General features: G+C 67.5%; 50 protein-coding genes and 1 pseudogene (2 of these 51 cut by a window edge). 24 read left to right on the forward strand and 27 right to left on the reverse strand.

Annotation, left to right across the window (positions count from 1 at the left end; genetic code table 11):
- A protein-coding gene (locus tag HWX36_RS10675; RefSeq protein ID WP_175952058.1) for a B12-binding domain/radical SAM domain-containing protein crosses the window boundary here: on the forward strand, positions 1-1,355 show its 3' portion. It extends 268 nt beyond the left edge of the window; only the last 1,355 of its 1,623 coding nucleotides appear in the window; the start codon falls outside the window, past its left edge; the stop codon is at positions 1,353-1,355.
- 65 nt (positions 1,356-1,420) lie between these two features.
- A complete protein-coding gene (locus tag HWX36_RS10680) occupies positions 1,421-2,557 on the forward strand; it encodes an aminotransferase class I/II-fold pyridoxal phosphate-dependent enzyme (protein WP_175952059.1) in 1,137 nt (378 codons plus the stop codon).
- Between the two features lie 28 nt (positions 2,558-2,585).
- Here HWX36_RS10680 and HWX36_RS10685 read toward each other — a convergent pair whose 3' ends face one another.
- From HWX36_RS10685 to HWX36_RS10720, 8 genes are all read right to left on the reverse strand, one after another.
- Entirely contained in the window at positions 2,586-3,293 is a 708-nt protein-coding gene (locus tag HWX36_RS10685; RefSeq protein WP_175952060.1) for a GntR family transcriptional regulator, read from the reverse strand.
- 83 nt (positions 3,294-3,376) lie between these two features.
- A complete protein-coding gene (locus HWX36_RS10690) occupies positions 3,377-4,270 on the reverse strand; it encodes a DMT family transporter (RefSeq protein WP_175952061.1) in 894 nt (297 codons plus the stop codon).
- A gap of 23 nt (positions 4,271-4,293) precedes the next feature.
- The gene (locus HWX36_RS10695) at positions 4,294-5,781 is read right to left on the reverse strand and encodes an amidase (RefSeq protein ID WP_208457797.1); all 1,488 of its coding nucleotides are present in this window, start codon (positions 5,779-5,781) and stop codon (positions 4,294-4,296) included.
- Between the two features lie 9 nt (positions 5,782-5,790).
- Complete coding sequence (alr, locus tag HWX36_RS10700; protein WP_175952186.1) at positions 5,791-6,906, reverse strand: alanine racemase; 1,116 nt, start codon at positions 6,904-6,906, stop codon at positions 5,791-5,793.
- On the reverse strand, positions 6,906-8,057 hold the full coding sequence (locus tag HWX36_RS10705) for a CapA family protein (protein WP_175952062.1): 1,152 nt from the start codon (positions 8,055-8,057) through the stop codon (positions 6,906-6,908). The genes alr and HWX36_RS10705 overlap by 1 nt, the downstream gene beginning before the upstream one ends.
- A gap of 2 nt (positions 8,058-8,059) precedes the next feature.
- Positions 8,060-8,863 (reverse strand): hypothetical protein, encoded by an 804-nt coding sequence (locus HWX36_RS10710; protein ID WP_175952063.1) that lies wholly within the window; start codon positions 8,861-8,863, stop codon positions 8,060-8,062.
- On the reverse strand, positions 8,860-9,621 hold the full coding sequence (locus tag HWX36_RS10715; protein WP_175952064.1) for a hypothetical protein: 762 nt from the start codon (positions 9,619-9,621) through the stop codon (positions 8,860-8,862). Before HWX36_RS10715 ends, HWX36_RS10710 begins: the two co-directional genes overlap by 4 nt.
- Positions 9,622-10,007: 386 nt before the next feature.
- On the reverse strand, positions 10,008-10,139 hold the full coding sequence (locus HWX36_RS10720; protein ID WP_175952065.1) for a DUF3563 family protein: 132 nt from the start codon (positions 10,137-10,139) through the stop codon (positions 10,008-10,010).
- 178 nt (positions 10,140-10,317) lie between these two features.
- Between HWX36_RS10720 and HWX36_RS10725 the strand changes: the two genes are divergently transcribed.
- On the forward strand, positions 10,318-11,232 hold the full coding sequence (locus HWX36_RS10725) for a LysR family transcriptional regulator (protein ID WP_279613385.1): 915 nt from the start codon (positions 10,318-10,320) through the stop codon (positions 11,230-11,232).
- A gap of 153 nt (positions 11,233-11,385) precedes the next feature.
- Positions 11,386-11,760 (forward strand): gamma-glutamylcyclotransferase family protein, encoded by a 375-nt coding sequence (locus HWX36_RS10730; RefSeq protein WP_175952067.1) that lies wholly within the window; start codon positions 11,386-11,388, stop codon positions 11,758-11,760.
- A gap of 42 nt (positions 11,761-11,802) precedes the next feature.
- Here the strand turns inward: HWX36_RS10730 and HWX36_RS10735 are convergent, their stop codons facing one another.
- The 4 genes from HWX36_RS10735 to HWX36_RS10750 form a co-directional block, all read right to left on the reverse strand.
- Positions 11,803-12,510 carry a DUF3142 domain-containing protein gene (locus HWX36_RS10735; RefSeq protein WP_175952187.1) on the reverse strand — a complete coding sequence of 236 codons (708 nt, stop codon included), beginning with the start codon at positions 12,508-12,510 and terminating at the stop codon, positions 11,803-11,805.
- A gap of 16 nt (positions 12,511-12,526) precedes the next feature.
- Entirely contained in the window at positions 12,527-14,695 is a 2,169-nt protein-coding gene (locus tag HWX36_RS10740) for a hypothetical protein (RefSeq protein ID WP_175952068.1), read from the reverse strand.
- Positions 14,696-14,877: 182 nt separating this feature from the next.
- Complete coding sequence (locus HWX36_RS10745) at positions 14,878-16,290, reverse strand: 3-deoxy-D-arabino-heptulosonate 7-phosphate synthase (protein ID WP_175952069.1); 1,413 nt, start codon at positions 16,288-16,290, stop codon at positions 14,878-14,880.
- 377 nt (positions 16,291-16,667) lie between these two features.
- Entirely contained in the window at positions 16,668-17,429 is a 762-nt protein-coding gene (locus HWX36_RS10750) for a fumarylacetoacetate hydrolase family protein (protein ID WP_175952070.1), read from the reverse strand.
- Positions 17,430-17,725: 296 nt separating this feature from the next.
- Here HWX36_RS10750 and HWX36_RS10755 point away from each other — a divergent pair, with 296 nt between their 5' ends.
- Both HWX36_RS10755 and HWX36_RS10760 read left to right on the forward strand, forming a co-directional pair.
- Positions 17,726-18,205 (forward strand): universal stress protein, encoded by a 480-nt coding sequence (locus HWX36_RS10755; protein WP_175952071.1) that lies wholly within the window; start codon positions 17,726-17,728, stop codon positions 18,203-18,205.
- Positions 18,206-18,222: 17 nt separating this feature from the next.
- Positions 18,223-18,414 (forward strand): DUF2964 family protein, encoded by a 192-nt coding sequence (locus HWX36_RS10760; RefSeq protein ID WP_174930093.1) that lies wholly within the window; start codon positions 18,223-18,225, stop codon positions 18,412-18,414.
- A gap of 168 nt (positions 18,415-18,582) precedes the next feature.
- Here HWX36_RS10760 and HWX36_RS10765 read toward each other — a convergent pair whose 3' ends face one another.
- On the reverse strand, positions 18,583-19,767 hold the full coding sequence (locus HWX36_RS10765; RefSeq protein WP_175952072.1) for a tetratricopeptide repeat protein: 1,185 nt from the start codon (positions 19,765-19,767) through the stop codon (positions 18,583-18,585).
- A 301-nt stretch (positions 19,768-20,068) separates the two neighbouring features.
- Here HWX36_RS10765 and HWX36_RS10770 point away from each other — a divergent pair, with 301 nt between their 5' ends.
- The 3 genes from HWX36_RS10770 (at position 20,069) to HWX36_RS10780 (ending at position 23,495) form a co-directional block, all read left to right on the forward strand.
- Positions 20,069-21,802: a site-specific integrase gene (locus HWX36_RS10770; RefSeq protein ID WP_175952073.1), complete on the forward strand. Its 1,734-nt coding sequence runs from the start codon at positions 20,069-20,071 to the stop codon at positions 21,800-21,802.
- Between the two features lie 368 nt (positions 21,803-22,170).
- Entirely contained in the window at positions 22,171-22,494 is a 324-nt protein-coding gene (locus tag HWX36_RS10775; RefSeq protein ID WP_175952074.1) for a TfoX/Sxy family protein, read from the forward strand.
- A gap of 89 nt (positions 22,495-22,583) precedes the next feature.
- Positions 22,584-23,495: a hypothetical protein gene (locus HWX36_RS10780; RefSeq protein WP_175952075.1), complete on the forward strand. Its 912-nt coding sequence runs from the start codon at positions 22,584-22,586 to the stop codon at positions 23,493-23,495.
- Positions 23,496-23,737: 242 nt separating this feature from the next.
- Here HWX36_RS10780 and HWX36_RS10790 read toward each other — a convergent pair whose 3' ends face one another.
- Complete coding sequence (locus HWX36_RS10790) at positions 23,738-25,912, reverse strand: DUF4132 domain-containing protein (RefSeq protein ID WP_175952076.1); 2,175 nt, start codon at positions 25,910-25,912, stop codon at positions 23,738-23,740.
- Positions 25,905-26,054, reverse strand: a complete 150-nt coding sequence (locus tag HWX36_RS10795) for a hypothetical protein (protein ID WP_175952077.1) — start codon at positions 26,052-26,054, stop codon at positions 25,905-25,907. Before HWX36_RS10795 ends, HWX36_RS10790 begins: the two co-directional genes overlap by 8 nt.
- A gap of 447 nt (positions 26,055-26,501) precedes the next feature.
- Here HWX36_RS10795 and HWX36_RS10800 point away from each other — a divergent pair, with 447 nt between their 5' ends.
- Positions 26,502-27,926 (forward strand): PLP-dependent aminotransferase family protein, encoded by a 1,425-nt coding sequence (locus HWX36_RS10800; RefSeq protein WP_175952188.1) that lies wholly within the window; start codon positions 26,502-26,504, stop codon positions 27,924-27,926.
- A 224-nt stretch (positions 27,927-28,150) separates the two neighbouring features.
- On the opposite strand, the gene moaD is transcribed toward HWX36_RS10800, so the two are convergent.
- From moaD to fdhD, 5 genes are all read right to left on the reverse strand, one after another.
- Positions 28,151-28,408: a molybdopterin converting factor subunit 1 gene (gene moaD, locus HWX36_RS10805; RefSeq protein ID WP_175952078.1), complete on the reverse strand. Its 258-nt coding sequence runs from the start codon at positions 28,406-28,408 to the stop codon at positions 28,151-28,153.
- Positions 28,409-28,460: 52 nt separating this feature from the next.
- Entirely contained in the window at positions 28,461-29,042 is a 582-nt protein-coding gene (locus tag HWX36_RS10810) for a molybdenum cofactor biosynthesis protein MoaE (RefSeq protein ID WP_175952079.1), read from the reverse strand.
- Positions 29,043-29,088: 46 nt separating this feature from the next.
- Positions 29,089-30,213 carry a GTP 3',8-cyclase MoaA gene (gene moaA, locus HWX36_RS10815; RefSeq protein WP_175952189.1) on the reverse strand — a complete coding sequence of 375 codons (1,125 nt, stop codon included), beginning with the start codon at positions 30,211-30,213 and terminating at the stop codon, positions 29,089-29,091.
- A gap of 208 nt (positions 30,214-30,421) precedes the next feature.
- Positions 30,422-31,636: a gephyrin-like molybdotransferase Glp gene (gene glp / locus HWX36_RS10820; RefSeq protein WP_175952080.1), complete on the reverse strand. Its 1,215-nt coding sequence runs from the start codon at positions 31,634-31,636 to the stop codon at positions 30,422-30,424.
- A complete protein-coding gene (gene fdhD / locus HWX36_RS10825) occupies positions 31,633-32,502 on the reverse strand; it encodes a formate dehydrogenase accessory sulfurtransferase FdhD (protein ID WP_175952081.1) in 870 nt (289 codons plus the stop codon). The genes glp and fdhD overlap by 4 nt, the downstream gene beginning before the upstream one ends.
- A 423-nt stretch (positions 32,503-32,925) precedes the next feature.
- On the opposite strand from fdhD, the gene HWX36_RS10830 reads away from it, so the two are divergent.
- The 5 genes from HWX36_RS10830 (at position 32,926) to HWX36_RS10850 (ending at position 37,562) form a co-directional block, all read left to right on the forward strand.
- Complete coding sequence (locus tag HWX36_RS10830) at positions 32,926-34,326, forward strand: cytochrome ubiquinol oxidase subunit I (RefSeq protein ID WP_175952082.1); 1,401 nt, start codon at positions 32,926-32,928, stop codon at positions 34,324-34,326.
- A gap of 3 nt (positions 34,327-34,329) precedes the next feature.
- Positions 34,330-35,337, forward strand: a complete 1,008-nt coding sequence (cydB, locus tag HWX36_RS10835) for a cytochrome d ubiquinol oxidase subunit II (protein ID WP_175952083.1) — start codon at positions 34,330-34,332, stop codon at positions 35,335-35,337.
- Between the two features lie 182 nt (positions 35,338-35,519).
- The gene (locus HWX36_RS10840) at positions 35,520-36,440 is read left to right on the forward strand and encodes a bestrophin family ion channel (RefSeq protein WP_175952084.1); all 921 of its coding nucleotides are present in this window, start codon (positions 35,520-35,522) and stop codon (positions 36,438-36,440) included.
- A gap of 77 nt (positions 36,441-36,517) precedes the next feature.
- Positions 36,518-36,904, forward strand: a complete 387-nt coding sequence (locus HWX36_RS10845; RefSeq protein WP_175952085.1) for a VOC family protein — start codon at positions 36,518-36,520, stop codon at positions 36,902-36,904.
- A 247-nt stretch (positions 36,905-37,151) separates the two neighbouring features.
- On the forward strand, positions 37,152-37,562 hold the full coding sequence (locus HWX36_RS10850) for a VOC family protein (RefSeq protein ID WP_175952086.1): 411 nt from the start codon (positions 37,152-37,154) through the stop codon (positions 37,560-37,562).
- A 114-nt stretch (positions 37,563-37,676) separates the two neighbouring features.
- On the opposite strand, the gene trpS is transcribed toward HWX36_RS10850, so the two are convergent.
- Both trpS and HWX36_RS10860 read right to left on the reverse strand, forming a co-directional pair.
- Positions 37,677-38,690: a tryptophan--tRNA ligase gene (gene trpS / locus HWX36_RS10855; RefSeq protein WP_175952087.1), complete on the reverse strand. Its 1,014-nt coding sequence runs from the start codon at positions 38,688-38,690 to the stop codon at positions 37,677-37,679.
- A gap of 215 nt (positions 38,691-38,905) precedes the next feature.
- Entirely contained in the window at positions 38,906-39,061 is a 156-nt protein-coding gene (locus HWX36_RS10860) for a hypothetical protein (protein WP_175952088.1), read from the reverse strand.
- A gap of 1,117 nt (positions 39,062-40,178) precedes the next feature.
- On the opposite strand from HWX36_RS10860, the gene HWX36_RS10865 reads away from it, so the two are divergent.
- The 8 genes and pseudogenes from HWX36_RS10865 (at position 40,179) to argE (ending at position 47,198) form a co-directional block, all read left to right on the forward strand.
- Positions 40,179-41,714 (forward strand): tyrosinase family protein, encoded by a 1,536-nt coding sequence (locus HWX36_RS10865; RefSeq protein ID WP_244136373.1) that lies wholly within the window; start codon positions 40,179-40,181, stop codon positions 41,712-41,714.
- Positions 41,715-41,801: 87 nt separating this feature from the next.
- Positions 41,802-42,233, forward strand: coding sequence for a hypothetical protein (locus HWX36_RS10870; protein WP_175952090.1), 432 nt, complete (start codon positions 41,802-41,804; stop codon positions 42,231-42,233).
- Between the two features lie 6 nt (positions 42,234-42,239).
- Complete coding sequence (locus HWX36_RS10875; protein WP_175952091.1) at positions 42,240-43,004, forward strand: hypothetical protein; 765 nt, start codon at positions 42,240-42,242, stop codon at positions 43,002-43,004.
- A 30-nt stretch (positions 43,005-43,034) separates the two neighbouring features.
- Positions 43,035-43,247, forward strand: a pseudogene (locus HWX36_RS10880) (ferritin-like family protein); the annotation flags it as partial.
- A 255-nt stretch (positions 43,248-43,502) separates the two neighbouring features.
- Positions 43,503-44,843, forward strand: a complete 1,341-nt coding sequence (locus tag HWX36_RS10885) for an NAD(P)/FAD-dependent oxidoreductase (RefSeq protein ID WP_175952092.1) — start codon at positions 43,503-43,505, stop codon at positions 44,841-44,843.
- Between the two features lie 75 nt (positions 44,844-44,918).
- Positions 44,919-45,368, forward strand: a complete 450-nt coding sequence (locus HWX36_RS10890) for a RidA family protein (RefSeq protein ID WP_175952093.1) — start codon at positions 44,919-44,921, stop codon at positions 45,366-45,368.
- Positions 45,365-46,042, forward strand: a complete 678-nt coding sequence (locus HWX36_RS10895) for a DUF1028 domain-containing protein (protein WP_175952094.1) — start codon at positions 45,365-45,367, stop codon at positions 46,040-46,042. The genes HWX36_RS10890 and HWX36_RS10895 overlap by 4 nt, the downstream gene beginning before the upstream one ends.
- Positions 46,035-47,198, forward strand: a complete 1,164-nt coding sequence (argE, locus tag HWX36_RS10900; protein ID WP_175952095.1) for an acetylornithine deacetylase — start codon at positions 46,035-46,037, stop codon at positions 47,196-47,198. The genes HWX36_RS10895 and argE overlap by 8 nt, the downstream gene beginning before the upstream one ends.
- Before the next feature lie 59 nt (positions 47,199-47,257).
- Here argE and HWX36_RS10905 read toward each other — a convergent pair whose 3' ends face one another.
- On the reverse strand, positions 47,258-48,181 hold the full coding sequence (locus HWX36_RS10905; RefSeq protein ID WP_175952096.1) for a LysR substrate-binding domain-containing protein: 924 nt from the start codon (positions 48,179-48,181) through the stop codon (positions 47,258-47,260).
- Positions 48,182-48,567: 386 nt separating this feature from the next.
- Between HWX36_RS10905 and HWX36_RS10910 the strand changes: the two genes are divergently transcribed.
- Complete coding sequence (locus HWX36_RS10910; protein ID WP_175952097.1) at positions 48,568-49,989, forward strand: cytosine permease; 1,422 nt, start codon at positions 48,568-48,570, stop codon at positions 49,987-49,989.
- 132 nt (positions 49,990-50,121) lie between these two features.
- Here HWX36_RS10910 and HWX36_RS10915 read toward each other — a convergent pair whose 3' ends face one another.
- The 4 genes from HWX36_RS10915 to HWX36_RS10930 all read right to left on the reverse strand — a co-directional run.
- Positions 50,122-52,401 (reverse strand): FdhF/YdeP family oxidoreductase, encoded by a 2,280-nt coding sequence (locus tag HWX36_RS10915; protein WP_175952098.1) that lies wholly within the window; start codon positions 52,399-52,401, stop codon positions 50,122-50,124.
- Between the two features lie 125 nt (positions 52,402-52,526).
- On the reverse strand, positions 52,527-55,373 hold the full coding sequence (locus HWX36_RS10920; RefSeq protein ID WP_175952099.1) for an AAA family ATPase: 2,847 nt from the start codon (positions 55,371-55,373) through the stop codon (positions 52,527-52,529).
- Positions 55,374-55,994: 621 nt separating this feature from the next.
- Positions 55,995-56,264 carry a hypothetical protein gene (locus HWX36_RS10925; RefSeq protein WP_175952100.1) on the reverse strand — a complete coding sequence of 90 codons (270 nt, stop codon included), beginning with the start codon at positions 56,262-56,264 and terminating at the stop codon, positions 55,995-55,997.
- A 104-nt stretch (positions 56,265-56,368) separates the two neighbouring features.
- Positions 56,369-56,776, reverse strand: the end of a protein-coding gene (locus HWX36_RS10930) for a family 1 encapsulin nanocompartment shell protein (protein WP_175952101.1). 408 nt of this gene lie beyond the right edge of the window; the window shows 408 of its 816 coding nt (coding positions 409-816); its start codon lies beyond the right edge, outside the window — the gene reads right to left on this strand; it ends in the stop codon at positions 56,369-56,371.

Raw genomic sequence — 56,776 nt, forward strand, 5'->3', positions numbered from 1 at the left:
TCCTGATCGGTGCGATGACGATATGCATGCGTGGCGCGATCGAGTGTGCACGAATCGCCAAGCGCGTATTGGGCACCGATGCGCTCGTGGTGCTGGGCGGGCGCCACGCATGCGAGACCCTGTATGCCGCGGATCCGTCGATGCGCCACCGCAGCCAGGTGCGACATCATCCCGGATCGCCGTTGCGATTGATGGCGCAAGGAAAGATCCCGCCGGTCTTCGACCTGGTCGTGTCGGGTGACGGGGAATACGTGATCGCCGAGCTGGGCGAATGCGTGGCGCAGGCGCGCGGCGATCTGCCCGCCCAGGCCATGGCGTTCGTTCGAATGCTCGAGCAACGCGCCACGCCGGGAGACTGGATCGCCGGCTGCCGGGACGAAGACAAGATCCATGTCGGCATCAGCGCGCGACTGCCTTTCGACTATCGCGAGCTGCCTTCGCCGGTGCACGCATTCGGGCTTTCGAGCGCGTTCGACGTGTTCGATGGCCGCCTGACCGCGCACGTCAGCAGCGACACGGGACGAGGCTGCATTTACGGTTGCGCGTTCTGCAGCGAGTCGAGCGTCGTGACGGGGCAGCCGCGTGACCTGCGCAACAGCGCGGACCGTCTCTACCGGCAACTGGCGGATACCGTGGCGGTCGTGCGAGGCGATCATCCGCTGTTCGGGGCGAGCGCGTTCGTGGAGGATTCCGTGCTGCTCGGCGGGAGCGCAAAGCTGCTCGAGGGTCTGGCGGCCCGTCTCGAGCAGGCGCCGCTCGATCTTCATTTCGGCGCGCAATTGACGATCGATCTCATCCTGGCGCGCAAGGAGGCGCTGCTGCGTCTTCGGCGCGTGGGGCTGCGCTACCTGTTCGTCGGGATCGAGACCCTGGTGCCCGCGGAGATCGGTGGAATGAGCAAGGATACGCGTGGCCAGAGGAAGTGGCTGGACCGCATCGTGGATGCGCTGTCCTTTCTTCGCGAGGCGGACATCCGCTGCGGCGGCGCCATTCTCTTCGGGCTGGGCGAATCGCGCGAGAACCGGCGCATGTTGCTCGAGGAGCTGATCGGGTTGCGCGCTGCCTATGGCGCACCGCATCCGGTCAGCTTCAACTGGGCCGTTCAGCATCCGCTGCAGGGCTACGACGAGGGCGCGAACTACGAGTATCTGGACTGGCCGACGCCGGAGGGCGAGCTGCTCGAACTGTTCCGCCATTTTGGCGAAGCGTCCGAGCGATATCCGTTGAAGGGTGTCGGCGCGCCGACGGTGGATGAAGTACGCGAAGTCGTCGACATGATGCCGCACTTCGCGCGGGAACCCACATGCATGCGAGCGCATGCTGCGGCCGGCAACGCAGGCGAGGTGTTGCAATGAGCGAGCATTTGCGACCCGCCACGCGGCTTGTCGATCGCAACTGCGTCCGGTTGTATGACGGCGTCATGCTGCCGGTACCGCAATCCGTCCGGGCGACGACCGTGCTGTTCGATTCGCCCGATCGCATGCTGCCGATCGACAAGGCGTCGCTGATCCGGCAGTCCGAGGGACTGGCGGACACGTTTTACTATGGTCCGGTGGGGACTCCGACGACGTTTGCGCTGGCCGACAATCTGTGCATGCTGGAGGACGCAGGGCACTGCACGCTCTTCCCGTCGGGGCAGGCCGCGATTCACGCGGTCATGTCGGTGGTCGCCCGCGCCGGCGACGAGGTGCTCGTGACCGACAGCGTGACGTATACCACGCGCTGGATGTTCGATCAGGTCTGCGCGCGGGCAGGCGTATCGATTCGCTATTTTCCGGCAACGGACGTGGCGGCCTTCGAGGCACGGTTGTCGCCGCAGACGAAGGCCGTATTCTTCGAATCGCCCGGCTCGATGTTGTTCGAAATCCAGGATGTTGCCGCGATGGCGAGTCTATGCCGCACGCGCGGCATCGTCACGGTGCTCGACAACACGTGGTCGGCATCGACGCTTTTCAACGGCTTTCGCACCGGGCTGGTGGACTGCGTCGTGCTGTCGCTGTCGAAATATCACGGCGCGCCCATGGGGGTATCGGGCGGCGCCGTGCTGACGAACGATGCCGCGCTGCACGCCGAATGCGCGAATTTCGGTGCGCTCGTCGGCGCGACGATTTCGCCTGACGCCGCGGCACGAATCGCTGCAGGGTTGCCGAACCTGCGTCTGCGTCTCGTGCATCAGTCGGCGACGGCAATGCACCTGCTGCCCCTGATCGCCGACAGGGTCGGCGACGAGCACGTGTTCCATCCGGCACATCGCGCATTTGGCCAGAAAAGTCTCTGGGAGCGGGATTTTCGCGGCGCGAACAGCCTGCTGACCGTGCGTTGCCCCGTGGCGGGCGCCGACGACGTGCGCGCGCTGTTGCTGCGCTTCCGGATGTTTCGCCACGGCTACGGCTGGGGCGGCGACACGAGCCTCGTGAATGTGGTCGCGCCGAACCGGGAGCGCCAGTTTCCTGTCGCGCCGCGCGATGCCGCGTATCTGCGCCTCTACGTGGGGATGGAGGATCCCGCGGATCTGGCGCGGGACCTCATGCAAGCACTGGACAGCGGTTGCCGCTGAGCGCAACGGACCTGCGATGCGGCGCGCGCTATGCGCGCCGCGAATCTCCGGCCTGGCGCTGCCGTACGAAATCGGCAAGCGCGGTGCCGCCTTCGATCAGGTGCTGGCGCAGCAGATCGCACGCGGTGTCGACGTCGCCCTTGCGGCACAGTCGGAGCAGGGTGCGGTGTTCCTTGTTCGATTTGCCCGCATATCCCAACTGGCTCATCAGCAGGCGCAGGTAGCGATCCACGCTCAGGCTCAGCGACGCGAGGAACGCCATGGTTCGCTTGCGCTCGACGCCCGAATACAGCGTGAGATGAAATTCCAGATTGAGGGCGCCTGTCTGTACGGGATCGGGGTGGGTTTCGATGTCCCGTTGCAGCTTCTCGGCATGCGCCAGCGCTTCAGCGGAAAGGTGAGGCAGCGAGACGCGCAATGCGTACGGCTCGAGCTGCGCCCGAAGCTCGTAGATTTCCATGATGTCGTCGGGAGACAGCGACGCGACAATGGCGCCCTTGCGCGGCTGAAAGTCGACCAACCCCTCCACCTCCAGCAGCCGCAACGCTTCGCGGACCGGCATGCGGCTCAACTGCAGCTGTGCGGCCAGTTCATCCTGGCGCAGCGGCGTGCCGTCGGCCAGTGTGCCATCGAGGATATGCTGCCTGATGGTTTGCGCGGCGAATTCGGTTGCGGTGGTATACCCGCGCGGATTGACGACGAGCCGTCGATCATCCTCTTTGGAAGGGGTTTGCATGTTGCCTGGATCCAACATCCTCAAATTGACGACTCGGACGATACACGTTGCCGGGAGGCCGTGCAAGCGCGGCCCCGGCGCGCTCAGCTCGTCCGCTGCGCCGGGCGGATGTGGATGACCATGCGCTTGCCGAGGAGAACGGTCACGGCGACGGCCAGCGCGCACGGCCACGCGATCGGCGGAATGCGTTCGCCGAACAGCAGGGCGGACAGGCCGATCGTCACGAAGGCCTGGAGCAACTGGACCTGTCCGACGCGCGCGACGCCGCCAATCCCGAGACCCGCGTACCACGCGAAGAAGCCGAGGAACTGGGAGCCGATGGCAACGTAGGCAAAGGCAAGCCATGCGCCCTTGCTGAGCGGATGCCAGTGGTGCATCAGCAGCCAGCCGGTCGGGAACGCCAGCACCGGTGCCGCGATGACGAGCGACCAGCAGATCACTTGCCAGCCGCCCAGCTCGCGCGCGAGCTTGCCCCCTGCGGCATAGCCGAGCCCACCCACGACGACGGCGCCGACCATGAGCAGATCGCCGGCAGCCAGCGCGCCCCCTCCATCGACCATCGCATAGAACAGGACGATTGCGCTGCCGGCGGCCGCACATGCCCAGAAGCCGGCGGAGGGTCGTTCGCCACCGAACAGATACGCGTAGGCCGCGACGGCGAACGGCATCAGGCCGTTGATCATGGCGCCGTGTGCCGACGGGACGAAATGCATGGCCACTGCCGACAGGACCGGGAAACCGACCACGACACCGAGCGCGGCGACGACCAGCGTGCCGAACTGGCGATGGGTCGGGATTGGGGCCCGCCGGAACCAGAGCACTGCCGCGGCCAGGACGGCCGCCACTTCCGCCCGCCCGAGTCCATTGAGGAACGGGTTCATTTCCGCCACCACGATATGCGTCATGGGCAGCGTCAGGCTGAAAATGAGCATGCCGAGGGTGCCGAGCGCGAGCCCGCGGGATTCGTTCGTCTTCATGATTTGCTCCGTCGCAACGGTATTTACAGGACGGGCACGCGGTCGAACCAGGGTTTCGCGCGCTCCAGTTGTGCGGCAAGCCTGAACAGCATGCCCTCGGTGCCGTGCGACGCGACGAACTGCACGCCCCACGGCAGTTGATCGTCGCCCCAGTGCAGCGGTACCGACATGGACGGCACGCCCGTCAGATTCGCGAGTTGCGTGTAGGGCACGCGCGCGAGGTTTTTCAGCACGACGCGTCGCACGATCGCGGAATGCAACACGGCGCGTGTCAGTCCCAGCATGTCGAGCGCCTTGAGGAGCCGTTGCTGCGAACGCGGTGTCGCGAGCTCGCCGATGCGCGGAGCCTGCATTGCAACCGTCGGCGTGATCAGGACGTCGTAGCGCTGATGGAATTCGCCGAGCGCGCGCGAATACTCGTTCAGCCGCATGTAGCTCTCGACGTAGTCGGTCGCAGGCATCGCACGCCCAAAGGCCGCCATGATGAGCGTGTCGGGCTCGAAGCCGGTGTCGTCCGCGCCCAGCTCACGTTTGATCTGGCGCACCATCGACGCGCAATAGGCAAACCAGATGTTCGTGAAGTCGCGCCCCATCTGCGCGCCGTCGATGTGCGGTTCGGCCCATTCGACATGATGGCCGAGCGTCTGCAGCAGCTCGCCCGCCTGCTCGACGGCGCGTACGGCTTCCGCGTCGACGAACGATGTGACGGACGACCGGTGGCTCAAGGCGATTCGCAACGGCTCGCAGTCGCGTTCGATCTCGTCGCGATAGGGGCGCTCCGGCGCGGCGATCCGGAACGGCGAGTTCGGCTCGTGGCCGTGTGTTGCGTCGAGGCACGCGGCACTGTCCCGCACGGATCGCGACACGACGTGCTGCGCGGCAGCGCCGTGCATGATCTCGGCGACCGCGGGCCCCATCGGGGTGCGTCCGCGGCCCGGCTTGAGGCCGAACAACCCGCAGTAGGACGCGGGAATGCGGATCGAGCCGCCCGCATCGCTGGCGCCGGCGACCGGCACGATGCCCGCCGAGACCGCCGCACAGGCGCCGCCGGACGATCCGCCCGCCGACAGGGTGGTGTCCCACGGGTTGCGGGTCGGCCCCCATGCATCCGGCTCCGTCGTGCCTTTCGCGCCGAATTCGGACGTATTGGTCTTGCCCATTACGACGAGACCTGCGTCGAGCCATCGCGCCGTGATGGACGAATGCGCCTGGGCCTTGCGCCCGCCCGCTTTCAACGCCTTGCAGCCGTTGGTCGTGACGACGCCCGCGTAGTCCTGCCGCAGGTCTTTGAGCAGGAACGGCACCCCCGCGAGCGGGCCATGCCGTTTGCCTTGTGCGCGTTCGCGCGCGAGCGCGTGCATGGGCGTGACGATCGCATTCAGCTTTCCGTTGACTTCATCGGCCCGGCTGATGGCGGCGTCGAGCAACTCCGACGCCTGCAGTTCTCCTGATGCAACGAGCCGGGCGAGCCCGACCGCGTCATGGCCACGGTATTCGTCGAAAGAGATCATGGAAATCGGTCAGTGGCAGTAGGTGGCGATCGCGGGGCGGTACGTGTCGCGTGGTCCGGTGTCCGACGTAACGCGAGGCACGCGTGCCGTGACGGCGCTCAGCAGTTCGTATCCGCTCGTTCCCGCGTGTTCGGCCACGCGATCCACGGATACGCTTTTCCCCCAGAGTTCGACCCGTGTGCCGACCCGCGCGTCCGGCAGGTGCGTGATGTCGATCGCGAGCTTGTCCATCGAAATCCGGCCGACCGTCCTCGCGATCCTGCCGTCGACACCCACCGGTGCGCCGGTGCCGGCGTGGCGCGGATAGCCGTCGCCGTAGCCGCACGCGACGATCCCGATGCGCATCGGCGACGGACACTGGTAGGTGGCGCCGTATCCGACGACCTCGCCGCGCGACAGCGTTTGCACGCCGATGATCCGCGATTCGAGTGTCATGGCGGGGGCGAGGTCGAGCATGTCCGCGCTTTTGCCTTCCAGCGGCGTCGAGCCATAGAGCATGATGCCCGGGCGCACGATGTCGTCGCCCGCCTGCGGATGGGCTATCAGCGCAGCGGAATTGGCCATCGACCATGCATCGGGCGTGACGGCGATGCGCGCCAGCCGGTCCGTCTGGAATCCGATGCCGCGCTCGCCGTCCGCGCAGCCGAAGTGGGTCATGAAGACGATCCGCGAGACGCAGCGGATCGCCCGCAGCTGCTCGAGCACGGCAGGCACGACGGCGACATCGAAGCCCAGCCGGTTCATCCCGCTGTTGATCTTCAGGAACACCTCGAGCCGGCCGGACGCGGGGAACGCCGCGAGCATGTCGATCTGCTCCTGGCAGTGCAGCGTCGGTGTCAGGTCGTCGTCGAAGAAGGTCCGGATTTCGCGCGATTCATAGTATCCGTCGAGCAGCAGGATCGGCTTGCGCCAGCCCGAGTTGCGCAGTTCCAGCGCGGCGTCGAGCTCGATCACGCCGAACCCGTCGGCCTGTGCCAGTGCGGATGCGCAGGCGAGCAGGCCGTGGCCGTACGCATTGGCCTTGAGCATGGCCATCACGCGCGCCCGGCCGGCCTTGTGCCGGGCGACCTCGAGGTTGTGCCTGAGCGCGTCGAGATGGATCGTGGCAATGGTCGGGCGCATGATCAATCCGTCCCGGCCGGGCGGGCGACGGCCGTGTGATCGACGATGCGTGCGACCCGCTTGACGGCGCGCGCGCGCTGCGGCTCAGGGACGTCGTCGAACGCGACGATTTCGATCTCGTCTTCCTTGTGCACTTGATAGAAGTGATGGAACTGGAAGTGCACGATTCTTGCCGCCTGGTCGGCACCGGTCCGCGCCAGGTGCACTTCCAGCAGGGAAATGATCTTGGCCGGCCACGCGATGCCGAGCCCGCAGAAGTTGCCGAGCGAATAGAAGCAGTAGCCGTTTCCGGACTTCTCGTACGGCTGCAGGACGTGAGGATGCGAGCCGACGATCAAGTCGGCACCTTGTCCGAGCAGACGCTGCGCCAGGCGGCGCGTCGAACGCTGCGGGAAGTGCTGGAACTCGTATTCCCAATGCGGAAGACCGACCAGGAAATCGATGCCTGCACGATCCTTGGTCGCCTGCGCAAAGCGCTCGTCGATGCCGTGCTGCGTCGTCAGCGTGCCGCTGGCCGCGCCGAGGTCGCGGTTGAGCCAGTGTGTCCAGGCGGCGAAGCCCACGTTCATGCCTTTGGCCGATATCGTGCGATAGGGATCGTCGCCACCGGTCAGGCCGACATGCTGGACGCCGACCTCCTCCAGCGTGCGCATCGACTGCTCGAACCCGTCGGCACCGACATCGCCCGCGTGATTGTTGGCGGTCGTCAGCACCCATTTCTCGAACGGCAGATCCGTTTGCTGCCGGATGGCCTGGAGGAATGCGAGCGGCATGTGAAACTTGAACGTATAGCGGATCCCGGGTTGCGGGTCGTGCGCGCCGATCGGCGCTTCGAGGCTGGCGACGAACAGGTCGCTCGCGCCGATCAGCTTGCGCAGCGCCGGACAGAGCGATGGTGGCCGATCGCCGTTGAGCACCATGATGTCGCCGCCGAACAGCAGGCGCAGTGTGTCGCCAGCCGGGATGCTCGCCGCATCCGGATGCTCGAACCGCGCGGGCAGCGGACGGAGCCCTGACCGGTTGCGTGCGGACGGACTATAGAAATAGAGCGGCCAGCGCAGCGTGTAGTGGAGCGGATACGGCGAGTGCCTGATCGAGTCCAGCAGACCCTTGAATTTGCCGTCCATGAACGGCCGATGCTGGGTGGTATCCATCTTCAGGACCTCGGCAGCAGGCGGGACAACAGGTGGACGACAGGTGCAAACCTGAATGTGCGCTTGACGAAATGGCGCGCGTCCGTCAAAAAATCTCCGATCACGAGCGCGTACTCGTGCTCCCCGCGCTCTGGAATCCTGAACGTATGCGGCCCTGTCGAGCAATGGAAACGGTTGAGCTTGCGAACGACGGCCAGTTTGGCGTAACCGATGTAACGCCGGAACGACGTGTTGAATAGGATGGTCAGGCCCGAGTAGGTGATGAGCGCAGGCATCAGTCGATTCACGCCCGCATTCGGCGCGATGAGCAGCCGGGAGAACTCGAGTGTCCGGTCGCAATCCTCCAGCGGCACGGAGCTCGCGAGCGTGGCTGTCGATACATAACGCGTGACCTCGAACGGCCATTGCGTATACCGGACCGTTGCCACCGCGCGGCCGTGCAGCCACACGCCGAACACGATCGAACGGTGGTCGTATTCGTCCGCGCCCGTTTCGTCCAGGACGGTCAGCATATAGGGAATCGTGGCGGCGTAGACGTCCCGGCGCAGGCCGCGGATGGCATCCCAGTCGGAACGCCGGCGCACCGCCTTGAACCGGATGGCGCTGCGATCGTCGATCCCCTGGACGATGCGGCGGGCGACCCATTGGAGCGCGCGTTCAAGCAGCCGCGCCCGGAAGGCCGCGGCGCGGCCGGATACCACCGGCAGCGCCGCCGGCATGCCGGGCCGGCGCAGGATTTCGGCATGTCGACGCCGGAGCGGCGCAGTTTCCAGGGGCGTCGTCGTGAATTCGGACGTGACGCTCATGCCGTTGCGCCCAGCGCATGCCGGATCGCGGCGCGCGATACCGATGCGGCGGGCGGCCCGTCGTTTCGACCGACGGTTGTCTGGTAGACCTCTTCGAGGTACGCGCAGAACAGGCCATAGATGTTCTCGATGTGCTGCTTCAGACGTGCGACGTCGTCTTCCGTCCGAACGGTATGCATGAGCGTGTCCCACACGAAGCCGTCGTGATCCTCGTTGAGGTCGACGGCGACGTGCGCGCGCGCACCCGTGACCGCTTCCTTGCCCAGCGCACGCTCCAGGTTGTCGAGCCACACCGGTTGCGTCTTGGCCGTGACGTATTCGAGGAAGTAAGCCGAGGCGATGGCAGCCATCGGGCCTTCGTATTCCAGATGGAAGTAGAAGTAGCCGTTGAGCAGTTGCGTGGCAAACAGCGGCTGATGGGCCATTACCTCTTCGAACGACAGCCCCCACAGGCGTTCGATGTCCTTCGCGAACATGTGGCCGTGCAGCATTTCATCGTCGGTGTACTTCGCCCATTCCTTGGCTGCGCGCGGATTCGTCTTGGTGAAGTAATGAATGACCAGTGAATCGATCGTGCGCTTCAGCTTGATCCGGATCGGCGTCTCGATGCTGTGACGCTTGTAGTACTCGAGGTCGATGTTCGTCGCATCGCGCTGGTGCGTCGCATAGGGAATTTCCGCGTAGATCCGTTCGATATACCCGTCGAGGCGATTGTCGATCTCGGCACGAAGCTCGTTGCGGCGGCTCTGGTTCAGCATGCAACCCTCTCAGGTCTATGGTTCTGGCGATGGAATGGAACGGTAACGCACAACGGAACTGCAGGACGCGAAATGGTCCGGCGAACGTCCGACGTTCGACCGCGACGGATGCGGGCAAGCTGCACCGCTTTAATAAATATTGGATCCAATATTCATGATCCGGTGTGCGTAGTGTAATGAGGCGTGTGTGGAATTGCAACACGCGGGAGGTGCGTTGAAGAATTGCCGTGCGACGAAAGCTTCGAAGAGGCGGCCGGACCTGTTGACGCGGGACGTATCGACGCAGACAGCGGCCTCGATGCGCGCAACGCACGCCACTGACGCGGTCCGCCGATCCGCTGTCGATCATCCGGTTCATGCCGCCGCCGTGCTCCTGCCTGTCGACGTCATCGCTCCAGCGAGCGCATTCGACGCTCCAGGTCGGCCAGGTCACTGGCGCCCGCGAGATATTCGACACTTCGGCGTTGTTCGGCGAACTCGAGCCAGCGGACGATCCGCTTGAAAAGGACGGTGAACATAACTAACCCTTGGAAGTTGCACGTCGTTGACGCGTTTGGCCGGATGCGGATGCGACACATCCGCTACCGGGGCTGTGATTCCGGGGGGCTGTCAAGTTCGACTCTAGGCAACAAATTTGCTTACGTATATTTATTGTTTTTGTAGTAATACATTAGAAATTCTGTTCAATTGATCGTCATGGAGGCAGCGTTGGACGTCGGACGACTACGAGCGCTTCTGGAGCTGGCGAGGTGCGGCACGATGGCTGCGGCTGCCGACGCGCTGTTCCTGACGCCGTCCGCGGTTTCGCAGCAGATTGCGCAACTGGAGGACGAGGCGGGGGTCAAGCTGACGGAGCGGGCGGGCCGCGGGGTCAGGCTGACGCCGGCCGGTCATGCGCTGGCGGGACATGCGGAGCGGGTGATGGTCGTGCTGGACGAGGCGCGCTCGGAACTGGCGGGGCTGCGGCGTGAGATTGCGGGCGAAGTGCGCGTTGCTGCTTTCCCGTCGATCGCGTCGATCGTGCTTCCCGATACGGTCAAGGCGCTGCGCCTGACGTTTCCGCGTCTCGAGATCACGCTCGAGGAACTGGAGCCGATCGATGCGATCGCGGCACTGCGCTCGTGGCGAGCGGACGTCGCGTTGATCGACGACCTCTCGATCGCGGCGGGCGACAGCCGGGGGAGTGTCGAGATCGTGTCGCTGGCGGAGGATGTGTTGTACGTGGCGCTCGCGGCCGACCATCGATTGAGCACGCGGTCTTCGCTGACCATCGCGGATCTCAGGGATGAAACCTGGGCGATGGAATCGACCTGGAGCACGTTCGGCAGCGTCGTCACCGATTTGTGTCGTCGTGCCGGATACGAGCCCCGGATCAACGCCAGATGCCACGGATCCGAGATGGTCGAGGCGATGGTGGCCGCCGGCTGTTCGGTGTCGATCGCCCCGGGGCTCAGGGTGTTGCGCTCGCCGGCTGGCGTGGCATGGGTCAAGCTGAGGCCGGAGGTTCGCCGCAAGATTTACGTCGCGTATCGCCGCGGCGAGCGCAATCACCCGACGATCAAGGAGTTCGTCGCCGAAATCGTGCGGACGGCATCGAGGCTCCTCGGGTAACCGCATCAGTGGCCTGCGCCAGTCGGCCTGGACGGCGCGCACCGGAATTTCAGTCGCGCGGCCGGGCTCGACAGCGTGATCGCGGGCATCGCGTCGTCAATCGGCGATCTGCGCCACGCTTCGCTTGCCTCCACTCCTTTATCGAGTTCGATCATGTCCGGCACCGCCCCGACTTTCTCCGAGCACCTCTTTTCATATGGCACGCTGCAACTCGAACCGGTGCAGCTCGCGACCTTCGGCCGCAAGCTCGACGGCCGTGAGGATGCGATGCCCGGCTACGCGATGACGATGCTGAAGATCGACGACCCGGAAGTGGTCGCGACGAGCGGGAAGACGCATCATCCGGTGGCGGCCTATACCGGCCAGTCCGCCGATCGTGTAACGGGCACCGTGTTTGCGATCACGCGGGAAGAGCTGCAGCACGCGGACGACTACGAAGTCGACGCGTATCGCCGCGATCGCGTCGTGCTCGAATCGGGTGTCGTCGCGTGGGTGTACGTGGATGCGGGTTCGCCGCGCCCGGAATGAATCCGGAGCACGGGCGGGTTCGACGCCGCCGCGTGTTTCCCGCTAGCCGTTGCGCAGGAACACGACGTAGCCGCGGAACCACGGGTTCGTCGCGAGGTACGGCGGCGCGTCCCATTCGCCGCCCTGGATGATGCCGATGCGAAACGGCAACTGCAGCCGCGCGACGCGCGGCAGGTAGTCCGCGTAGTCGGGGATCGTGCTGCGGCCCTGGTAGGTCTGCACGACCACTTCGTCGACGATCCCCCTGAGCTGGTTGACCTGGTCGGTATCGATGCGGCTGCTCCAGTCGAGCAGCCCCGTGATGCTCAGCCGGGAATCGGTGGGCAGCGTCTCGCGCAGCGACCGCAGGAATTCGAGGTAATCCTGCAGGTGGCGCGTGCGCGCATCGAAGTCGATCTGGATGCCGGTAATCGTGCGGCCCGATGCGCGCCAGCGCGTGAGCTGCGCGAGCATGATCTGCGTGACGCGCGGCGTCCAGCGCAGCGTATGCGCACGATAGACGAGCCACACGCGCGCCTGCGGGGCGGGCGGCAGTGCGACGCCCTGCGCGATCACGCGGACCTGCGACTCGTCCCGCGGCGATGCCTCGATCTGCCCCTGCAGCACGTAGACGGTGCGTGCGCCGCGCACGACCGCCTGCGGCTTGACGCCCGCCCATAGCCAGAACGCGTCGTACCGTGCGGCATCGACGGTGCCGGCCAGTACGACGCGTCCGGCCAGCAGCAGTGCGACGCACGCCAGGTACGCGATACGCGTCACGCGGCGCTCACCAGTAGTAGCGAAGTTTCTGCGCCCACGGGCTGCCCGGGTAGCTGGCCTTCAGCGCATCGAACCAGCGCTTGCGCGTGTTCTTCGGCACGTCCTTGCCGCCGCATTCGTTGTAGCCGGCCGGCGCATAGCACTTGATCGCGCGGTAGTACGCGTAGGCGCGGTCGTTCGGGTTCGCCTGCGCATCGGCCATCACCGTCACGTAGCTCGACATCCGCTCGTACGGCTTGCCCGGGAACTGCGACGGCGCCCCGCCGAGCGTCGGCGGGATGCGCGTGGCGGAGGCCGCCGACGCGTTGCGCAGCCACGGCGGCACCGGATCGCTTTCGAGGCCGGCAGCGGGCGGGTGCAGGCGCACGAAATCGGCGAGACAGTTCAGCCCCTTCGCATCGGCGGGATTCTGCTGGAGCGCCGCGGCGATGTCGTTCGCGGACGGGCACGGATAACCGTCTTCGTTTTTCGCACCGGCTGCGACGAACGGCTTCAACGGATCGGCAGGCTTGCCGGACACGAGCGCGGCGTCCGCGATGAACTCGCCGTAGTGCGAACGCGTGAGTTCCTTGTACAGCAGCGTATACAGCGCGGTGTCGCGCAGCGCGCCGCCGGCCGCCTGGTTTTGCGCCTGCGCGCGCAGCAGGTCCGCATTGGCCGAGCGTTGCAGCAGCACCGCGCGGATCGCGGCGTTCTGCACCGGCGAATCGTCGGCGAACGCGTCGTTGACGAGCCCGGCCTGCTCCAGGTTGATCGCGAGCGCGAGTTCCAGCGCTTCGCGCTGGAAGCGGAATTTGGCGAGCGGGATCAGGTCGCGCCACAGCTGGCGCGCCTTGTCGGTCTGGCCGCTGTCCTCCAGCGCGAATCCGCGCAGCGCCTGCTGGCTCAGGCCGAAGTAGTCGAGCGGCTCGGAGGGTGTCTGCGGCAGCAACGCGAGCGCGGCGTCCGGCTTGCGGCCGAGCTGGACATACCAGGTTGCGAGCAGGTAGTCGTAGAGCGCGGGCGCGTTCGCGAAGCGCGGCTTCTGCGCCTGCAGGTCGTCCAGCGTCAGGGGCTTGCGGCTCGAATCGCTGCTGTCCGACGTGCGCATGCGCAGCAGGTCGACGGTCGCGAGCACGGTCGGCGACTGGATCTGGCGCGCGTCGAATTCCGGCCCGAACAGCAGCTTGCTGTCGAGTTCGTTCGCCAGCTGGATCAGCGGCACGTTCGACGTCGCCGGCGACCAGCGCGCGAGCGCGTGGCCGTACAGGTCGGCCTGCTGCGTCACGTTGCCGCCGAGCCACGCGACACGCCGCAACAGCCCCGTCGCGGAGGTCGCATAGCGCCCCTGCGGATACACCTTCAGGTAAGTGCGAAACACTGTATTCGCGGCGTCGAGCGACACCTTCTCCACGCGGTCGCGCGACGGCGTGGGGCTGTCGTTGCCGAACACGTTGGCCTGCGCGGCGTTCAGCTGCGCGCGCCCGGCCATATAGAGGCCGGTTTCCTTCAGCCACGGGTTCGCGCTGTGCGACGCGCTCGCGAAGGCCTTGGTCGCGGTGAGGAAGTCGGCGCGGTAGAACGCGTTCGTGCCGTCGAGGTACGCGGCGAACTGCTGGCCGAGCGGCGACTTGACCGGCGGTTTCGTCCAGGCGGCGCTTGCGCCGCCGGCGGCGCAGGTCTTCTGCGCGATGTCGGCGCGTGCCGCGCGCAGGCGCGCGGCTTCATCGGCGGGGAGGCTGCCGGCACCGCCCAGTGCGTCGTTGAACGCGTCGGCGCCCGAGGCCATGCTGCGGCAGATGCTGCCTTCGCCGTCGGCGTACTGGTTCGACGGCGTTTCGGCATCCGTTGCGTTGCCATCTTTATCGGGCGCCTTCTGCCCGATATAGATCCATCCGGAGAAGTCCATCGGAAACGGCACGATGATCTGGTTGATCCGGTCTTTCGCCGGGATCGTCTTCGGATCCGGAAACGCCTGCGCGACCTTGGCGCTGTCGACCATCATCAGCATCGCGTTGATGCGCGTGTCGTTCGCGGGGCTCAGCATCGGCACGTTGGCGCAGGAGTAGGCGGTCTGCCGGAGCGTGGTCGGCGCATAGCAGCCGTCGTCGCCGCTGGCATGGGCGGCCGGAATCCAGAACAGGCTGGCCGCTAGCGCGGCGAACAGGCGTCGGTGCAGCAATGGGTGTTTGGGCATGTTTTTCTTGTGCCGGGTGTGGGGCCGCAGCGGCCGGTCTCTCAGGTGAGGCGTTTTCGCCCCGGCGCGTATCGTACCGCACTGGATGCACGAATTTCGCAGGTGCGGGCCGTGGCCGGGCGCATCGGTGGCCGGTGCGCGCCGGCGGGCAAGCCGTGTCGATGGCCGGCTCGGTTCCCGTCTTACGCGTACACGCTGCTGGCGACGCCGTCGTCGGCCACATCGTCGATCGCGGCCCGCAAGTCGTCGATCGCCACCATCAGCTCGCGGACCTGCCGCAACGACGGGTACTGGTGCAGCACGGCATGCCATTGCGGCAGCGTCAGCAGCGCGTGCCAGACGACGCCGAGGCCGCCCGGATCGGCATCCGGCCGCTGCGCGAGCGCGCTCGCGTATTCGAGGCTGGCTTGCGCCGACAGCAGCTGCATCCGGCTTGCGGCGCCCAGCAGGCGCGGCGTCGCGTCGGCGGAGGCCTCGCAGCAATAGAGCACTTCCCGTGGCAGCGTCGCTTCGTCGGTCGTCAGCGCGTGCAGCGACGCGCCGTGCACGCGCACCGTGCCCTGGTGCGTCTCGAACGAATAGATCGTGTCCGGGTCGGCCTGCGCGAGCAGGTTCAGGCCGCGCAGCAGCCGCGGCAGGTCGGTCGTCGCGGCATCCGCGGACGCCTTCGCCTCGACGAGGAAACGCACGTTCCACGCGGGCGCCGGATCATCGTCGCGCGTGCGTTCGAGCAGGATCGCGTCCCATTCGGTTTTCGCGCGATCGTGGCGGCCCGGTATCGATGACGGTACACGCATCGACGTCACCACCCGGTACGTGCGGTGCGCGTCGACGGCGTCGAGCCGGCGGGCCAGCGCGTCGAGCGCCTGTGCGGCCAGCGCTTCGACGGCCGCGCCGCGTTGCTGCGACGCGACGCCCTGCGCGACGGCGACGGTGCTGCCTTCGAGCGGGCCCTGGCGTACCCAGAGCGCACGGTAGCGACGCACGTGCTCGTCCGACGCCAGTGCGTCGACGCGCAGCATGCGCTCGAGCGCTGCGCTGTCTTTCAGCTTGACGATGTCCTGCTCGAACGCGGCGTCGGTCGCCATGTCGGGTAGCGCGAGCAGTTGCCGCAGCGTGTCGTGCAGTTCGGCCCACGACGCGGCGGCGGCCGCCGCATGCAGCCGCGCGAGCCCGTCGCGTTGCCACGGGCGGGCGCTGCGCTCGAGCTTGGCCGGATGCGCGATCGCGTTGACGGCCGAGTGCAGCGCGCGGCGGTCCTGCTCGGCGCGCGCGGACAACGACGCGTATTCGCGCACGCTCGGCGCATCGTGCCGCAGTACCGCGGCCTGAAAGGCGGGATCGCCGGCGCGCGTGTCCATTGCATCCCGGATCATCTGCGCGAGGGCGTCGACGAAGCGCTGCCGCAGTACCGCGTCGGGCGTCTGTCCGCCGCTTCGCATCCTGCGCGCTTCCTCGATCACGATCGCGAGCGTGGCGGCCGGGTTGGCGGCGTCGGCCGGCGACGACGCGCTGTCGAGCGGCGGCAGCCGGTAGCGGCGCGCGACGGTGCGCAGTGTTTCGTCGAGCAGGGCGGGAAGCGGTGTCAGCGACATGGTCGGTATCGGCGTGGAGGCGGCGCACATGCCCGAGGTTCGGGCTTGCGCGCGCAATGATGTGCAACGTTATCACGCCGGGACGGGCGGGATACGGGGCGTGTCGTTGCGAAGGAGGCTTGACGCCGGGGCGCGCGGCATCAGTCGCGAGCGATGTTCCTGGTCAACGTTTCGATGGTCAGGGTTTCGTCTCGCGGCCGGCCGACGCCGGCTCGCTCATCGTCGGCGTGGCCGCGATGACGCTGCCTTCACGGCACCGCGGGTAGCAACGCACGTGACACCGGCCACAAAGCGGGCCACGCGAGGGGCGCGGCCGTCACCCTGCGGGCAACGGGGCAACGACCCGCCCGCTCAGCCGTGCCCGCGCGCCCCGCGCATCACGCCGTCAACGTCACCGACAGGCTGCCGAGTTCGCCGAATCGCACCGTCAGCGCATCGCCGAGCGGCACGTCGATCGCGCCCGCGTACGAACCGGTCGTCACGATCTGCCCGGCGCGCACGGCGTCGCCGCGCGAGGCGAGGAAATTGACGAGCCACACCAGCGGTTTCAGCGGATCGCCATCCGGATGGCGGCCGTCGATCGCGCGGTTCAGCGCGCCCTCGAACGACAGCGCCAGCGTCTCGAGCGGCACGTTCAGCCCGTCGGGCACGACCGGGCCGACGCACAGCCCCTGGTTGAATTGCCCGTCGGCCAGCAGCTCGAACTTCGACGCGCGCGTGGGCTCCGCATAGCGGCAGCCGAGCACTTCGAGCACGATGCGCACTTCGCGGATCGCGTCGCGCACGTCCTGTTCGCCGTACGGCTCGCCGCGCGCGGGCAGGTCGCGATCGAGCACGAACGCGATTTCCGGTTCGATCCGCACGATCGGCCCGCCGACGACGCGGTACGGCGCATCGGCCTCGCGGATCGTCGACGCGAAAATCGGTGCGAGGATCACGCGGTCGGGCGGCGGCAGCGCGCATTTCCAGCCGCCGACGGGTTCGCCGAGCAGGTCGGCCACGCGCTGCTGGATCGCGAGGGCGGTCTCGACGTTCTCGGGGCGCAGCGCATCGGGCAGCAGCGGGCCGGGCGAGCCGGCATGGCGGGCGGCGACGAGATGCTGGGCGGCGCCGTCCACGCGTTCGGTAGTCGTTGTCATGTCGGTTGAGCGAGTTGAAAGTGGGCCGGCAAATAAGGGCCGGACGAAAGTCGCACGTTCGATGATAGCGCCTTCGGCACGATGACTGCTCGATCCGGCTGTTTCGGTTTCCTGGCCAGCCGGGTTTGCGACCTTGCCGCGAGCGGGATGGATCGGCTGCCCGTCGCGTCGCTTTGCCGCACGTGCGGCTCCCGGTCGACCTTGATCGCCGTCAACATTCGAGCCCGCCGTCCGCCGATGATGGTGACAGGCCGTGTGCGATCGGACGCGCGGCCATTCACCCCAGTGAGGTTCGCATGTACAAGAAGATCATGGTGGCCGTCGACGGCAGCGCTTCGTCGAAACAGGCGCTGGCCGAGGCAGTGAAGGTCGCGCTGGCAGGCGACACGCACGTCAGTGCCGTGTACGTCGTCGACATGTCGGTGCTCTTTAACTACGCGGGCCGTCTCGACCCGCACGCGCTGGTCGAGGAACTGCGCGACGACGGGCGCAAGGTGTTGCGCGAAGCCGAACAGGTCATCGCGCTGGCCGGTGCGAAGGGCGAGGCCGAACTCGTCGAGACCGAGAGCATCGGCGAGGACATCGCGGAACGCCTGCAGCGCTACGTGAAGGAAGGCGGGATCGATCTCGCGGTGGTCGGCACGCACGGGCGGCGCGGTATCCGGCGCGTGCTGCTCGGCAGCGTGGCCGAGCGCTTCGTGCGCGGCTCGACGTGCCCGGTGCTGCTGATTCGCGGCGACGATCACGACCTCGCGGCTACGGCTGCCGCCGCTTGAGCGGCCGGGCGCGCGCGATGATACGCCGCCAGTCCCGGATCGTCGTCGCGGCGATCGCCGTGTTCGTGTCGCTCGCGGGGATGATGGCCGTCGTGTCGGGGCTGCTGTTCGACAACACGACGGCGCTGCGCGGCGGCGCGATCGCGCTGGTCGTCGGCGTGGCGGGCTTTGTCGTGATGCTCAATCCGGGCGCGAAAGGCGAGGAGTGACGCGTTGCGTTGCATAGGAATGCGCGTAGGCACGAAGCAGCGCCTTGCCGCCAACGCTCACGCGATGGAGGGTGAACGCGTCCGGGAACGTCGACATGCCGTCCCGCGACGATCCATGCCAGCCGCGACCGGCGTTGTCCCGACGATCACGGCTCGCGGCGCGTGCCGTTACGTGCCGCTCGTACCGGGCGGCGCCGCGCTGTCCGGGCTCGCCTGCACGTTCAGCCGCTTCAACGTTTCCGCCAGTTCCCCGTTCTTCGGCTGAACCTTCCGCGCCTGCGCGAACGCTTCGCGCGCTTCATTCCGGCGGCCCAGTTTCCACAGCACTTCGCCCTTGTGCGTCAGCCCGGTCGCATAGGCTTCGCTCGCGTCCTCGTCCGTGTCGCCGTCCTTCGCGAAGATCGCGATCGAGCGATCGAACCAAGTGAGCGCTTCGTCGTTGCGGCCGAGCCGATACAGCGCCCAGCCCTTGCTGTCGAGCGCATACGCATCGTCCGGTGATTGCGCGAGATGCGCGTCGATCATCGCGAGCCCGCGCTCGACCGCGATGCCGGCGTCGGCGAGCTGGTAGCCGATGTTGTTCAGGTGATCGTCTGGAATCCTGTCGAAATCGAGCGCGGCGGCCACGCGGCCCTCGTCGCGTTCGGCGATCGCGAGCGACAGCAGCTTGGCGACGATCTGCTGCCGCAATTCGCTGCTGATCCGGTCGCCGTTGGCGACCAGGCTGCCGAGGTATTGCGTGTACAGGTCAGGCGTGCCCGGCGTGTTCGCGCTGTTCGCGATGGTCAGGCCCGGGCCCGCGCACCAGTCGGCGTCGGCCGATCCGGCCAGCGTGCCGGTGTAAAGATTGACGCTTCGCGGCGTGTGGGTTTGCGCGTAGTAGGTGTAGCCGTTCGCATCCGAATAGCCGCACGCGAGATATTCGTTCTCCACGTCCAGCACGTACGGGAAATGGCCGAGCGGCGCCGTGCCGCCCGGGTCGACCAGCCGGAACGATTCGCCCAGATCGCCGTCGCCGACGATCGGGTTGAACACCCATTGCTTCTCCGGATGCCGTTTCGGCAGTCGGACCCGGACGGTGCGCCCGGCCGCGTCGGTCGTGCCGAAGATCACGCTGTCGTGCTGCTCCGGCTTGACGGGCAGCCCCGCGATGACCTGACCGGGCAGGAACAGCCGGTAGCGCGCATTCGGCAGCGGCTCGCGCGTGACGGGGTCGCGCAACACGAACTGGTGAACGTAGGCCCCTGTTCCGAGCGACGCCGTCGGCGCGACGTAGGTGCGTGCGAAGGCGGCGGGCAGGGCGGTGCAGCTCAAGGCCGCGGCAACGAGCGCGGCAAGCAGGCGGGATGTCATGAAATGGCGGTTCTTGTTGGTAAAGGTGTGATTGACCGACGGCCGGAAATGCGCCGAACGAACCGCGCGACCTTCGATATCCCGCTGCGGATACCGATACGGATGGCCAGACCGTCCAGCGCAAGTCAATGCGGATCCCGCCCGCCGCGACGTGATGCGAGGAAGCGGCGGACGGGCGACGCGCGAATGCAGTGCGCAGCATAACAGGCGGTGTCGAGCGTTTCGCTCGCGAACGCGTATCCTGCCCGGCGCGCCACGCGCGACGTTTGCGGCCGCGCGCGCTTCTGTCAAACTGGCGCCTATGAAACCGCGTCTCGCCTCACCGCCTGCCTCCGATGCCGCGCCTGCGCCCGCAGGCTTTCCCGACGCCGACGAACTGGCCGCGCTGCGCGCGTGGTACGCGGGCATGACCGTGCGCCAGGCCGTCGAGCGCTATCTGCCCGATCGGCTTGGCGAAGGACGGTCGGCGCGCGGCGTGATCGGCGGCATCCGGCGCCGCCTCGTGCGCGTCGCGCGGCAGGTTGGCCGGCCCGATCTCGCGGAGCGGCTCGGTCATGCCGACGGTGAGCGTTTGCAGGAGGCGAAGGCTGCCGCGGAAGCGATCGGCCAGCTGCGTCATGCGCGCGCGCCGGTCCCGCAGATCAGCGACGACGTCGGCCGGTGGCTGCCCGCACGCGCGGTCGTCGCGTTGCGTGCGCACGGGATCGCGACGCTCGCCGATCTCACGGTGCGGATTCCGCGCCGGCGCCAGTGGTGGCGCGCGATCGCGGGCCTCGGCGTGGCGGGCGCGCGGCACATCGAGGCGTTTTTCGCCGCGCATCCGGAACTGACCGAACGGGCGCGCGCGCTGATCGCGGCGACGCCGCGCGGCAGCATCGTGCCGTGGGAGCACCTGAAGCTGCCGCACGAGGTCGACGGTTCGGCCGGCACGTTCCGCGCGCCGCGCGCGACCAGCACACTCGATGCGGACAACGACTACGCGGCCGTGCACGCGTGGCTGTCGCTGCACGAATCGGCCGCGACGCGGCGTGCATACCGGAAGGAGGCCGAGCGGCTGATCCTGTGGGCGATCGTCGAGCGCGGCCGCGCGCTGTCGTCGCTGACGACCGAGGATGCGCTCGCGTATCGCGCGTTCGTGCGGCGCCCGACGCCACACGAGCGCTGGGTCGGGCCCGTGCGGCCGCGCGGTGCGCCGGACTGGCGGCCGTTCTCGGGCGCGCTGTCCGCCCGCTCGGCCGCGTACACGCTGTCGGTGCTCGGCGCGCTGTTCCGCTGGCTGATCGAGCAGCGCTACCTGCTCGCGAATCCGTTCGCGGGCGTCAAGGTGCGCGACACGCGCGGCGCGAGCGCACTCGACACGTCGCATGCGTTCACCGAAGGCGAGTGGCTGCTCGTACGCACGATCGCCGACGGGCTCGAGTTCCGCAAGGGCACGATGGCCGCGCCGCAGTCGGGCTGGACGCCGGCCGCCGCGCAACGGCTGCGTTTCATTCTCGATTTCGGCTATGCGACCGGGCTGCGTGCGAGTGAACTGGTCGGTGCGACGCTCGGCGGCATCGAGACCGATGCGCACGGCGACGCGTGGCTGAAGGTGATCGGCAAGGGCAGCAAGGCCGCACGCGTCGCGCTGCCGCCGCTCGCGCGCACGGCGCTCGACCGTTTCCTGGTCGCACGCCGGCTGCCGGTCACGCCGTCACGCTGGCGGCCCGACACGCCGCTGATCCCGAGCCTCGCGGAAGACGGCGCGGCCGCGATCACGAGCGTGCGGCTGTGGAAGGTGATGCAGCGTTTCTTCGCGCAGACGGCCGATCAAGTCGATGCCGACAACCCCGCACTCGCGCAGAAGTTGCGGCAGGCAAGCCCGCACTGGATGCGTCATACGCATGCGACGCATGCGCTGGCGCGCGGCGCGGAGTTGACCACCGTGCGCGACAACTTGCGGCATGCATCGATTTCGACGACGTCGATTTATCTGCACGGCGACGACGTGAAGCGGGCGAGGCAGATGTCGAGTGCGTTTGCGGCGGACAAGTAACGGCATCGTTCCGGTCGGGCTGCTGCTGCGGTCGCGTGCGGGCATGTCTGCTGTCGGCGCGTGTCGTGCCGCGCGCGTTTCCGCGCCACGCTCGAACGTGGAGCGGCCGTGGTGCGGCGCTGGCGAATGCGTGCGGTTTCGGCCGGACGGAAAACAAGCAGCGCAGTTTTCAGCGCGGACTGGATGTTGCACCGTCATGCAACTGTCACGGCGCAGGGCGCAGGGCGTCATGGGCCGGCAAGCCTTGCCGCCCGCGCGTGAATCCGCGTTCCGCCGACGAATGAATGCCGCACCGCAGCGGGATTCACCCATCGTGCGGAACGGTCCGTCGCACACGACAGTCATAAACTTTTTGAAAGGAGCGGCGGATGGCATCGAGCCAAGGCACGGTCGATTTCATCGTCGAGCAGATGGCGGCGGCCGGCACCGTATCGGCGCGCAAGATGTTCGGCGAGTACGGCATCTATTGCGACGGCAAGATGGTCGCGCTCGTCTGCGACGATCGGCTGTTTGTCAAACCCACGGCAGAAGGCCGCGCGTTTCTCGGCACGTGCGAAGAGGGTTCGCCGTATCCGGCCGCGAAACCGCACCTCGTGATCGGCGGCGAGCGCTGGGACGATCGCGAATGGCTGTCGGCACTGATCCGGATCACCGCCGCGCAGTTGCCGGTGCCGGTGAAGCGGAGCCGATAACGGCCCATTCGCGTGCATTGTTGCGCTGCGGCCAGGCGTATTCTGTGAAACATGTGCGCGACCCTCGCGCGCCAGGCGGGAGCACAAGAATGAAGACATCCGGAGATCCGCGCGGCAGGCGGCTTGCTCGTCGCGCCTGGCACGCGTTCGTCGCGGCCTTATGCGTCGGCTGGAGTGCGCAGTCGTTCGGCGCGGACGATGCGGCGACGCTGCTCGAGCGTTACCGCAGCCTCGGCGCGCAACTGAAGGACAACGCGTTCCACCGGCCGCTGGTCCTCGAATCGGCGGAAGCGTCGTCGTCGCTGAAGGGCGACATCTACGCGCTGGTCGACTATCCGTACGCGGTCGTGAGCGGCCAGCTCGACGATCCCGCGCAGGGCCCCGCGAACTGGTGCGCGGTGCTGATCCTGCACCTGAACACGAAGTATTGCCATGCGTCGACCGGCAGCAACGGCCCGGTGCTCGACGTGAACCTCGGCCGCAAGATCCAGCAGAAGCTGTCGGACACCTATCGCGTGCAGTTCCGCTATCGCGTGGCGGCCGCGACGCCCGACTATTTCCAGGTCGACCTGACCGCCGACAGCGGCCCGATGGGCACGAAGGATTACCGGATCGCGCTGGAGGCCGTGCCGGTCGGCGCGTCGCGCACGTTCCTGCACCTGACGTATTCGTATGGCTTCGGCACCGTGGGCCGCATGGCGATGAAGACCTACCTGGCGACCGTCGGCAGCGACAAGGTCGGCTTCACGAACATCGGTGGCGGATCGGCCGCGCAGCCGCAGTACATCGGCGGCGTGCGCGGGCTGCTGGAGCGCAACACGATGCGCTACTACCTCGCGATCGATACCTATCTCGCGACGCTCGACAAGCCGCTCGACCAGCGCCTCGCGCGCTGGTTCGACGCGACCGAGCAGTATCCGCAGCAACTGCACGAGGTCGAGCGCGGCGCGTATATGCAGATGAAAGCGCAGGAGGTGCAGCGGCAGCAGGCGGCGCGGTGACGCCGCCTGCTGCCGGCTGCTCGGCGTCGATCAGTGCGACGCGCCGCCGACCGTGCGGATGCTGCGCCACTGCCCCTGTTCGACGCGGAACAGCGTGTACGGCGGCTTGATCAGGTCGCCGCGCGCGTCGAACGAGATCTTCCCGGTCACGCGCGACGAACTCGTCAACGACCTGCGGATTCTCGCCGGCACGTTGAAGGACCGGCCGCGCGCGCTGTTCGGTTCGATCTGACGGCGGCCGCTCAGTCGAGCAACCCCGCCACCACATCGACGATCCGCTGCAGCAGCGCTTCGTCGTAAGGCAGCCACGGCACCGCGCGCAGCGGCGACGGCGGCGGCTCGATCGCGGGTTCGACAGGTTCGCCGTCGCGCATCACGCGCCCGGTCGCGCAATGCACCGACCACGCGCCGACGCGCACATGGCGTTCGTCGATCGTCATCTTCCCTTGCGCCACCGGCTCGGCGAACACCAGCGACAGCACGTGCCGGCGATGCTGCGCCATCGTGCCCAGCGGCACATCCGACAACCGGTTCAGGCGCTGCCAGCGTTGCGCTTCGCGTTCGCGCTGGCGCACCGGGTCGACCGTGAGTGCGGCGGCGGCCGCGCGCGTCGCGTCGTCGTCGAGCGCGAATGCGGCGACGCTCACGAGCAGGTCGACGGCGCGCGCGACTTCCGAGAACACGACACGATCGATCTCGCCGATCGGCAGCGGCACCCAGCGCCGGTCGTGCCGGCGTTCGAAGTGCAGCCGGCGCGACGTGCCGTGGCTTTCCGATCCCGGATAGAGCCGCGCATCGACGAAGAAGGTCGCGCGCACGTCGCCGAATTCGCGGACGAGCCCGTCGTCGTACGCGCGGATCGACCAGCCTTCGCGGCGCGCGACGCCAATCAGCGGCCGGCTCGACAGCACGTGGCCTTCGAACATCGCGGACTCGCTGGCCGTCGCGTCGCCGTCGGCCGGCACGTAGTATTCGCGGAAGGCCTGCCTGACCGGTTGCCGCAGCGTGCGGCCGACGATCGCGCGTTGCCACGCGAGTCGCTCGTGCGCGTCGGCCAGCAACGGGTGCCATAGCCTGATCTCGCTGTCGTCGGCGACGTCGATCGCGTGCCCGGCCACGTCGCGCAGCACGACCTTGCCTTGCGCGATGTCCGGCATGAACGAATGCGTCGACCCATCGGGGCCGCGCGCGTGCCAGATCATGCGTGCGGCGAACGCCGCGCCGGCCGGCGCATCGACGAGGCGCTCGCGCCATTCGGCATGGCCGAGCGTCATCGACTGCCAGAAGCCGGCTTCCATGCACGTGGCGAGCATCGCAAGCTGCTTCTTGTCGGGCTTCGCGTCGAGCGTCATGCGCAGCGCGGTGTGCGGCCGCTCGCCGAGCGCGCGTTCGGCCGGCTTCAGGTTGCGCGCGAGTTTCTTCTGCACGCCGGCATGACGCACGATGGCGAGCGCATCGCGTAGCGCACGCACGCTCTCGGGTGTCGGGATCGCCTCGACCGCGTGGCCGAGTGCGATCGCAAGCGACTGCGACGGCACGGTCTTCGCGGCCGTCGGCGCGACGCACACGCCGGTCAGCAACGGCCCGATCAGCGGGCGCAGCCACGCTTCGTCGCGATAGGCGGCCACGCGCGCGGCGCGCGCGACGACCTGCGCGTCGTCGGTCGTGAACGCGCGATCGGCCTCGTAGGGCACGGCGCCCGAATGGAGCGCCGCGACCTGCCGCGCGGCCTCGGTCAGTGCGTCGCGCGCGAACGCGACATACGCGGCGTCTTCCGCGAGCGTGACAGCGGGATCGCTGAGGTCGAGCCACAGCCGCTTCGGCGCGAAGTAGCCGTCGTTCGTCGCGGCCAGCGCGAGCAGCGCGGCCGGCCCGAGTTCGGGCAGCACGTCGAGTTCGCGCACGCGAAACGGCGAATCCGCCAGCGCTTGGGCATACGCGTCGCGTCGCGCCGAGAAGTCCCGGCGGCCGGCGAACCAGTCGAGCGCATAGGCGCCATACGCGGACGCCGCGCGCATCCCGCCTTCCTCCGGTTCGCCCGCGATGCGGGCGAGTTCGGCCTGCAGCGCGGGCGACGGCAGCGCGTCGAGGCAGGGTAGATCCTCCAGCGCGCGCTGCCATCCGCCGGGAGGAATGTCGCGAAACAGTTCGAGCGCCGCATCGGCGTCGACGAGCGGCACGAGGCCGAGCGCATCGATCTGCCCGTGCAGCCAGCGCGCAAATTCGGCGCGCGGGTCGTCGTACGCGTGGTCGCGCCGCATGAGGTCGTGCTCGACACGACGCAGCGCCGGCCAGACGGCGCCCAGCGACGATGCGTCGAGCGTCGACAGGTCGAGCGGCGCGCCGGTGAAGCGCGGATGGTCCGCGGTGCCGGTCAGCCGCGCGACGAGCTGCGCGGCGAGGTCTCGATCAGCCATGGGCGGTCTCCTTGCCGACGGCGCGCGATGGCCAGGCGCCGACGCGGCCGGACGCCTCGTACGTGCGCCAGTGCTTCTGTACTTGCCGAACGGCGCGGATGGCGCCGCCGAGCCAGGCTGTCTGTTCGATCGTGGATTGCATGGTCTGGCTCCGGACAATGAAAACCGTGCGGCCGCACAGTATTGCACCCCAATTACGGCAATCGGGCGAAAGGCCGTGCGGCGGGCGTTCCGGGCCGATCCCGCCACGCCGCGCAAGGCTCCCGTCCGTCCGGCCATTTCATAAGACGTACAGTTTTCTCGCGATACGCGATTCGCGCCGAACTGTACTCTTGTCCGCGTGGTCGATGTGTGTACTCGCCGCCAACTGTTCTGCTCTTAAGATTCCATCATCAAGTGCACAGTGCCGCAGATCCAGTCGTACCGGAACCCTGTTGGCGCTTCTTCAAGAGCGAGCCAGTGCGATGGAAAAGGCAAATCCGGAGGGAAAGATCAGGAATCACGACGGCCTGGTCGGCGGGCAGAACACGTGCGTGCCGGACGCGCGCGGCAGGGCGGCACGGCGGCGCAGGCCGGCGGGGGGCGCGCGATGAAGCTCTATGAAAAACTCGCGGACGACATCGAGCGCCTGATCCGCCAGGGCGTGTACCGGCACGGCGACCGGATTCCGTCGGTGCGGCAGGCGAGCCAGCAGCACCGGATCAGCATCACGACCGTGCTGCACGCGTACCTGCTGCTGGAAAGCCGCGGGTTGCTCGAAAGCCGGCCGCAGTCGGGCTATTTCGTGAACCTGCGGCGTGACGACGGCCATGCGCCGGTGCGCGAGCTGCGGCCGTCGAAGCCGATCGCGATCTCGTCGTCGGTCGACGTGAGCCGGCTGGTGCTGTCGACGCTGCGCGCGATCGGCACCGACGACGCGGTGCCGCTCGGCTCGCCGTATCCGGACCCGAGCCTGTTCCCGTTCGAGAAGCTGAACCGCTACGCGTATGCGGCCGGCCGCGACAAGTCGCTGTGGGGCGTGACGGACGGGCTGCCGCCGGGGCATCCACGGCTGATCCGGCAGATCGCGCGACGCTACCTGGAAAACGGAATGTCGGTGGATCCGAACGAGATCATCGTGACGGTCGGCGCGACGGAGGCGATCAACCTGTGCCTGCAGGCCGTTGCGAAGCCAGGCGACACGATCGCGGTGGAATCGCCGACGTTCTACGCGATGCTGCACGCGATCGAGCGGATGGGGATGAAGGCGATCGAGGTGGCGACGCATCCGGAATACGGAATCGACATCGCGGCGCTGGCCGCGATTGCGAAGTCGCAGCCGATCGCCGCCTGCATGGTGATGCCGAACTTCCAGAACCCGCTCGGCTTCCAGATGCCGGACGAGCGCAAGCGCGAGCTGGTCGAGTTCGCCGCGAAGGCCGGGATGCCGCTGATCGAGAATGGCGTGTACAACGAACTGTATTTCGGCGATGCGCATCCGAGTTCGCTGAAGTCCTACGACCGCAGCGGGATCGTACTGCATTGTTCGTCGTTCTCGAAGAGCCTGACGGCCGCGTACCGGATCGGCTGGGCGCTGCCGGGCCGCTATCGCGACCAGGTCGAGAAGCTGAAATTCCTGAACACGCTCGCGACGCCGTCGCTGCCGCAGCTCGCGATCGCGGAGTTTCTCGAACGCGACGGCTACGAGCATCACCTGAGGCGGATTCGCAAGGCGTATGCGCAGCAGGCGAACCTGATGCGCGCGATGGTGTCGCGGTTCTTCCCGGAAGGCACGCGCATCTCGAGCCCGGCCGGCGGGTACGTGCTGTGGGTCGAGTTGCCCGCGCAGGTCGATGCGATGCGGCTGTACCAGCTCGCGCTGGAGCAGGGGATCACGATCGGGCCCGGCTACATGTTCTCGATCACGGACAGCTACCGGAATTTCATCCGGCTGAACTACAGCAGCCCGTGGTCGCCGGAAATCGAGCAGGCGGTGATCACGGTCGGCAAGCTGGCCTCGGCGTGCATGCGCTGAGCAGGCGAGCGCGGCATCCTGCGTTTCGACGACGAAGCCGGCCTTGTGCCGGCTTTCTTCCTGACGGCAGGAGGCCGCCGTCGCGTTACCCGCTCATCGCGCCGCGCGAATCTGTCGAGCCGGGCCGCGATGCCGGCCGCGAGCGGCTGACAAGCGACGTCAGCGCGTGCGAATCGCAACGGGCGATCGATGTCATGCCGGGTTCACTCCGGCACGTCGTGATGTCAGCCGCCCGTCACCGGCGGAAAAAACGCCACCTCGCTATCCTCCCGCACGACGAATCCCCCCGTCACCATCTCGAGGTTGACGGCCGCGCGCACGGGCCGGTCCGTCCGCAGCGCTTCCGTGCTGCGCGCATCGCGCGCGGCCAGCATGTCGCGCAGCGCGTCGACGGTGAGTTCGCGCGCATCGATCTCGACGATTTCCTCGTCGAGATCGAGTTGTTCGCGAATGCTTGCAAAGTATTTGATCGTCAGTTTCATCGCGATGTCTTGAAAGGAATCGGCGGAATCGGAAAGGGCGCGGCGCGCCCGCTCAGCCCCAGCGCCGCATCGCCTGGTCGTCGTGCGCTTTCGCCTCGACCCAGCCGGATACGCCGTCGTGGCGGATCTCCTTTTTCCAGAACGGTGCGTGGGTCTTCAGGAAGTCCATCAGGAATTCGCACGCATCGAACGCGGACCCCCGATGCGCGGCGGCCACCACGACCAGCACGACCGCCTGGCCGAGCGGAATGCGCCCGACCCGATGCACGATCTTGATCGCTTCGAGCCGCCAGCGTGCGCTGGCTTCCTCGACGATGCTCCACAGCGCCTGTTCGGTCATCGTCGGATAGTGCTCGACCTCGAGCGCGATCACGTCGTCGACGTCGCCTTCGTTGCGCACGACACCGAGGAAATTCACGACCGCGCCGACATTCGGATTGCGAACGATCGGCGCGAGCTCGGCACCGGCATCGATCGACGCGTACTGCACGCGCACTTCAAAGCCGGCCGCAATCGACGGTGGCGGCTTGGGGTGCGGGTCCGGGTGCGGGTCGGTCGTGCCGTCGGGAGCGGGGCTGCCGGTGTGCAACGGATCGTCCGGCAGCCCGGCGCGGGATTCGGTGAAGGTCGTCATGACGGTTCTCCTGTAAGCGGGGCGTCCGGTGTCGCGCGGCAGCCCCTCAGCCGCCGACCAGCGACATGCGCACGGTCGGATAGGTCTTGCCCGGCGCACGGGCCGGTCGTGCGGCCCGGCGCTCGGAGTAGCGGTCGTCGCGGTGCGTCCAGCGCTCGCGCACGGCGGTGGCGAGGTCGGCGATCGACGCGGTGTCGTCGAGCCAGGGCCGCAGGTCGGCGCCTTGCGTCGCGAACAGGCACGTGTAGAGCCGTCCGTCGGCCGACACGCGGGCGCGCGAGCAGGTGCCGCAAAACGGATGCGACACGCTGGCGATGAAGCCGACTTCGCCCGCACCGTCGATGTGCGCGCAACGGATCGCGGTCGCGTCGTGCCCCGGTTCGCCGACGAGCACGAGCGGATAGTGTTCGTCGATCAGCTCGCGCATGCGCGCGGCCGGCACGACCTTGTCGCCGGACCAGAAGCTCGCGCCGCCGACATCCATGTATTCGATGAAACGCACGGCCACGCCCGACTGCCGGAAGTGCCGCACGAGCGGCAGGATCTGGTCGTCGTTCGCGCCACGCTCGATCACCGCGTTGACCTTGACCGGCGCGAGCCCGGCCGCCTGCGCGGCCTCGATGCCGGCCAGCACGCGCGACACGGGCACGTCGGCGTCGCTCATCCGGCGGAACACCGCATCGTCGAGCGCATCGAGGCTGACCGTCACGCGCGACAGGCCCGCGTCGCGCAGCGTGCGCGCCTTTGCGGCCAGCAGCGAGCCGTTGGTCGTCAGCGCGATTTCGACGGGCTTGCCATCGACGGTCGTCAGCACGGCGAGGCGTTCGATCAGCGCTTCGAGGTTGCGGCGCAGCAGCGGTTCGCCGCCCGTGATGCGGATCTTTTCGACGCCGAGCGATGTGAACGCGCGGGCGATCTTTTCCAGTTGCGCGAACGACAGCCGCTCGGACGACGGCATGAATGCGTAGTCGGCGCCGAAGCTTTCGCGCGGCATGCAGTAGCCGCAGCGGAAATTGCATTGATCGATCACGGACAGGCGCAGGTCGCGCAGCGGGCGGCCGAGCGTGTCGGACGTGCGGGGGAAAGCGCCGGGCGAAGCGCCGCCGGAAAGTGCGGCAGCGGCCGGCGTGGCGGAGGCGATGGCATTCACGATCGGTTCGTCGGCCTGCAGGAAGTAAGCGGTGGGGCGTCGCCAGTCGGCCGTGCGGGTGCGGATGGGCAGGCGCACGGCGCGTGACGAGCCTCTTCGTGAGGATAGTCCGCCGGGTTTTTCCGGCAGGGACACAATCGCGCCCGAATTGCAGGAATACAGTTCGCCGGGCGGCCTGCGTGGCCCGCGCGGCGAACGGCGCGGATCGGGCGAATGTCCGGCGTCGCGCTCATGCGAGCCAGTGCGCGAAATCGTAATACGGTACCGCGTCGCCGCACGCGATGCGCGGCCCGGCCGGCAACCGCGCCAGCCCGCTCGCCTGCACCAGCGACTGCAGCGTGCCTGCGCCTTGCTGGCGCAGCGTATCGAGGGTGGGCGTGCCGTCGAGGCCGACGGTGCAGTGCACGCGCACGAAGCGTTCGCGCTGCGCATCCGGTTCGAAGTCGGCGTCGATCGGCAGCGACGGCACGACCGGTACGCGTGTATCGCGCCCTTGCAGGCGGCGGATCAGCGGCGCGACGAACAGCGCGAACGCCGTCATCGCGGCGCCCGGGTTGCCGGGCAGCAGCACCACCGGCCGCGTGTCGAGCCGTGCGAGTGCAACCGGCTTGCCCGGCTTCATGCGTACGCCGGCGACGATGAACGATGCACCGAGCGCGTCCAGCGAGGGGCGCAGCAGATCCTTGTCGCCGACCGATGCGCCGCCGACGCAGATCACCAGGTCGCACCCCGCGTGCAGATCGCGCAGCGCGCGATCGACGGCGGCCGCGGTATCGGCCGCATGCAGGCTCATCGCGACATCGGCGCCGGTTCCCGAGACCAGCGCGGCGAGCATCGGCGCGTTGCTGTTGTAAATCTGTTGCGGCGCCCGCGGCTGCCCGCACGCGACGAGCTCGTCGCCGGTCGTCAGGATGCCGACACGCACCGCGGGGCGCACGTCGACGCGCGCGAACCCCTGCGCGGCGGCGACGCCGACATGCATCGCACCGAGGCGCACGCCGGCCGGCACGAGCAGGTCGCCGGCGCGCACTTCCTCGCCGCGGCGGCGGATGTGCGAGCCACTGCGCTGCGGCGCGTCGAATGCGACCCAGCCGTCCTGCTCGCGTGCGTGCTCCTGCATCACGACGGTGTCCGCGCCCGGCGGTATCACGCTGCCGGTGAAGATGCGCGCGGCCGTGCGCGGGGCCAGCGGCGCCGGCGTGTCGCCCGCATAGCAGCGCTGCGCGACGTGCAGCGGTTCGCCTTGCGCGAGATCCGCGTGACGCACGGCGTAGCCGTCCATCGCACTCTGGTCGGCCGGCGGCTGGTCGAGCACGGCGGTGAGCGGCGCGGCCAGCACGTGGCCGGCGGCTTGCGCGACCGGGATGGACGTGGTGGCCGCGAGCGGCGCGAACGCGCTCGCGAAATGCTGCTGCGCGGTATCGAAATCGGTCAGGGGTTTCATCGGGAAAGCGCCGGATGCGCCGGTTGGTCTGGATGAGAGAGGGGAGCGATGTCGGGCGACACGTACTCGACGAAGCCGTCGTTGCGGCAGAAGCCGAGCAGCCGCACGCCGGCTTCGCGGGCGACGTCGATGGCGAGCGACGTCGGCGCCGAGATCGTCGCGATCATCGGGATGCCGACCCGCGCGGCCTTGCGCACCAGTTCGTAGCTTGCGCGGCTCGACAGGAACACGAAGCCGTCGTGCAGGTTCGCGCGACGCCGCGCGAGCCGGCCGATCAGCTTGTCGAGCGCGTTGTGGCGGCCGACGTCCTCGAACACGTCGAGCACGTCGCCGTCGCGGTCGCACCAGGCGGCCGCATGGATGCCGCCCGTCTCGCGCATCAGCGTCTGACGGGCCGGCAACGCGCGTGCGGCGCGCGCGATCGATGCCGCGCCGACACCGGCGGCCGTGCCGGCGGCGGCGATGCGCGGCGGGTGCAGGTCGAGCTGCGCAATGCTTTCGATCCCGCATACGCCGCAGCCGCTGCGGCCGGCCAGCGCGCGCCGGTGCGCCTTCATCGCCATGAACGCCTGCTGCGATACGGTAAGCCGCACTTCGGCGCTGCCGGCCCGGCATTCGCTTTCGATGTCGAACACGTCCGACGCGCGCTCGACGATGCCTTCGCTCAGCGCGAAGCCGAGGCCGAACACGTCGAGGTCGATCGGGGTCGCCATCATGACCGTGTGCGCGATCCCGTTGAACACCAATGCAACCGGCGTTTCTTCGACGACACGGTCGACGGTGTCGCGTGCGTCGCCGGCGCGGTGACGTGTCACATGACACGCGGTGCTGCCGGTCGGATCGTCGCGGCGGATGCAGGATTCCATGCGGTTTTCTCCAGGCGGATCGGCCGGCGGGCCGGCCGGGTCGGGCGCGTGCGCCGGACCGGGGATTCGATGCTGCCGGGCGGTGCGGCCGAGGGGCTCGGCGTGGCCGCGGGCAGGCGTTGCAGCGGATGTTAGCGGGGATGACGGGCACGCCGGATACACAGCGCCGCAATGCGGAAAGCAGTACAGCTGACCGTCCCGCAGGCACGAAATGTGTTTTCCGTACACACATCTTCGGCAATGCAAGCAGCACAGTTTCGACGCACGCTCGAACGATTGCGAGTATCGTTGCAAACGCGATATCGTCATTCACGCTTCGATGCCATGCGAGTGACCGTTGGTGTTCGCATGTGTTGTCGCCAAGCCGTCGCGCGATTTCCTGCTTCGAGCGTACGTCCTCACAACCACGAGCAAATTACGGTCATGGAAATCTTCGATGCGTTCCATCTCGCCCGCTTGCAATTCGCGTTCACGGTGTCGTTCCACATCGTGTTTCCCGCGATCAGCATCGGTATGGCGAGCTTCCTGGCAGTGCTGGAATGGCGCTACCTCGTCACCGGCGATGCCGCCTACAAATCGATGTTCCAGTTCTGGTCGAAGATCTTCGCGATCGGCTTCGGGATGGGCGTGGTCTCCGGCGTCGTGATGGCGTACGAGTTCGGCACCAACTGGGCCGGCTTCTCGCGCGTCGCGGGCAACATCACGGGCCCGCTGCTCACCTATGAAGTGTTGACGGCGTTCTTCCTCGAAGCCGGCTTCCTCGGCGTGATGCTGTTCGGCTGGCAGCGCGTGAGCCCGCGCGCCCACTTCTTCGCGACGCTGATGGTCGCGGTCGGCACGCTGATCTCGACATTCTGGATCCTCGCGTCGAACAGCTTCATGCAGACGCCGCAGGGCTACAAGATCGAGAACGGCCTCGTCGTGCCGGTCGACTGGTTCAAGGTCGTCTTCAACCCGTCGTTCCCGTACCGGCTCGTGCACATGACGATCGCGGCGTTCATCGTCGCGGGCTTCATCGTCGCCGCGTGCGGCGCGTGGCACCTGCTCAAGGGGCGTCGCGACGAGCCGGTGAAGCGCAGCTTCTCGATGGCGCTGTGGATGCTGCTGGTGCTCGCGCCGATCCAGATTGTCGCCGGCGATGCGCACGGGCTGAACACGCGCGAATACCAGCCGGCGAAGATCGCGGCGATCGAAGGGCTGTGGGAAACCGAGAAGGGCGGCACCGCGCTGAACCTCGTCGGGTTGCCCGACATGCAGGCCGAAACCACGCGCTATGCGATCCAGGTGCCGCACCTCGGCAGCCTGATCCTCACGCACAGCTGGGACGGCGAGATTCGCGGGTTGAAGGAATTCCCGCCGCAGGACCGCCCGTATTCGCCGATCGTGTTCTGGACGTTCCGGATCATGGCGGGCCTCGGGATGCTGATGCTGCTCACCGCGCTGCTCGGGCTGCTGCTGAGAAGGGGCGGACGCCTGTATGAGACGCGCTGGTTCCAGTGGTTCGTGGTGGCGATGGGGCCGTCGGGCATCCTCGCGCTGCTGGCCGGCTGGATCACCACCGAGGTCGGGCGGCAGCCATGGACCGTGTACGGCGTGCTGCGCACCGTCGATTCGGTGGCGCCGCTCAGCGCGCAGCAGGTTGGCGTGTCGCTGCTGATCTTCGTGGTCGTGTATTTCCTGGTGTTCGGAACGGGTATCTATTACATGATGAAACTGATGAAGCGCGGGCCGGCCGCCCAGGCCGGGTATATCGAGCTGCACCGGCATCCGGGGCTGCGCAAGAGCGCGCTGTCCACGCCGCTGAACGTCACCGAAGCGGAGTAAGCCATGCAAATCGATCTTCCTGTCGTGTGGGCCGCGATCATCGGCCTCGGCGTATTCATCTACGTGATGCTGGACGGCTTCGATCTCGGTATCGGCCTGCTGTTTCCGTTCTTCGACGCGAAGGCCGAGCGCCAGGTGATGCTCGACACCGTCGCGCCGGTGTGGGACGGCAACGAGACGTTCCTGGTGCTCGGCGGCGCCGGGCTCTACGGCGCATTCCCGGTCGTGTATTCGACGCTGCTGCCGGCGAACTACCTGCCGCTGGTGCTGATGCTGGTCGGGCTGATCTTCCGGGGCGCGGCGTTCGAGCTGCGCGCGAAGGCCACGCGCACGCAACATATGTGGGATCTCGCGTTCATCGGCGGCTCGGCGCTCGCCGCGTTCTGCCAGGGGATCGTGCTCGGTTCGCTGCTGCAAGGCATCAAGATCGAGAACCACCAGTTCGCGGGTGGGCCGTTCGACTGGCTGTCGCCGTTCAGCCTGCTGTGCGGGATCGGCGTGCTCGTCACGTATGCGACGCTCGGCTGCGGCTGGCTGATCCTGAAGGTCGACGGCGAACTGCAGCGCAAGATGCGGCTGCTGATGAAACCGCTCGCGGGCGTGCTGCTCGCCGTGATGGGCGTGGTCAGCCTGTGGACCGTGATCGGGCTGCCGGCCGTCGCGCATCGCTGGTTCGGCAGCGGCGACCTCGGCTGGTTCCTGCCGGTGCCGGTCCTTGTCCTCGCGTGCGTGTGGGGCATCTTCCACACGGTGAAACGCGAGCACGAGGCCACGCCGTTCCTGTTGACGCTCGCGCTCGTGTTCCTCGGCTACACGGGGCTCGTGATCAGCATCTGGCCGAACATCGTGCCGCCGTCGCTGTCGATCTGGGATGCGTCGTCGAGCCATTCGAGCCAGCTGTTCGCGCTCGTTGGCACCGTGATCGTGCTGCCGATCATCCTCGTGTACAACGCGATGCAGTACCGCGTGTTCCGCGGCAAGGTGCGCGAGGGCGATATCGGCTATCACTGAGCGGCTATCGCTGAGCGCCGCATGATGTGACGGGCGCAGCGGGTGCAGCGGGCGCGGGCGTATCATCACGCGCGGCGCGGCACCCGTGCCCGGCATGCGCCCGACAGCGGCCCGCCACGCGCGGGCCGCTGTCGGGCGCCGGCGCGCCGTTCGATGCATCCCCTGGCAGTCGAGAAAACACCATGATCGTCCGACCACAACAAAACTGGCTCAGGATGCTGTTCGTCTGGAACGGCTCCGTGCTGCAATCGATCATTCCGCAACTCGTGTTCATGGCGATCGTCAGCACGCTGGCGGTCTTCACGAACGGGCGCATCTTCGGCGAGAAGATCCCGCTCAACACCGCGCCGTTCACGCTGTTCGGGCTCGCGCTCGCGATCTTCCTCGGGTTTCGCAACAACGCGAGCTTCGAGCGCTTCAAGGAGGCGCGGCATCTTTGGGGCAGCCTGCTGATCGCGGCGCGCGCGCTGACGTCGCAGTTGAATCGCTACCTGCCCGACAGCGTGAGCGACGCCGAGCGCCACCGGCTCGCCGACCTGCTGATCGCGCTCACCTATGCGCTGAAGCATCAGCTTCGTCATACCGATCCGACCGCGGACCTGCAGCGCATTCTCGGTGCGCAACGCACGGCCGAGCTTGGCGGCAAGTGCTTCAAGCCCGTCGCGATCCTCGACGAGCTGCGCGGCGGCATCGTCCGCGCGCTGGGCCGCGCACCCGGTAGCGACGCGACCTGCTGGATGTTCGAGACGCAGCTCGACGAGGTCGGCAAATCGATCGGCGGTTGCGAACGCATCCTGTCGACGCCGATTCCGTTCTCGTACAGCGTGCTGTTGCATCGCACCGTGTATGCGTACTGCGTGCTGCTGCCGTTCGGCCTCGTCGATTCGACGGAGTTCTTCACGCCGCTGATCTGCGTATTCATCTCGTACACGCTGATCGCGCTCGAAGCGATCGCGAGCGAAGTGGCCGAGCCGTTCGGCCTCGCGCCGAACGCGCTGGCGCTCGATGCGATGACGCGCACGATCGAGCGGTCGGTGCTCGAACTGGGCGATCGCCCGCTGCCGGAGGAATTCGTGCCGGCGTCGACGTACCAGATCACGTAAGCGAGGGCGCGCAGGCGCGGAAGGCGTGGCTCGCGTCGGGCGCTAGAATGGCGCTTGCCTGTTCAGGAGAGGCCGACATGCGAATCTACGTGACGAGTATCTTTGTCGACGATCAGAACAAGGCGTTGACGTTCTATACCGACAAGCTCGGGTTCAAGCTGAAGAACAACGTGCCGGTGGGCGAGTACCGCTGGCTGACCGTGGTGTCGAAGGACCAGCCGGACGGCACGGAACTGCTGCTCGAGCCGAGCAACCATCGCGCGGTCGGGCCTTACAAGCAGGCGCTGTACGAGGACGGCATCCCGGCGGCATCGTTCCAGGTCGACGATCTCGATGCGGAGTTCGCGCGGCTCACGGATCTCGATGTCCGGTTCGCGCTGGCGCCGATGGACGCGGGGCCCGTGCGCGTTGCGGTCATCGACGATACGTGCGGGAACCTGATTCAGCTGATGCAGATGAAGTGACGCAATGCAACGCGCCGCGTGGGACGCTCGGCGCACCGCGACCGGCGGCGTATCGTGCATCCAGCTGCGCGCCTGCGTGCGGCGCCGGATGCGCCACCCGCATTCGGTCCGCATCCGCCGTCGGCGTGATCGACATCGCACGTGACGGTGCCGGGCGCTCACGTATCGCCGCGCGAGCGGCAGGGTGGCTCCGGTGCGAAATGCCGCGCTCAGGTAGACTCGTGTGCCCTTCGACGGAGGAGATGCGATGCAACTGCTTGATCACGTGTCGATCGGCGTGCCGGATATCGACCTGGCGCGCCCTTTCTACGATGCAGTCATGGCCGCGCTGGGCGCAGCCAAGGTCTATGACCGGCCGACCGCGCTCGGCTACGGTGAACGCTGCAATGCGAACGACACCGTATCGACTTGCCTGGCGGTCTATCTGGATCCCGCTGAAATCGGCGCGAGCAAGCGGCACTGGTGCTTCAAGGCCGCGAGCCGCGAGCAGGTCGATGCATTTTTCGAAGCGGGCCTTGCGACGGGCGGGCAGTCCGACGGTGAACCCGGCTTGCGGCCGCATTACCACGGCGACTACTACGGCGCGTTTCTCGTCGATCCGGCCGGCAATCGGGTCGAGGCGGTGTGCCACGCGTCCGCGCCGGCGCATGCATCGTGATGAAGCGGCGCGTGCATCGACGCTCGCTTGCGCACGTGGCGCGGCGATCGCCGCGCGCCGGCCCGATACCGCCCGGCGCGCGGAGCGCGTTCGCGCGCACGCTGCCTGCGCCGCTCAATCGAAATAGTTCAACCCCATCGCGCCCTTCACCTCCGCGAGCGTCGCGCCGGCCACGTCCCGTGCGTGCATCGTGCCGCGCTTGAGGATCGCCATCACCTCGGCCTTGTCGGCCTCGAATTCGCGACGGCGTGCGCGGATCGGCTCGATCAACGCCTGCAGCCGCTCGTTCAGCACGCGCTTGACGACGCTGTCGCCGAGCCCGCCGCGACGGTAGTGCGCCTTCAACTCGTCCACCTTCCGCACGTCGGGCTCGAACGCATCGAGGAACGTGAACACGACGTTGCCCTCGACCTGGCCGGGATCGCTCACGCGCAGGTGGTTCGGGTCCGTGTACATGTCCTTCACGGCCTGCGTGATCTCGTCCGGCGTCGAGCCGAGCGTGATCGCGTTGCCGAGCGACTTGCTCATCTTTGCCTTGCCGTCGATCCCCGGCAGCCGCGTGACCGCCGACAGCACGGCCTCGCATTCGACCAGCACGGGTTGCTCGACGGTCGCGTTGAAGCGGCGCACGAGTTCGTTGGTCTGCTCGATCATCGGCAACTGGTCGTCGCCGACCGGCACGTGCGTCGCCTTGAACGCGGTGATGTCGGCCGCCTGGCTCACCGGGTAGGTCAGGAAGCCGGCCGGGATGTCGCGCTCGAAACCGCGCAGGCGGATCTCTTCCTTGATGGTCGGATTGCGTTCGAGGCGCGCGACCGTGACGAGGTTCAGCAGGTATTGCGACAGCTCGGCGAGTTCCGGCACCTGCGACTGCACGACGATCGTCGAGATCGCCGGATCGATGCCGACCGCGAGATAGTCGAGCGCGACTTCGATCACGTTCTCGGTGACGCGCTGGCGGCGGCCCATGTTGTCGGTCAGCGCTTGCGTGTCGGCGAGCAGCAGGAATTGCTTCGCTTCGTGCTGCATGTGCACGCGGGCGCGCAGCGAGCCGATGTAGTGGCCGAGGTGCAGCGGGCCGGTCGTGCGGTCGCCGGTGAGGATGGTCGGTCGGGTCGGGTGGGTCATGTTGGTCGTTGCTCCGGGTTATCGAAGCCGCCAGCCATGGTGTCTGCGCAGAAACGCAAATGCCGCCATCGCTGGCGGCATCACGTTTGGGACATGCAAAAGGAAACGGGCCGCCTGGGTCAGGCGCGCCACCAGCAATGCAGGTTTGGCAGGGCGGGTTTCGTCTTCATCGCGGCAGTATAGCGTATGGCACGGCGTCGGGCCGGCCGTGCGCGTCAGCGGATCACCGATTCCATCGCTAGGTACGCGGTTTCGGCCGACGGCCACAGCAGGTACAGCAGGCCGGCCATCAGCAGCAGCGCGCCGGCACGTACCAGCGGCGTGCGGTCTTTCTCGCGCGGAGGGCGGGTGGACGGCTTCGAGTTCTTCATGCTTGCTGGCGCGCGAGGCGCCACTCCAACGGTTGCTGCAACGGGTCGAGCGGGCGACGCCGGGGTGTTGCGGGTTTGACGGGGGCCGGGGTGTAGTTCAGGGCACCGGAGCGCGAGGGCGGGTTAGCCGGTCGCGCGGCAAAAAAAGGGACGACTGAGTGTCCGGCTACCGTCCATCCAGACGCGACGTGCATCCTACCAAATCGTCGGCACGGACATAGTCAAGAATTGTCGGGGACAGGTACGGCTGCAGGAGGCGCCTCCGAATCGCCGGGGTGCTGCTTGCTCGGGATCTCGTCGTCCAAATGCAGCGATGCAATCGTCCTGGTCCTCCGCACGTTTTCATCCGCTCGCGCGACGCGAACCGAACGCGCCGGAGACGCACGTTCGCGGCGCCGTCACGCGGCCCGACCCAAGACGCCCTCCCGGCTGGAAACGATTGCACCGGCCGGGCGACAGCCGGCGATCGTAAGGTAGCCGTCGGCCGATTGCATTAATAAACTCCGCTATGCACCTGTGATTATCCGGCGCCGGGCTTTTACGATCTCGTCGCAAATTCGCGTGATTATTCATGAAAATAAAACGAACCAATAACCACGTCCGATGCCAATTTTTTTGATAATCCGGCCTGCCTGTTCCTTGCGAAAACCAACGTCATCTGCTTTATTTACTCATAACAAATCAGGATAAAACGCTATCGGGGTATCTCGGCTGCTTTGCCAGGCATTCGCACCTGCCGAATCGGCATCGATTCACCATGGCATCCCTACGATCTGAAAGCGCAGCCCCTTTTCAGAGGCCGTGCTGCGCCTGTTGCGCGTGTCCACGCCAACCATGGAGGCGATCAGGCGACCACGCGGGCCTGCCCATGGCCCGGCGGTCAATGCATTTCAAAATGCCAAGCGCTATTTTAATAAAACGAATTCAATTGAACGTGAGTTCGACTGATTTTTGAATTACCTGCTTACGTTCAAAATCTGGCGGCCAAACCGTAACGCTATCCACGAAGGGGACTGGGCACATCATGAATAACGCACCTGGAGTCAGAGTTCGTCCGTCGATTGAATCGTTGCAAGCCGAATATCGGAAAGGCAACAAAAAGCCGCTGGAAGACGTGATGCGCGCGTGGAAAGGCATCAAGGAATTGCCGCCCGACGATCCGAACTCGTTCTTCATGATCGGCGGCTTCCACGGCGAGCCGTTCCGCGGCGCCGGCTGGGGATCGGCGTCTTACTGGGGCGGCTATTGCAACCACGGCAACGTGCTGTTCCCCACCTGGCACCGCGCCTACCTGCTGCGGCTGGAACAGGCGCTGCAGAGCATCCCCGGTTGCGAGCAGGTAATGCTGCCCTTCTGGGACGAAACCAGCGAAGCGTCGCTGACGAAAGGCATTCCGTGGGCGCTGACCGACCCGGATTTCGAGCTCGACGGCGAAAAAATTCCGAACCCGCTGGCCTCCTTCTCGTTCAACAGGGCGATCACCGACAACATCAACGGCGACAATCCGAACTACAGCAAGCCGCTGCCCTACGTCACGGTTCGCTACCCGTTGTCGGGGCTCGTGGGGACCGAGGAGGACCGTGCCGCCACCAAGAAACACAACGACAAGTTTCCCAACCCCCAGGAGAACGTCGTCATACTGAACCGGAACATCGTGGACTGGCTCACGTCGTACATCGTCGTGAAGGGCAAGGTGGTGGACACGAACGTGAAGCGCAAGTACGAGCAGTGCCTGGACGCGCCGAACTACACGGTGTTTTCCAACACGACGTCCGCGGCCCAGTGGAACGAAAATCTTCCGGACGGCGCGATTCCCGTCGTCCCGCTCGAGTCGCCGCACAACAAGATTCACCTTGCGGTCGGCGGGTTCGACGTGCCGCACGGCCCGAACAAGGGCGATTTCTCGCCGATTCCGGGCGCCAACGGCGACATGGGCGAAAACGACACGGCGGGCCTCGACCCGATCTTCTATTTCCACCACTGCTTCATCGATCGCGTGTTCTGGCTGTGGCAGAAGCGGCATGGCTTCACGCAGCACCTCGACGTCATCGCCGAATATCCGGGCACCAACTCCGTCGATTCGCAAGGGCCGACGCCGGGCACGGTGCCCAACGCGTGGCTCACGCTCGAATCGCCGCTCGATCCGTTCAAGAAGAGCGAGAACGGCAAGGAGCGCGCCTATACGTCGCTCGACTGCATCAACATCGAGGAGCAGCTCGGCTACACGTACGGCCCCGGGTCGCTGGAAAACCTGCCGGCGCTCTCGCTGGCGGCGTCGACGGTGCCGGCCGGCAACAGCAGCAAGGTCGTGCGCGTCTCCGGGCTGAATCGTGCGCCGATTGCCGGGTCGTTCCTCGTGTCCGCGTACGTCAACGTGGACGGCGAGCGGCACCTGCTCGGCACGGAGGCCGTGCTGAGCCGCTGGAGCGTGCAGTCCTGCGCGAACTGCCAGACGCACGTCGAAGTGAAGGCGTTCTTTCCGCTGGACCAGTTCGCGGAAAGCGCGGTGCAGGATGCGCAGTACGACGTCGAGATCCATACGCGCGACGGCGTGCGCCTTCAGACGCCACCTGCGTCACCCCCCGCGTCGCAAGCCGTCGCCGGTGCGGCTCCGCAACCCGCACGGAAACTGTTCCGGCTCGAGGTCCGGTAGCCGCGGCACGTGACGAACCGGCGCCGTTGCCCGGCGCCGGTTCACCGCGGTACGTCGACAACGTGGACATGAAGGGGAGACGCGGGCATGAGCTACTCACCCGAAACCGGCAGCCTGGTGGGGCTGTGGACCTATCGCAGTTTCCTGAACGATCCCGATCCTGCGACCGCATTCAACGACCTTGAATTCGGCCTCGGCACGATCGAGATCGCGCAGGCGCCGGCGGGTATTTTCAAGGGGCGCATTTTCGGCCCGGGATGGGAACTGCAGCTCAACGGCTGGATCAGCTACGGGAACCCCGGCACGGTGCGATTCCAGGGGCGCGGCGTGGTTAGCGGCGAGGAATGGGTCTACGACTATGTCGGGTACGTGAGCGCGCCCTGGCCCAATGGCGTCGATCAGCGTCCGGCGCTGACCGGTTCGATCGTCCGCACGGTTCCGCATGCGAGCGGCGACGGCGGCGTCGCGCCGGCCGGTGTGGTGTGCTCGTGGTATGCGGTGATGAGAGATCCCGCCTGAACCGCCATGACTGCTCCGACTGCACAGCCGGCCGGCACGGCCGGGCGTCCTCCGACGGCGACGGACGCGATCCGCGCGGGCGCCGGGATCGGGCCCGCGCGCATCGCGATGCTTTCGACGGCCGAACGCGTGCGCGGCGGGCTGGCGTTCGCGTTCCTCGGTTTCCTGACGTGCGACTTGCCGACCCGGCTGCACGGCGCGCCTTCCAGCTGGATATGGAACGGCATTGGCGCGATTGCCTGCGGCATCGCCGGCTACTCGACGAGCAGCGGCGCGCCCGGCAGGTGTGCGCGTCGGTCGATGCTGTGGTGCATGGCCGCGATCTGCACGGGCTTGACGCTCGATGCGATGCGCTCCCCGCTGGATGCCATCCTCGAGGTCTGCGGCGGAACGCCCGATGCCGGCGCCATGTGGGATTCGCTCGTGCTCCATCTCCAATGGTTTCCGATGTCGATGCTGGCCATGCTGGCGCTGTTGATCCGGCGCGAGATCGACCGCAAGGCCGGGCATCGGCGCGGCACGGTACGCGCGCGGGTTCGGGCTCCGGTGCGGGTCGCGCTTGAATTGGCGGCGATGTTGCTCGTCATGGCGCTCGGCATGAGCGCGATCAAGGCATTGGCGTTCGGTATGGGGCTGCGTTGGGATACGAGCGGCGTGGCGGTTGCGATGCTCGTCAGCATGCTGGCGTTCTACGCGCTGAGCGATCGCGCCACACTCGGAGCGGTGTCGTTGAAAGACCTCTTACGCAATAAAAACGGTCCTGTTGCTTAGGATGGCAAAAACAAACCGGAGGGTATAGGCGCGTGGAAGTCGCTCGGCGCGGCGGTGCACGGCATGGTGGATCTGCGGGTGCTGTCGTGCTTCAACATCCTGCGCCACCCGGTGCCGCCGGCCGCGCTCGCGCGGCTGGACACGCTGTATCCGGACGAGTTCGCGTACCTGCGAAGCTATACGGATCTGTCGAAGCCGGTGTTTGACGGCCCGCGTTTCCGCAACGTGAATCCGCAGGCGTAGGCGCGACGACGCCCGGCGCGGGACATGCGCGCCGGGCCGGCAGGCGGGGGCCGCCATCCGGGCGGCGGGGACGGCGGGCGCCTGCAATGGGCGCCGCCCGGCGCGGTCAATCGCGCTTCACCCCCAGCTTTTTGTTCATCAACAACGACAAAAATCATCGTTTCGCCCCCGGCGGTGCGTCAGCAGAATGTCTCCATTCCAACTCGTGCGACAGCAAGAACGTCGCATCGAGCCGCACTTCAGAAGGAGACAGCCGTGGCAGTCGAAACAACCTCAATCGATACGCTCGTCGTCGGCGCCGGTCAGGCCGGCGTGGCCATGAGCGAGCACCTGGGCAAGCTGGGCGTGCCGCATCTCGTGCTGGAGCGCAGCCGCATCGCCGAACGCTGGCGCACGGGGCGCTGGGATTCGCTGGTCGCGAACGGCCCGGCGTGGCACGACCGCTTCCCCGGCCTCGAATTCGACGGCCTCGATCCCGACGCGTTCGCGTCGAAAGACCAGGTCGCGGACTACTTCGAAGCGTATGCGCGCAAGATCGACGCGCCGATTCGCACCGGCGTCGAGGTGACGAAGGTCGTGCGCAATACGGGCAAGCCGGGTTTCATCGTCGAGACGTCCGACGGCACGATCGAGGCGAACCGCGTGGTCGTCGCGACCGGGCCGTTCCAGCGTCCGGTGATTCCGCCGATCGCGCCGGACGATGCGCGCCTCGTGCAGCTCCATTCCGCCGACTATCGCAACCCGGGCCAGCTTCCGGACGGGGCGGTGCTGGTGGTCGGCGCGGGGTCGTCAGGCGTGCAGATCGCCGACGAGCTGCAGCGCGCGGGCCGGAAGGTGTACCTGTCGGTCGGCCCGCACGATCGCCCGCCGCGCGCGTATCGCGGCCGCGACTTCTGCTGGTGGCTCGGCGTGCTCGGCGAATGGGACAAGGAAGTCGCGACGCCCGGCCGCGAACACGTGACGATCGCGGTGAGCGGCGCGCGCGGCGGCCATACCGTGGATTTCCGCAAGCTGGCGAACCAGGGCGTGACGCTCGTCGGGCTGACGAAGTCGTTCGACGGCGGCGTGGTCGCATTCGAGCCCGATCTCGCGATCAATCTCGCACGTGGCGACGAAAACTACCTGTCGCTGCTCGACGCCGCCGATGCCTATGCGGCACGCAACGGCCTCGACCTGCCGGAAGAGCCCGACGCGCGCCGCATCCTGCCGAACCCCGACTGCGTCGCGCATCCGATCCTCGCGCTCGACCTCGCCGGCGCGGGCGTCACGTCGATCGTCTGGGCGACCGGCTACGCGGTCGACTACGACTGGCTGAAGGTCGACGCGTTCGCCGACAACGGCAAGCCGCAGCACCAGCGCGGCGTGTCGAAGGAGCCGGGCCTCTATTTCCTCGGGCTGCCGTGGCTGTCGCGGCGCGGCTCCAGCTTCATCTGGGGCGTGTGGCATGACGCGCGGCACATCGCCGATCACATCGCGATCCAGCGCACCTACCTCGCTTACCACGCTGCCTCGCAGCGCCGCTCGGCGTCGCACGCGGAGCAGGACGGCGTCGCGGCGCACGCCGACGCACAGCCGCTTGCCGTCGCGGTGAACTGACCGAACCCATGCCGCCTGCCGCACCGCGTATGCATCCGGTGCGGCGGCGTGACCTCTGACGACCGAAGGATTTCGATGAGCCAACCCACCCATACCCGTATCCGCATGTTCAACACGAAGGATACCTACCCGAACCAGACGCTCGACAACGACCTGTGCCAGGCCGTGCGGGCGGGCAATACCGTCTACGTGCGCGGCCAGGTCGGCACCGATTTCGACGGCAACCTGATCGGCCTCGGCGACGCGCGCGTGCAGGCCGGGCAGGCGATGAAGAACGTCAAGCAGTTGCTGGAGGAAGCCGGCAGCGACCTCACGCACATCGTGAAGACGACGACCTACCTGATCGACCCGCGCTATCGCGAGCCCGTGTACCAGGAAGTCGGCAAGTGGCTGAAGGGCGTGTATCCGATCTCGACGGGGCTCGTCGTGTCCGCGCTCGGCCAGCCGCAATGGCTGATGGAAATCGACGTGATCGCCGTGATCCCGGACCACTGGCAACCGAACCGCGCGCAGGAGGCGACATGACTTTCTCCATCGTCGGGCGTTGCCCGGAGACGGGCCAGCTCGGCATCGCGATCAGCTCGTCGAGCATCGCGGTGGGCGCGCGCTGCCCGTGGGTGCGCGCAGGCGTCGGCGCCGTCGCGACGCAGAACATCACGCTGCCGGCGCTTGGGCCCCAGATCCTCGACCTGGTCGAGCACGAACAGCTGGCGCCCGGTGCGGCGCTCGACCGTGCGCTCAGCGCGAACGGCTGGAGCCAGTACCGTCAGGTCACGGTGATCGACGGGCAGGGGCAGACGGCGTGCTTCACCGGCAAGGAAGCGCTCGGCACGCATCACGCGGTGCGCGGCGAACAGTGCGTGGCGGCCGGCAACCTGCTGGCCGCGCCGGCCGTGATCGACGCGATGGCGCGTGCCTTCGAACAGGCGCCCGGCCTGCTCGCCGAGCGCCTGCTGGCCGCGATGCATGCGGCGATGGCGGCCGGCGGCGAGGCGGGGCCGGTGCATTCGGCGGCGCTGAAGGTGGCCGGCGACGTGACCTGGCCGATCGTCGACCTGCGTGTCGACTGGGCCGACGCCGATCCGATCGGGCAACTCGATGCGCTGTGGCGGGCTTATCGGCCGCAGATGCAGGACTATCAGACGCGCGCGCTGAACCCGACTGCCGCGCCGAGCTACGGAGTGCCGGGCGATGAGTGAACCGTCGAGCCGTGCGCTGCTCGAACGGCTGATCGGTTTCGCGACGGTCAGCCGTGATTCGAACCTCGAGATGATCGGCTTCATCCGCGACTATCTCGCGGGCTTCGGCATCGAGAGCGAGCTGTTCTACAACGGAGAACGCACGAAGGCGAGCCTGTACGCGACGATCGGGCCGCGCGATCGCGGCGGCATCGCGCTGTCGGGCCATACCGACGTGGTGCCGGTCGACGGGCAGGCGTGGACAGTCGAGCCGTTCCGGCTGACCGAGCGCGACGGCCGGCTGTACGGGCGCGGCACGGCCGACATGAAGGGCTTCATCGCGTCGGTGCTCGCGGCCGTACCGGCGTTCGTCGCACGGCCGCTGAGCCTGCCGGTGCATCTCGCGTTCTCGTACGACGAGGAAGTCGGCTGCCTCGGCGTGCGGCCGATGCTCGCGGAACTGGCCGCGCGCGAGCACCGGCCGCGCCTGTGCCTGATCGGCGAGCCGACCGAACTGAAGCCGGTGCTCGGTCACAAGGGCAAGCTCGCGATGCGCTGCCACGTGAAGGGCGCCGCGTGCCACTCCGCGTACGCGCCGTCGGGCGTCAACGCGATCGACTATGCGGCGAAGCTGATCGGCCGGCTCGGCGAGATCGGCGCGGCGCTCGCGCGGCCCGAACGGCACGACGCACGATTCGACCCGCCGTTCTCGACCGTGCAGACGGGGCTGATCAAGGGCGGCCGCGCGCTGAACATCGTGCCGGCCGACTGCGAATTCGATTTCGAGGTGCGGGCGCTGCCGGATTTCGATGCGCACGACGTGCCGAGGAAGCTGCAGGACTATGCGGAATCCGAACTGTTGCCGAGGATGCGTGCGGTGCAGCCCGATACCGATATCCAATTGCAGCCGCTGGGCGCGTATCCGGGGCTCGCGACCGCGCCGGACAGCGAGGCCGCACGGCTGCTCGCGATGCTGACCGGCTCCGACGCATTCGGCACGGTGGCGTTCGGCACCGAGGGCGGGCTGTTCGGCCAGGCCGGCATTCCGGCCGTGGTATGCGGGCCCGGCAGCATGGACCAGGGGCACAAGCCCGACGAGTTCGTCACGCTCGACCAGCTGCACGGCTGCGACGCGATGCTGGGGCGTCTGGCCGCGCATCTCGCTGCGGCCGCCTGAACCGCCGAGCGGCCGACCCGCACGCACCGCATCCCGCGGCGCGTGCGTTTTCCTGTTCCTTACCGCGCCGATTCCGCGACGATCCGCGCGAGCCGCTCGCGGCAGAAGTCGACGAACGACTGCGCCTGCTTCGTGAGTTGCCCGCGCTTCAGCCGCGCGCTCACGAGCCCCGACGGGCTCACCGTTTCGCTGAGGCCGATCGTCACGACCCGCTGGCCGTCGTACGTGTATTCGGAATGCGGGCGCGTGACGAGCAGCGAGAAGCCGAACCCCTGGCCGACCATCCCGCGCACCATCTCGATCGAAGGCGACCCGAACACGATGTTCGGCGTGAGCCCGAGTTCATGAAAGAGGCTGACGAAATACGTGCGGCTCGGCTGCACGTCGAGCAGGATCATCGGCTCGACACAGAGGTCGCGCAGCGATACGTGCGTCTGGCCCGCGAACCGGTGGTGCTCCGGCAGCAGCACGTAGGGCTGTTGCGGCGGCATCAGCGGCTCGGTCTCGATCGTGCCGTCGAGATCGTGGTCGTACATGAGCGCGAGATCGAACGTGCCGGACGTCAGGCCCTGCACGAGTTCCTGCTGGTCGCCGTCGCGCAGCCGGATGTTGACGCCCGGGTAGCGCTCGCGAAAGCCCGCGATCAGTTGCGGCAGATAGAGCGGCGCGACCGTCTCGAAGCAGCCGATGTCGATTTGCCCGGTGATCACGTCGTTGTCGGCAAGCGCGTTCTGTTCGAATTCGTGCGCGATGCGCAGCAGCTCCTGCGCTTTCCGGTAGAAGCGCGTGCCGCTCGGGGTCAACGACACGCCCTGCGCGTGATGGCGGATGAACAGCTTCACGCCGAAGCTCTCCTCCAGACCCTTGATCGCGCTGGAGATCGACGGCTGCGCGATGAAGAGCTGGCGCGAAGCCTCGGCGACGCTGCCCGATTCCACCGTCGTCACGAAGTATTTCAGCTGCCGCAAAGTGTAGTGAGCCACAAGCACCTCTGATGCACGGCCCCGGCGTGCCGCCGCGGGCGCAATCTGTCCATGGTTTTGCGTAGCACCTTACCCGAAAGCCTGCCGGCGCCGATATTTTCGCTGCAGAGCTTTTTCGTATGTCCCGGAAATATTTTTAGTATTTTCCGGCCGCGAGGGTCGTGGCGCACCATCGTCTCCAGCCTGGATCACGGCGAGGCCGCGCACGCACTGGCGGGACAAGGCATCCGTCCCCGCATGCGCATCGTCCGCTTCGTTCGACACCGCCGCGCGTGCAAGCGGTGCGGCGTCGCTCGCGTATCCGGACCCGATTGCAGGCGCGTACCCCAACGCGCGCCGGCTGACACGGCAAGCGCGCATCGCCGCGCAGGACAGGAGACCTCACCATGACGAACGTGGACCGCAACGCGTCCCCGATGATAGAGAAGCACACGATCGGCTACGTGCCGCCCGCGGAGCGCCACGGCAAGGTGCGCGACCTGTTTACGCTCTGGTTCGGCGGCAACATCGCGCCGCTGCCGATCGTGACCGGTGCGCTCGGCGTGCAGCTCTTCCACCTGAACCTGATGTGGGGCATCGTCGCGATCGTCGTCGGTCAGGCGGTCGGCGGCGTGCTGATGGCGCTGCATTCGGCGCAGGGGCCGCAGATGGGCATCCCGCAGATGATCCAGAGCCGCGCGCAGTTCGGTTCGTGGGGCGCGCTGCTCGTGACCGTGATCGCGGCCGTGATGTACGTCGGCTTCTTCGCATCGAACATCGTGCTTGCCGGCAAGTCGGTGCACGGCATCGCGTCGTCGGTGCCGGTGCCCGTCGGCATCGTGATCGGCGCGGTGGGCTCGGGGCTGATCGGCATCGTCGGCTACCGGTTCATCCATATCCTGAACCGGATCGGCACGTGGGTGCTCGGCATCGGGATCCTGGTCGGCTTCTGGATGATCCTCACGCACGTGAGCACCGACGATTTCCTGACGCGCGGCGGCTTCAACTTCGCCGGATGGCTCGCGACGGTGTCGCTGTCGGCGTTGTGGCAGATCGCGTTCGCGCCGTACGTGTCGGACTATTCGCGCTACCTGCCGGAAAACGTCGGCGTGGCGTCGACGTTCTGGGCGACCTATCTCGGCTGCACGATCGGCTCGACGCTTGCGTTCATCTTCGGCGCGGTCGCGGTGCTCGCGGTGCCGGCCGGCGCGGACGCGATGGATGCGGTCAAGCAGGCGACGGGCCCGCTCGGCCCGCTGATGCTCGTGCTGTTCCTGCTGAGCGTGATCAGCCACAACGCGCTGAACCTGTACGGCGCGGTGCTCGCGGTGATCACGTCGGTGCAGACGTTCGCGTACAAGTGGATTCCGACCGCCAGGGCGCGTGCGGTGGTGTCGGTCGTGATCTTCGTCGCGTGCTGCTACGCGGCGATAGGCGCGTCGACGAACTTCGTCGGCAATCTGGTGGATCTCGTGCTCGCGCTGCTCGTCGTGCTGGTACCGTGGACGGCGATCAACCTGATCGACTTCTACGTGATCCACAAGGGCAAGTACGACATCCAGTCGATCTTCATGGCCGATGGCGGGATCTACGGCCGTTTCAACCCGCAGGCGCTGCTCGCGTATGCGATCGGCATCCTCGTGCAGATTCCGTTCATGAACACGCCGATGTATGCGGGCCCGATTCCCGCGCATCTCGGCGGCGCGGACCTGTCGTGGCTCGTGGGGCTCGCGCTGACGTCGCCGCTGTACTACTGGCTCGCGACGCGCGACAGCGCGTATCGGCGCCGGCAGACGGGCGCGACGATGCCGCCGACGGCGGCGCGGTAAGCGGGGCGTTTTCGACGCGGGGAAGGAAGCGTCGGGCCGCCGCATCGGTGGCGGTGCGGCGGCCCGTGGAAGCGTTTCGGCATGACGAGGGCCGGCTCGCGGCCGGTGACGCGCCGCGAGCCGGCCCGCGCATCACACGACCGCCGAGCGCGCGACCCGCACCGGCACCGACTTGTACGACGGCGTGCCGCTTTCCTTGTCGATGTAGTCGAGCGGCACGAGCACGTTCGCTTCCGGGTAGTACGCGCCGACCGACCCCGGCGCGATGTCGTACTCGATCGCGGTGATCTTCTCGAGACGCAGCGTGCGGCCGGACGCGGTGATCGTTTCGATGTCGACGAGGTCGCCGTGTTCGAGCCCGTACTTCGCGAGATCCGCCGGGTTCATGAACAGCACGTCGCGCCGCCCGAACACGCCGCGATAGCGGTCGTCGAGCCCGTAGATCGTCGTGTTGTACTGGTCGTGGCTGCGCAGCGTGATCAGCCGCAGCACCTGCTCGGCGCCGAGCACGTCGGCATCCTCCTTCACGCCCTTGTAGACCGAGAACATCGCCTTGCCGGTCGGCGTCGGCCACACGCGCTCGGTGGGCGGCAGCGGCAGGCGGAAGCCGCCCGGCGTGCGGATGCGCTCGTTGAACGCCTCGAAGCCGGGCACCGTGCGGTCGATCAGGTCGCGGATGCGGTCGTAGTCGGCGATCAGGTCGAGCCATGCGACCTTGCTCGCGGGCAGCGTCGCATGCGCGATCCCCGCGACGATCGCAGGCTCCGAGCGCAACTGGTCGGACGCCGGCTTGAGCTTGCCGGCCGACGCGTGCACCATCGACATCGAATCCTCGACGGTGATCGACTGCCGGCCGGTGGCCTGCATGTCGAGCTCGGTGCGGCCGAGCACCGGCAGGATGAAGGTTTCCTTCGCGACCAGCAGGTGCGAGCGGTTCAGTTTGGTGCCGAGATGGACGCTCAGGTCGAGCTTCGCCATCGCCGGGAACGACTGCTCCGGATCGGGCAGCGCGACCGCGAAGTTGCCGCCGAGGCACAGCAGCGCCTTCGCGGTGCCGTCGATCATCGCCTGCATCGCCTGCACGGCGTCATGCCCGTGATGCGCGGGCGGCGTGAAGCCGCACACGTCCTCGATCTTCTTCAGGAACTCGGCCGACGGCTTCTCGGTGATGCCGACCGTGCGGTTGCCCTGGACGTTCGAATGGCCGCGCAGCGGGCACACGCCGGCGCCGGGCTTGCCGATGTTGCCGCGCATCAGCAGCAGGTCGGCGATCAGGCGCACGGTTGCCGTGCCCTTGTTGTGCTGCGTGACGCCCATCCCGTACGTGACGATCGTCGCGTTCGACTTGGCGTAGGCGAGCGCGACCTGTTCGAGCTGCGCCTGGCTGAGTCCGCTTGCGCGCTCGATGTCGTCCCACGACGTGGCGACGAGGTCGGCCGAGAACGCATCGAAGCCGTCGGTGTGCTGCGCGATGAAGTCGCGGTCGAGCACGTCGCCGCGTTCGGCTTCCAGCTGCAGCAGCGCCTTCATGATGCCCTTCAGCGCGGCCGCGTCGCCGCCGGCGTCGACCTGGTAGTACGTCGACGCGATCCGCGTCGAGCCGAACGACGCCATCTCGATCATGTCCTGCGGATCGGCGAAGCGTTCGAGCGCGCGCTCGCGCAGCGGGTTGAACACGATGATCGGCACGTTGCGCCGGGAGCACTCGTGCAGCGTGCCCATCATCCGCGGGTGGTTCGTGCCGGGGTTGTGGCCGATCGAGATGATCAGCTCGCAGTGGTCGAAGTCCTCCAGCGATACGGTGCCCTTGCCGATGCCGATCGACTGCGGCAGGCCGACGCTGGTCGGCTCGTGGCACATGTTCGAGCAGTCGGGGAAGTTGTTGGTGCCGAGCTCGCGCGCGAACAGCTGGTACAGGTACGCGGCTTCGTTCGATGCGCGGCCGGACGTGTAGAACTCGACCTGGTCGGGCGGCAGCGCGCGCAGCACTTCACCGATGCGCGCGAACGCATCGTCCCATTCGATCGCACGGAACGTGTCGGTCGCGCGATCGTAGACGAGCGGATGCGTGAGCCGGCCCATGTTCTCCAGCTCGTAGTCCGACATGCGCAGCAGCGACGACACGGTGTTCGCCGCGAAGAACTCGGGCGTCACGCGCTTGGTCGTCGCTTCCCACGTGACGGCCTTCGCGCCGTTCTCGCAGAACTGGAACGTCGACTTGTGTTCCTTGTCGGGCCACGCACAGCCGGGGCAGTCGAAGCCGTCGGGCTGGTTGGTCCGCATCAGCACGATCGGCGCCTCGATGGTTTCCATCTGCGTGCGCACCGCATCGGCTGTCGCGCGAAGCGCGCCCCAACCACCTGCGGGCCCGTCGTACTTCCTGATGCCTGGCACTTCGCGTCGATTTGTCATGTGAATCTCCATCAGCCGGTCCCGATGCGGGCGGCTCGGTTTGCGCCGTGTCGCGGCGTGGGGCGGCTCCGTCCGGCGGACGGAGCCGGTCATGCGTGCTCCGGGCGTGCGGGGCTCGCGGGGTTTCAGTGCGCGTCCTTCTTCGCGCCGGACGACTTCTTGCCGGACGGTTTCGCGGCGGGTGCGGGCGGCGGCGCGTCGGCAGGCGTGTCGCCCGTCTTCGCATCGTCGCCTGCCTTGGCCGCCTTGCCGTTCGGTTTCGCGTTGCCGCCAGCGTCCTTGGCGTCCTTCGTGTCCTTCGCTTCCGGCGCGGCGAGGGTGTTGAACTTCACTTCGTCGCTGTCCTTGTCGTAGTCGACTTCGACGCGGTCGCCGGACTTCAGCCGATCGGCGAGGATCTCCTTCGCGAGCTTGGTCTCGATGGTCTGGCGGATCTGGCGCTTCAGCTCGCGTGCGCCGAACTCCGGCTGGTAGCCGGCTTCGGTCAGGTGCTCGACGAGCGCATCGCCCATCACGAGCGTGATGTCCTGCGCGGCGGCCGTGCGCACCACACGGTCGAGCTGGATCTGCACGATCGCGCGGATGTTCTCCTTCGACAGCGCATGGAAGACGATCACCTCGTCGATCCGGTTCAGGAACTCGGGGCGGAAATGGCCCTTCAGCACCTGCATCAGCTCCCCGCGGATCGCCTTGTCGGTCTTGCGCGCGGCTTCCGGCTGCGTGAGGTTGTCCATGATGATCGCGGCGCCGAGGTTGCTCGTCGCGATGATGATCGTGTTGCTGAAGTGGACCACGCGGCCCTTGCCGTCGGTCAGGCGGCCGTCGTCGAACACCTGCAGCAGCACGTTGTAGACGTCCGGATGCGCCTTCTCGATCTCGTCGAGCAGGATCACGCTGTACGGGCGGCGCCGCACGCGTTCGGTGAGCTGGCCGCCTTCGTCGTAGCCGACGTAGCCGGGCGGCGCGCCGATCAGCCGCGCGACCGCGTGCCGCTCCATGTACTCGGACATGTCGATGCGGATGATCGCCTGCTCGTCGCCGAACACGGTCTCGGCGAGCGCCTTCGCGAGCTCGGTCTTGCCGACGCCCGTCGGCCCGAGGAACAGGAACGTCGCGATCGGCCGGTGCGTCTGGCCGAGCCCCGCGCGCGACAGCCGCACCGCATCGCTGACGGCGACCACCGCATCGCTCTGACCGACCACGCGCTCGCGCAGCTGCTCCTCCATCTTCAGCAGCTTCTGGCGTTCTTCCTGCGTGAGTTCGGACACGGGAATGCCGGTCAGCCGCGACACGACCTCGGCGACCGATTCGACCGTCACCTCCAGCGTCTCGGAGCCGGTCTTGCGCTGCCACGCCTCCATCTTTTCATCGACCGTTTTCTGCTTCGCGTTGATCTGCTCCTCGAACTGCTTCGCTTCGTCGAAGCGCTTGCGCGACGTTGCGTAGTCCTGCTCGCGCTTGAGCTGCGCGATCTGCGCTTCGCCTTCCTGGATGTCGGCCGGGCGCGACGTGGCGCCGATCCGCACGCGCGCGGCGGCCTGGTCGATCAGGTCGATCGCCTTGTCGGGGAGGAAGCGCGACGTGATGTAGCGATCGGCGAATTCCGCGGCCGCGACGAATGCGTCGTCGGCGAACGTCACCTGGTGGTGCGCCTCGAGGCTGTCGCGCAGCCCGCGCAGGATCACGATCGTCTGCTCGACGCTCGGCTCCGGCACGAACACCGGCTGGAAGCGCCGTTCGAGCGCGGCGTCCTTCTCGATGTACTTCTGGTATTCGTTGAGCGTCGTCGCGCCGATCAGGCTCAGCTCGCCGCGCGCAAGCGCGGGCTTCAGCACGTTCGCGATATCGAGGCCGCCTTCGCCGCCGCCCTGGCCGGCGCCGACGATCGTGTGCAGCTCGTCGATGAACAGGATCAGTTCGTCCTGCTTCGCAGTGACTTCGTCGATCAGCTGCTTCGCGCGCTCCTCGAATTCGCCGCGATACTTCGCGCCGGCCACCATCGAGTTGATGTTGACTTCGACGAGCCGCTTGTCGCGCAGCACCTCGGGCACGTCGCCGTTGACGATCCGCTGCGCGAGCCCTTCGACGATCGCCGTCTTGCCGACGCCCGGCTCGCCGATCAGCACCGGGTTGTTCTTCTTGCGGCGCGCGAGCACCTCGATCGTGCTCTCGATTTCCTGCGCGCGGCCGAGCACCGGGTCGAGCTTGCCCTGGCGCGCGATCGCGGTGAGGTCGCGGCCGAACTTGTCGAGGTTCGGCGTGCCGGTCGGCGCGTCGACGCGGCCGTCTTCCGCGCCTTTGCCGACCACCTTCACGACTTTCTGGCGCAGCGCCTCGGGTGTCACGCCGTATTTCTTCAGCAGCGTGCCGGCGATGCTGTCCGGCACCGAAGCGAGCCCGATCAGCAGGTGCTCGGGGCCGATGTACGAGTGGCCGAGATCGCGCGACGCCTGGAACGCGTACTGCACGGCTTTCTTCACGCGCGGCGAGATCGACAGCTTGTCGAGCGGCGCATCGGGGGCGGCCGTGCCGGTGTGCGCATGCTCGTCGATGTACGACCGGATGTCCTGCGGCGACAGCTTCAGCTCCTTCAGCAGCGCGGCGCACACGTCGGTGTCCGCGAGCGCGTAAAGCAGGTGTTCGGAATCGAGCTCGCTGCGGCGCAGCTCGTGCGCCTTCTCGGCCGCGCGCTGCAGCAGCTCCAGCGTCTGCTCGCTGAATGCGTCGGTCGGATCGACCGATTCGCGCGGCACCTCGGCGGCGAGCTGCGCTTCGTCGTCGAGCCCGCCGAACAGCGACGATGAGCCGCCACCGCCCAGCAGCGAATCGAACGGGTTCAGCATGCTCTGATGCCGCATCAGCTGGCGGAAGTGGTAGTCGCAGATCGAGATCGTCTTGCGCTCGCCGTACTGCATCACGGTTGCGCGCGCGACGGCCGGCCGGGCGTGACAGATATCGCAAAGTGCGGGCATGGTGGTCTGGCTCCTGTCGGTGAAAGTGAGTCGAAGGGTGACGTCCCGATGCGGTGCGGCGCTTGGGCGCATTCCGACCGCGAACGCACGACGCGCGGCACGGCGGCGCGCGGGCGGCGCCGGTGCTGTCACGCAGCGCGCGCCGGCGTCGTGCACGGTCGCGGTCAGGGCGGCAAGCGTGCGTGCCGGGTGGAGCCCACGGCATCGCTTCGACTGCGTTCAAAATAGCGAATCGGCGCAGGCCATCCAAGACACAGTTCCGCAGCGGCCCGGCCGCGAATTGCACCCTCGCATGCGCGCGTGCCCGGGCGGCAAGGAGTACAGACGGGCGGGTGCGCGGCGGCACGGGCGTGCGCGGCGGACGCAGCGTGAGATGGTAGGACGCGGGAGCGGGCTGGGCGCGATCGGATCGCGGTGCGGCATCGGCGCGCAGGGCGCCGGTTGCCGGTGGGGAGGCGGCGATGCGGGAGGGCGTGCGCGGCGCAAGCGCCGCAGCGTAGGTGTGCCGCGACCGGCCAAGCGCAACCCCGCACGCACCGCAGACGATGCGTGTGTGGCGGCCGGAGGCGAGGGCAGGTTGCACGGTCCGGGCGGACACGGCGCAACCGTGGCGTGCCGTGGTCAGTCCGGGAGTGTCATCGCCAGCCGTTGCCGGGCGATCCGCTTCACGTCCGTCGACAGTGCCGCATCCGTCAGGCCATTGGCCCAGACGGAGAACGAATCCTCGATCAGGTTGCGCGTGTCGGGCGGCAACTCCGCCAGGACCAGCGACAAGACGGTGAACAGCACGGCGGTGTCGCCGGCCTGGCTGCTCGCGTTCGCATCGACCGCCTGCTTCAGGTGGTCGACCGACGCCTGCAGCGCCTGCAATGCCTCATTCGACTCGCTCATCACACACTCCATGCAAGATGGGTTTGATCGGCGACGAACATGCGGCCGGCGGTGCGGCCGCTCGCGCGCGACGCCCGGCGGGCATCGCGCGCAGGCAACCGCGGTCAGGCCGCCGTGTTGCCCTGCGGCGCCACGGCCACCGATGCTTCGCTCGTGAGCATCAGGAACGTGAACGTCTCGCGCAGGTACAGGCGGACGACCTTGTCGGTATGACTCGTGTAGCCGATCGATACGTCTTCCCCGAGGTGCAGCTCGTAATCGCCGCCGCGCGTGGACAGCACGCAGCCGCCGCTGATCGCCGGCGCCCAGATGATCTCGCCGCTGACGATCCGCTTGATATGGCCGAGGACCGGATAGCCCTGGTCGCGTGCTTCGCTGAGCGCCGTGTATGCATCCGAGCCGAGCACGACCGAGTACGGGCCGTCGACGCCGGCAAGCCGCAGCGCCTCGAGCGCGTCGCTGATCGCGTCGGGGTAGGCGCCGACGTCCGCCGGCAGCGTGAGCTTGCGGTT

Origin of the sequence: Burkholderia sp. BCC0405, assembly GCF_902833075.1 — a bacterium.
GTDB lineage: Bacteria > Pseudomonadota > Gammaproteobacteria > Burkholderiales > Burkholderiaceae > Burkholderia.

What these genes read in the sequence shown, in the direction of transcription:
- HWX36_RS10680 (WP_175952059.1), top strand. Translation starts at nt 1,421, where the DNA reads ATGCTGCCGGTACCGCAATCCGTCCGGGCGACGACCGTGCTGTTCGAT.
- HWX36_RS10685 (WP_175952060.1), bottom strand. Translation starts at nt 3,293, where the DNA reads ATGCAAACCCCTTCCAAAGAGGATGATCGACGGCTCGTCGTCAATCCG.
- HWX36_RS10690 (WP_175952061.1), bottom strand. Translation starts at nt 4,270, where the DNA reads ATGAAGACGAACGAATCCCGCGGGCTCGCGCTCGGCACCCTCGGCATG.
- HWX36_RS10695 (WP_208457797.1), bottom strand. Translation starts at nt 5,781, where the DNA reads ATGATCTCTTTCGACGAATACCGTGGCCATGACGCGGTCGGGCTCGCC.
- HWX36_RS10705 (WP_175952062.1), bottom strand. Translation starts at nt 8,057, where the DNA reads ATGGATACCACCCAGCATCGGCCGTTCATGGACGGCAAATTCAAGGGT.
- HWX36_RS10710 (WP_175952063.1), bottom strand. Translation starts at nt 8,863, where the DNA reads ATGAGCGTCACGTCCGAATTCACGACGACGCCCCTGGAAACTGCGCCG.
- HWX36_RS10715 (WP_175952064.1), bottom strand. Translation starts at nt 9,621, where the DNA reads ATGCTGAACCAGAGCCGCCGCAACGAGCTTCGTGCCGAGATCGACAAT.
- HWX36_RS10720 (WP_175952065.1), bottom strand. Translation starts at nt 10,139, where the DNA reads ATGTTCACCGTCCTTTTCAAGCGGATCGTCCGCTGGCTCGAGTTCGCC.
- HWX36_RS10725 (WP_279613385.1), top strand. Translation starts at nt 10,318, where the DNA reads ATGGAGGCAGCGTTGGACGTCGGACGACTACGAGCGCTTCTGGAGCTG.
- HWX36_RS10730 (WP_175952067.1), top strand. Translation starts at nt 11,386, where the DNA reads ATGTCCGGCACCGCCCCGACTTTCTCCGAGCACCTCTTTTCATATGGC.
- HWX36_RS10740 (WP_175952068.1), bottom strand. Translation starts at nt 14,695, where the DNA reads ATGCCCAAACACCCATTGCTGCACCGACGCCTGTTCGCCGCGCTAGCG.
- HWX36_RS10745 (WP_175952069.1), bottom strand. Translation starts at nt 16,290, where the DNA reads ATGTCGCTGACACCGCTTCCCGCCCTGCTCGACGAAACACTGCGCACC.
- HWX36_RS10750 (WP_175952070.1), bottom strand. Translation starts at nt 17,429, where the DNA reads ATGACAACGACTACCGAACGCGTGGACGGCGCCGCCCAGCATCTCGTC.
- HWX36_RS10755 (WP_175952071.1), top strand. Translation starts at nt 17,726, where the DNA reads ATGTACAAGAAGATCATGGTGGCCGTCGACGGCAGCGCTTCGTCGAAA.
- HWX36_RS10760 (WP_174930093.1), top strand. Translation starts at nt 18,223, where the DNA reads ATGATACGCCGCCAGTCCCGGATCGTCGTCGCGGCGATCGCCGTGTTC.
- HWX36_RS10765 (WP_175952072.1), bottom strand. Translation starts at nt 19,767, where the DNA reads ATGACATCCCGCCTGCTTGCCGCGCTCGTTGCCGCGGCCTTGAGCTGC.
- HWX36_RS10770 (WP_175952073.1), top strand. Translation starts at nt 20,069, where the DNA reads ATGAAACCGCGTCTCGCCTCACCGCCTGCCTCCGATGCCGCGCCTGCG.
- HWX36_RS10775 (WP_175952074.1), top strand. Translation starts at nt 22,171, where the DNA reads ATGGCATCGAGCCAAGGCACGGTCGATTTCATCGTCGAGCAGATGGCG.
- HWX36_RS10780 (WP_175952075.1), top strand. Translation starts at nt 22,584, where the DNA reads ATGAAGACATCCGGAGATCCGCGCGGCAGGCGGCTTGCTCGTCGCGCC.
- HWX36_RS10790 (WP_175952076.1), bottom strand. Translation starts at nt 25,912, where the DNA reads ATGGCTGATCGAGACCTCGCCGCGCAGCTCGTCGCGCGGCTGACCGGC.
- HWX36_RS10795 (WP_175952077.1), bottom strand. Translation starts at nt 26,054, where the DNA reads ATGCAATCCACGATCGAACAGACAGCCTGGCTCGGCGGCGCCATCCGC.
- HWX36_RS10800 (WP_175952188.1), top strand. Translation starts at nt 26,502, where the DNA reads ATGAAGCTCTATGAAAAACTCGCGGACGACATCGAGCGCCTGATCCGC.
- moaD (WP_175952078.1), bottom strand. Translation starts at nt 28,408, where the DNA reads ATGAAACTGACGATCAAATACTTTGCAAGCATTCGCGAACAACTCGAT.
- HWX36_RS10810 (WP_175952079.1), bottom strand. Translation starts at nt 29,042, where the DNA reads ATGACGACCTTCACCGAATCCCGCGCCGGGCTGCCGGACGATCCGTTG.
- glp (WP_175952080.1), bottom strand. Translation starts at nt 31,636, where the DNA reads ATGAAACCCCTGACCGATTTCGATACCGCGCAGCAGCATTTCGCGAGC.
- fdhD (WP_175952081.1), bottom strand. Translation starts at nt 32,502, where the DNA reads ATGGAATCCTGCATCCGCCGCGACGATCCGACCGGCAGCACCGCGTGT.
- HWX36_RS10830 (WP_175952082.1), top strand. Translation starts at nt 32,926, where the DNA reads ATGGAAATCTTCGATGCGTTCCATCTCGCCCGCTTGCAATTCGCGTTC.
- cydB (WP_175952083.1), top strand. Translation starts at nt 34,330, where the DNA reads ATGCAAATCGATCTTCCTGTCGTGTGGGCCGCGATCATCGGCCTCGGC.
- HWX36_RS10840 (WP_175952084.1), top strand. Translation starts at nt 35,520, where the DNA reads ATGATCGTCCGACCACAACAAAACTGGCTCAGGATGCTGTTCGTCTGG.
- HWX36_RS10845 (WP_175952085.1), top strand. Translation starts at nt 36,518, where the DNA reads ATGCGAATCTACGTGACGAGTATCTTTGTCGACGATCAGAACAAGGCG.
- HWX36_RS10850 (WP_175952086.1), top strand. Translation starts at nt 37,152, where the DNA reads ATGCAACTGCTTGATCACGTGTCGATCGGCGTGCCGGATATCGACCTG.
- trpS (WP_175952087.1), bottom strand. Translation starts at nt 38,690, where the DNA reads ATGACCCACCCGACCCGACCGACCATCCTCACCGGCGACCGCACGACC.
- HWX36_RS10860 (WP_175952088.1), bottom strand. Translation starts at nt 39,061, where the DNA reads ATGAAGAACTCGAAGCCGTCCACCCGCCCTCCGCGCGAGAAAGACCGC.
- HWX36_RS10865 (WP_244136373.1), top strand. Translation starts at nt 40,179, where the DNA reads ATGCGCGCGTGGAAAGGCATCAAGGAATTGCCGCCCGACGATCCGAAC.
- HWX36_RS10870 (WP_175952090.1), top strand. Translation starts at nt 41,802, where the DNA reads ATGAGCTACTCACCCGAAACCGGCAGCCTGGTGGGGCTGTGGACCTAT.
- HWX36_RS10875 (WP_175952091.1), top strand. Translation starts at nt 42,240, where the DNA reads ATGACTGCTCCGACTGCACAGCCGGCCGGCACGGCCGGGCGTCCTCCG.
- HWX36_RS10890 (WP_175952093.1), top strand. Translation starts at nt 44,919, where the DNA reads ATGAGCCAACCCACCCATACCCGTATCCGCATGTTCAACACGAAGGAT.
- HWX36_RS10895 (WP_175952094.1), top strand. Translation starts at nt 45,365, where the DNA reads ATGACTTTCTCCATCGTCGGGCGTTGCCCGGAGACGGGCCAGCTCGGC.
- argE (WP_175952095.1), top strand. Translation starts at nt 46,035, where the DNA reads ATGAGTGAACCGTCGAGCCGTGCGCTGCTCGAACGGCTGATCGGTTTC.
- HWX36_RS10910 (WP_175952097.1), top strand. Translation starts at nt 48,568, where the DNA reads ATGACGAACGTGGACCGCAACGCGTCCCCGATGATAGAGAAGCACACG.
- HWX36_RS10915 (WP_175952098.1), bottom strand. Translation starts at nt 52,401, where the DNA reads ATGACAAATCGACGCGAAGTGCCAGGCATCAGGAAGTACGACGGGCCC.
- HWX36_RS10920 (WP_175952099.1), bottom strand. Translation starts at nt 55,373, where the DNA reads ATGCCCGCACTTTGCGATATCTGTCACGCCCGGCCGGCCGTCGCGCGC.
- HWX36_RS10925 (WP_175952100.1), bottom strand. Translation starts at nt 56,264, where the DNA reads ATGAGCGAGTCGAATGAGGCATTGCAGGCGCTGCAGGCGTCGGTCGAC.